Genomic DNA, 49,292 nt, shown 5'->3' with positions numbered 1-49,292 from the left:
CGCCCAACGCCGCGAACGCGCCCGCATCCGAAGCGAGAAAGGCATCCGCTGGGGCGGCCGACCTCTGACTTCCGCAGCCTGAAGCCTCGTCATCCAACCCGGCGATCGTTTCCGGTCACAGCACTAGGCGAAAGCGACCAGGCCCGGGCCGAGCTGGTCCACGCCCATCAAGCGGCCCGCGAGGCGGATGACCCGAGGATGGAGGCGGTCGTCCTGGAGTCGCTCGGGCAGGTCGCCCTGGCCCGAGCGGACGCCCTCGGCCTGGAGGATGCCGGCGCCCACTTCGCCGCCGCGCTGGCCATCCACGAAGGGCTGGGCAACACGCGGGGGATCGGCCTGCAGAGTTACCATCTCGGCCTGGTCCACAGCCGCGCAGGCCGGCACGAAATGGCGATCGCCGCCTTCGATCGGGCCCTGGCCCTCATGACCTCGGCCGGTGACGAGCTCAGCCAGGGGAAGATCCACCTCGTCCTGGGTGAGGCCCACCGCGAGCTCGGCCACTCCGCGCAGGCGCTGCACTCGGCGCGGATCGCCGCGGACATCATGCGCGAGCGCCGCATTCCGGCCAAGGAGACGCGCGCCCTGGAACTACTGGCCGACCTCGACCACGGGGACTCCGGGGGCTATCTGCGGCAGGCCATCGCGGTCTGCCTCGCCTCCGGCAACCTGCCCAAGGCCGAGGAGCTCCGCGCTCGCCTGAGCGGCTAAGCGAGGTCGATGGCCGTTTCCCGCGCGCCGACCCGGACGCTGGTCAGGGGGCCGTCGCCGTGGGTCAGCCAGCCGTACACCGCGGACGGCAGGCACCGGGGGTCGAGCTCGCCGCGCGTTCCGGCGGACGCGGTGACCTCGAACCGCCGCCCGTCCCGCAGCGCCAGGCGGACCCGCCGCGTACCGGTCACCTCGGCCGTCATGAGACAGCCGGGGTAGCGCCGCAGGGTCTCCGCCGCCCAGCCGTCGGCCGGGTCCCCGCGGACGATGATGGCCGCGGTCTCCAGCCGCCGCCGGTCCGGCTCCTCGGCGTCCACGACGAGATGCGGATCTCGTACGTGCTGCCCCGCGCCGACCACGGGAAAGCGGCGCAAGGACACGGTGCCGTCCTGGACCTCGGCTTCGACCAGGAACGAGAGCACCTCGCCACGCTCCCCCAAGGGATCGGGCAGCGCCGTGGCGGCGGGCTCGGGTCCGGGTTCGAGGTCCATCAGCCGGTACGCGACCTGCCGTAACAACGTGCCCGCCCGGCCGGACTCGCCCAGCGTCCGCTCGGTGACCTCGTCATAGGCGCCCGGCCGGTACGTGTCCATGATCCGCCCGATCTGCCCCGGCAGGTCCCGCCGTGGGTCGAGGCGGGGCAGCGCCCGGGACAGCGCGGCCGTGGGGGAGGCCGGATCGAGCTCCTCGGCCTCGCGACCGGACGAGGCCAGGAGGGTGGGGCGGCCCAGCGCGGCGCCGTAGAAGGTGACGGAGCCGTGATCGCCCACGACCACGTCCGCCGCCAGGAGCGCCGCCTGCCAGCCCTGCCGGGGAGGGAGCAGCACCAGACCGGCGTCGAGGGCGTCACCCAGCCACAGCCGGACCTGCAGGCCGCCGTGGCCGTACCAGACGTTCGGATGCGCGGCCAGGACCACCTGGTACTCGTCCACCGGCAACTCGGCCGTCAGCCGCGCGACCAGGTCGTGGTTGGCGCCGAGCAGGGAGTGCTCGCCCCAGGTGGAGCTGATCAGCACCAGCTTGCGGTCACCGGTGCCGAGGGCGCGCCGGTAGCGGTCGCGCCGCGCCGCGTTCGCCAGGATCCGGTCGAAGCACGGATCGCCGGTCACCACGGCCAGCGGCACCGCTTCCGGGCATTCGCCCGCCAACCGGGTCAGCTGCTCGTGGTGCGACAGGGCGATGGCCGCCGGTACGAGCCGGCCGTCGCGCACCAGCTGGCGCCGGGCGAGACCCGAGACGCCGCCGGCGGCGGAGAGCAGCCGGTTGTGCCCGGCGCCGTGCGGGACCAGCAGCAGCGGGGCCCTCAGCCGGTGCAGATCGCCGTTGGCGCTGGCGGAGACGGCCAGGTCGAACGGCGTGTCGACAGCCTGCGCCCAGGAGACGACACGTGCCTCGACATCCCGCAGATAGTCGCCGATCCCGTCGTCGAACGCCGACCCCGCGGCGACGGTGAACAGCACCTGGACGCGAGGATCCGAACGGAACAGCGGCAGCACGTCCAGCAGCCGGCTCGCCGAGGTGACCGTACGCGCCACCGCGAGGATGTTCCGGCTGGTGCCGACCGTGCGCCAACGGCGAGACCCGGGACCGATCGGTACACGAAGCCAACCCTCGCCGCTCACCACCACTCCGACCGGCCCGATTCCTCAGTAAAAGCCCACCATATGACGCGGGCCCGTCGTCCAGGTACGCGGCCGCCCCATTCTCCGGGAGGTCCCATCGATGGATGCGGCGGCTTCCCCGGGAGGTCCCGTCGATACGGCGGCGCGGGCGGCCGGTCAGTGAGGGCCGCTCGCGGCCGAGCACCGGGCAATCACCTTTTCCGTCATTTACCATATTCCTGGCGTTTCATTGAAGAGCCGGGGGAAGCGCCGATCGCCTCTCCGGCGATGGCGATGAATTCCCGGCGCGATGCCTCGGGGTGCCCCTCCTCGCGCAATCCCGCATTTCCCGACATATCCGGTGCATTCGCATTATATGGCGGCATGATGTGAAATGAGGCTTTGCCTGTCGCCGGGAGACCGGGCCGCTCGCCGCGATTATGGTGGGATATGTTCCTGCCGTATCGGCGTATCCCGGGGAAACCGAATCCGGCGCTCACATCCGACCCCCCGCATCAATCGGGGGACCGATCGTCATTCAGGGAGTGATCTCTGGTGCTCAAGCGTCTGCTTCTCACCGCCGCCCTTGCGGCGTCCACCGTCATCGTCACCGGAACGGCCACCACGCAGCCCGCCGGCGCCGCGAGCGCCTGCCCGCCCACCGCCCAGCAGGTCACCACCACGCCGCAGAGCGTGGCCAAGAAGTGCAAGTGGAAGTGGGACAGCCACCACAACTGGTGCAAGTTCTGCTGGAGCCACGGCCACTGGTCCAAGCAGTGGTGCAAGAGCCACGACCACGGCGGCGGTGGCGGCATGGGCGGTCACGGCCACGGTCATGGGTGGGACCACGACGACGATTGGTGGGATGACGACCACTGACCCACCAGCAACCAGCACCACCCACGTACAACGGTCGCTCCGCGTGGCATCAACACGCGGGGCGATCCCCCATAGGGAAAAGCTGCGGGAAAGGCGCATTCTTCGGCGCGCTTGGTGGTGAATTCCAGAATCTCGCTTCGGCCGGAACCGGGCCCCTGCGGGGAATCAGGAAGATGTTTCGGCCGTGCTCGGGGACGCCAGGCCGAGCATCCGGGTGGTGATCCGGTGCAGGTGGACGCGGAAGCGGTCCACGCTCCTTTCGCCTTCGGAGAAGCTGGAAAGGGGCCTGCTCATCGTTGCATAGCGCACGAAAATGATGACGGACCAGGCGATCGCCCGCACGCAGAGCTCCACGTCGGCCTCGGAGTCCATGAGGCCCGCCTCGGCGGCCCGGTTGAACTTGCTGTAGACCGCATGGACCAGCGGCTCGTTGTAGATCTGCTCCAGGTTCTGCAGATCTGCGGCGTCGCCCAGCCAGCGGTGCATCAGCAGCGCGGAGATGTCGGGGTTGTCGAGGCAGAAGTTCAGGTAGTCGTCGACCAGCGCGTGGACGCTGGCCGCCATCTGTGGCGCTCCCGACTCGTCGAGGCGATCGAGGGCCCGCTCCAACAGCGCCTTCTGCGTGGTGTAACCGCGCCCCATCACCGCCAGATAGAGCTCCCGCTTCGAGCCGGCGAGCTCCATGACGGTCTCGATGTCAAGGTCGGCGGCCTCGGCGATCTGCACCATCGTCGTCGCGTCGTATCCGAGGGCCGCGAACAATCGCGTCGCGGCCGAGATGATCCTTTCCACGCCGCTCCTTTCCTGAACGCCCGCGATTCTCCTGTACGCCCGCGATTCGCGCCTCGGCCCGCTAGGCCGGCTAACCCCATCCACTCCAACAGATCGGCTGTCAAGTCCGGGCAAAGCGACACGCGGCACGGCGGTCTGGCATCATGCGATCATGCGAATCGGGACGCTCGGCGCAGCTCGCATCACCCCCATGGCGCTCGTCAAGCCGGCCCGCGCCGTGCCCGAGGCCGAGGTGGCGGCGGTGGCCGCCCGGGACCGGTCGCGGGCCGAGGAGTTCGCGGCCAAGCACGGCATCCCGCTCGTCCACGACTCCTACGAGCGGCTGATCGCCGACCCCTCCCTGGACGCCGTCTACAACCCGCTGCCGAACGCCCTGCACGCGGAGTGGACGCTCAAGGCGATCGAGGCGGGCAAGCACGTGCTCGCCGAGAAGCCGTTCACCTCCAACGCCGCCGAGGCGCGGTCCGTCGCGGACGCCGCCGCGAAGTCCGGCGTGGTGGTCATGGAGGCGTTCCACTATCGGTATCACCCGCTGATGGAACGGGCTCTGGAGATCGTCGGCACCGAACTCGGCGAGGTCCGGCACGTCGAGACATGGATGTGCTTTCCGCTCCCCAAGTTCTCCGACATCCGCTACTCGCTGGAGCTCGGCGGCGGCGCGCTCATGGACGCGGGCTGCTACGCGGTGCACTGCCTGCGTACGCTCGGGCCGGGCGAGCCCTCGGTCGTGGGCGCGGCGGCCCTGTTGCGATCGCCGGGCGTCGACCGGGCCATGGCCGCCGACCTGCGGTTCCCCACCGGCGCGACCGGGCGGATCCACGCCTCCATGTGGTCGGGGAACCTGCTCAAGATCGCCGCACGGGTCGACGGCGAACGCGGGTCGCTGCGCCTCACGAACTTCGTCGCCCCGCAGCTCTTCCACCGGATGACCGTGACCGTCGACGGCCGGCGGCGCCGCGAGCGCGTGGCCGGCGACGCGACGTACACCTGTCAGCTGCGCGCCTTCGTGGCGGCGGTGCGGCAGGGCACCCCGCCGCTGACTCCGCCGGCGGACTCCGTCGCCAACATGACGGTCATCGACGACATCTACCGCAAGGCAGGGCTTCCCCTTCGCGGCATCCAGTAACCGGTCCTCGCACAGTGAGCATCCCCTGTCCGATTCCCTACTTGAACATCCTATATAACTGGTAGGAAATTGGATGTTAGGTGTTGGGATTTGGAGGGATGACCGTGGATATGCCGAACTTCCTGGTCGTAGGGGTCCCAAAGGCGGGAACGACGGCCCTGCACGCCGCTCTCCAGCGGCATCCGCAGCTCTTCCTGCCACAGGTGAAGGAGCCCAAGTACTTCCTCACCGACGGCCCGCCACCGACCAGGGGCGGGCCCGGCGACGTGGAGACGTACCGGGAGCACGTCTGGCGCCGCGAGGACTACGAGGCGCTGTTCTCCGCGGCGCCCGCGGGGACGCTGGCCGGCGAGTGCACGCCCTTCTACCTGTACGACCGGGACGCGCAGCGGCGCATCAAGGCGGCCATCCCGCACGCCAGGCTCATCGTGATCGTGCGTGACCCGGTCGAGCGCGCCCACTCCAACTGGACCCACCTGTGGTCGGCCGGGCTCGAACCGATCGGCGACGTGGTGCGCGCCTGCGAGGCGGAGGGCAGGCGGATCGCGGCCGGGTGGGCGCACTTCTGGCACTACGTGGGACTCGGCCGGTACGGCGAGCAGCTGGCCGCCCTGTACGAGCTGTTCCCGCGCGAGCAGGTGCTCCTGTTCCGCTACCGGGACCTCGTCGACCGGCCGGCCGACACGCTCGACCGGATCTGCGGCTTCCTCGGGGTGGAGCAGGGGCTGCTGACCGAGATGCCAAGGGAGAACGTGACGGCGCATCCCGACGCGAGCCCGCGGCACGCGGTGCTCTCCTCGGTCCGGCGGCTCCTGCCCGGGACGCTGGCCGATCCCGTCGAGCAGCTGCTCCAGCGGCGGGCCGCCCCGCGCCGCCCCTTGACCTGGGAGCAGCGCCGGCAGCTCATCCCGTACTTCACCGACGACATCCGGCTCCTTCAGCAGGTCACCGGGGAGGACTTCAGCGACTGGCTCAGGCCCAGGGAGCGTTCGGGCGGCCTGGTCGGCACCCGGCCGCCCGGCCAGCGGCAGTCCAGGAACGGGCGCCCGCACCCGTCCTGACGATCAGCGGCTCAGGTCCCAGGGGCAGGCGCCCCTGGGACCCACCCTCCGGAACCCCACCCTGACGATCAGCGCAGCTCGGTGCGCAGCTCGTGGGCTCCGTCGGCGCGGGTGTACTCGTAGTACAGCCGGACGCGGCCGTCCGGCAGGTCGATGATGTCGAGGTACCGCAGGCCGCCGCCCGCGTGCGGCGACATGGCCGCCGGGGCGGTCCCCACCGGGGCCAGCTCGCCGGGGTCGGACCCTATGGCGATCCCGGTGCGCTCCTCATAGTTCTCCGCCGCGCTGGCCCGGCCGTCGTAGAAGGCCAGCACCCGGTCACCCTCGAAACGCACCGAGCTGATCCGTACGCCCCGCCCGTCCCACATCCCCGGCCGCCCGCTCAGCGCCGTGCCGTGCCACGTCCACTCCAGGCCGTCGGCGCTGGTGGCGTAGTCGGTCACCATCCGGTCGGCCTCGTCGGAGTCGGCCAGCGGATGGCAGGAGGCCCACAGGTGCCACTTCCCGTCGTGCCGGACGATCACCGAATCCTTCACGCCGGTCTTGGGGTCGCCGGGCAGGACGGTCTCGCGCGAGCGCGGGTCGAACCGGGCCGGGTCGTCGCTCTCCAGCACCTCCACCCGCCAGTGCTTGGTGCCCGGGGTGGCGCAGCTCAGGTACAGCCGCCAGCGCCCGTCCTCGGTGCGTACCAGGGTGGGCCGTTCCAGGGACTCGGCGGCCATCTCCTCGCGGGTGATCGTCGTCAGGGTCTCGAACCGCTCGCCGTCCACCGAACGCGCCACCACCACCGCGTACCCGCGTCCCTCCCCCACGGGGCGGCGCAGCCGGTAGGCGAGATAGATCAGCCCGTCCGCCGCGACCGCGCTGGGACCCCCTGCCCAGTGTCCCTCGCCCGCGATCGGCGGCGCGATCGCGACGGTCGCGCGGTCGGGGTCGGGGTCGGGGAGCAGGGCAGCGGGAACGTCCGTGGGGTTCGACATGGAGACGAGGCTAGGCGACGACATGGAGTGGGACACCGCTGCTCACCGACCCTTTGCATTCCCTTATTCCTACCTAAATAGTATGGATAATACACCGCTCCCGGCCTGTGCGGCGCATCATGCTTACCGCATCCCGGGATGTGCAGGAATCGGTAAGGGAAGTGCCCTGGTCGTCCGCATTCCTCCATCGACGCGGTCACTATGTGCATCGAGTGCTTACTCAGTGTCATTGGCGGCGATACCTACGGCATTACCCCCAACTGCCGAGACGAGGGCCGGGTACATGAGCGAAACCACGACGAAAACCGCTGTGGACGAGGTTCACGTGCTGTGGACCTCCGAGGGCATGAGCTGCGACGGCGACACGGTCTCGGTGACGGCGGCCTCCAATCCGAGCCTCGAAGCCGTGCTGCTCGGCCTGGTGCCCGGACTGCCGAAGGTGCATCTGCACAACAAGGTGCTGGCGGCGGAGGTGGGCAAGGACTTCATGGCCCCCTTCCACCAGGCCGCGGAGGGCATGCTCCGCCCGTTCGTCTTCGTGGTCGAGGGATCGATCCCCAACGAGAAGATCAACGGCGACGGTTACTGGACGTCGATGGGGAACGACCCGGTCACCGGGCAGCCGATCACCGTCAACCAGTGGATCGACCGGCTCGCGCCGCAGGCGTGGGCGGTGGTCGCGATCGGCACCTGCGCGACGTACGGCGGCATCCACGCCATGGCGGGCAACCCGACGGGAAGCATGGGACTCGGCGACTACCTGGGCCACGATTTCCGCTCGGCCGGCGGGCTGCCCATCATCAACGTGCCGGGCTGCCCCGTGCAGCCCGACAACTTCATGGAGACCCTGACCTGGCTGCTGTACCAGGCCGCCGGGCTGGCGCCCATGATCCCCCTGGACAAGGAGCTGCGACCGACCTGGCTGTTCGGCAAGACGGTGCACGAGGGGTGCGACCGCGCCGGCTACTACGAGCAGGGCGACTTCGCCAAGGACTACAACTCCCCCAAATGCCAGGTCAAGGTCGGCTGCTGGGGGCCGGTGGTCAACTGCAACGTCCCCAAGCGCGGCTGGATGGGCGGGATCGGCGGCTGCCCCAACGTGGGCGGCATCTGCATCGGCTGCACGATGCCCGGGTTCCCGGACAAGTTCATGCCGTTCATGGACCAGCCGCCCGGCGCGCTGGTGTCCTCCACCGCCACTGGAGCGTACGGGTCGGTCATCCGCAAGCTGCGCTCCATCACCAACAGGACGGTCAACAAGGAGCCGAAGTGGCGCCACAACCGGCCTGAGCTGACCAGTGGCTACCAACCGGAACACAGCTAGGGGAGAGGGAACGTCGCGGTGACCATCCGATCCAAGGAGGCTCAGGAGACTCGGCAGCTGGTCGAGATGTCCTGGGACCCGATCACCCGCATCATCGGCAACCTGGGGATCTACACGAAGATCGACTTCAACAACAAGGAAGTCGTCGAGTGCAAGAGCACCTCCTCGTTGTTCCGGGGCTACAGCGTGTTCATGCGCGGGAAGGACCCGCGGGACTCGCACTTCATCACCAGCCGCATCTGCGGCATCTGCGGCGACAACCACGCGACCTGCTCGGTCTACGCCCAGAACATGGCCTACGGCGTCAAGACGCCGCCGCTGGGCGAGTGGATCATCAATCTCGGCGAGGCGGCCGAGTACATGTTCGACCACACGCTGTTCCAGGACAACCTGGTCTTCGTCGACTACTGCGAGCAGATTGTCAAGGAGACCAACCCCACCCTGCTGCGCCGGGCGGAGACCACCGAGGCACCGCACGGCGGCGTCCACGGGTACCGGACGATCGCCGACATCATGCGGGCGTTCAACCCGTTCACCGGCGCGATGTACCGCGAGGCGCTGCAGGTCAGCCGGATCACCCGGGAGATGTTCTGCCTGATGGAGGGGCGGCACGTACACCCCTCGACCCTCTACCCAGGCGGCGTGGGCACGGTGGCGACGCCCCAGCTGTTCACCGACTACCTGTCCCGGCTGCTCAGGGTGCTCGACTTCGTGAAGAAGGTCGTCCCGGTCAACGACGACCTGTTCGACTTCTTCTACGAGGCGCTGCCGGGCTACGAGGAGGTCGGCCGGCGGCGGACGATGCTGGGCTGCTGGGGTTCGTTCCAGGACCCGGCCGTGGTCGACTACGACTACCGGAACATGGGCGAGTGGGGCCGGGGCATGTTCGTTACTCCGGGCATCGTCCTGGACGGCGAGCTGCGCACCACGAGCCTGGTGGACATCAACCTCGGCATGCGGATCCTGCTGGGCAGCTCGTATTACGACGACTGGGTGAACGAGGAGGTCTTCGTCACCCACGACCCGCTGGGCAACCCGGTGGACCGGCGTCATCCGTGGAACCAGACGACGCTGCCGAAGCCGCAGAAGCGCGACCTGGCGGACGGCAACTACAGCTGGGTCATGAGCCCCCGCTGGTACGACGACCGCACCGGCGATCACCTCGCGCTCGACACCGGGGGCGGGGCCCTCGCGCGGCTCTGGACCACGGCGCTGGCCGGCATCGTCGACACCGGAGCGGTCCGGGCGACCGGCCACAGCGTGGAGATCAACCTGCCCAAGAGCGCGGCCCTGCCGGAGATGCGGTTCGAGTGGAAGATCCCCAAGTGGTCCAACACGATCGAGCGCAACCGGGCCCGCATCTACTTCGTCGCCTACTCCGCCGCGATGGCCTTCCACTTCCTGGACCAGGCGATGGCCGAGGTACGCGCCAGCCGGACGCAGGTCTTCGCCGACTTCGACGTGCCGGATGACGCGATCGGCTGCGGCTTCCACGAGGCGGTGCGCGGGGTCCTGTCCCACCACATGGTGATCCGCGACGGCAAGATCGCCAACTACCACCCGTACCCGCCCACGCCGTGGAACGCCAGCCCGCGGGACATCTACGGCACTCCCGGTCCGTACGAGGACGCGGTCCAGGGCATGCACATCTTCGAGGAGAACGGCCCGGAGAAGTTCAAGGGCATCGACATCATGCGTACGGTCCGCAGCTTCGACCCCTGCCTGCCGTGCGGCGTCCACATGTACCTCGGCGACGGGAAGGTGCTCAAGCAGGTGCACTCCCCGACGCTGGGCACGAGCGTCTCCGGTTAGGGGGCGGGCGATGTCACTGACCGACCGCGAGGTGGCCGACCGGGTGGCCCGGGTGGACGCCCTGCTGGACGGCGTCGAGTCGCTGCCCGACCCGGAGTCCACCATCGAGGTGCTCCAGGCGCTGCTCGACCTGTACGGCGAGGCGCTCGCCCGGATCGTCGCGATCGGCGGGGAAAAGCTCGGGCCGGCGCTCGCGCAGGACGAACTGGTCTCCTACCTGCTGGTGCTGCACGACCTGCACCCGCTGGACGTGTCCGCCCGGGTGGAGAAGGCCGTGAGCGGTGTACGGCCCCGGCTCGGCGGCGCGGCCGTGGAGGCGGTGGCCGTGGCGGACGGGGTGGCGAGCGTCCGGCTCCTGCGCGGTCGCGGCGGCTGCGGCGGCCACGGCAGGGGTGGCGGTGGCGGCCCGGTCGACCGGGCCGCCCTGCTGGAGGAGGCGATCCGCAACGCGGCCCCGGAGCTCGACCGGGTGGAAGTCGAGGAGATCGGCCCGGCACCCGTCTTGATCTCCATCGACGCCTTGCGCCGCGACCCCGGCGCACGGACGTCGTGAGGGGGCGCGGCATGCCAGGAGGGGGTCTGCGCGGCCTCATCGACCGGACGGCCGAGCGACGCGCGGCTGACCGGTCCGCCGCCGAGCAGGCTGCGGCTGGCCGGCCTGCGACCGACCGGCGTGCGGCTGGCCGGCCTGCGGCCGTTCACGACGACAGCCCCTGCCGGTGCGAGCTGTGCGCCGCGCCCATCCCCGCCGACCACCGTCACCTGCTCGAACCGGCGGGCCGCGAACCGCGCTGTGCCTGCCGGCCGTGCGCGCTGCTCTTCGAGCATCCACCGGCCGAAGGGGACCGCTACCGTCTGGTGCCCGACCGCCGGTGGTATCTGCCGGACTTCGCCCTCGACGACGCCACCTGGGCGGCCCTGGACATTCCCGTTCAGATGGCCTTCGCCTGCCACGACTCGGCCGAGGGCCGGACCGTGATCCGATACCCGGGCCCGGCCGGAGCGGTCGAGGCCGCGGTCGAGCCGGCCGCCTGGGCCGCGGTGGAGGAGGCCAACCCGGTGCTGCGGCGGCTGGCCCCCGACGTGGAGGCGCTGCTGGTCAACCGGACGCGCGACGCGCGAGACCACTGGCTGGTGCCGATCGACGACTGCTTCGCCCTCGTCGCCGTGCTCAGGTCTCACTGGAAGGGCCTGGCCGGCGGCCAGGACGTCTGGAACGAGGTCGGCGCCTTCTTCACCGAGCTGCGGCGCCGGGCCAAGCCCATGCCTGTGGGCCTCTTGAAATCCGTCGGCCTGTCGAAAGGAGTTTCACGATGACCGGCACCATCAAGGTGGGTCGTCCCGATGCGCGGCCCGACATGACCGCGCACCTGAAGGGCGTCCATGAGGGCAACGCGGTCGGCAACTACGAGCAGCAACCGGGTCACCTTCCCGACGGCCGCTCGACGGCGGCGCGATCCACCGGGATCAACCCCAAGGACCGCGACCCGATCGACCCGGCCATGCCCAACCTGTCCCCCGCATGAGGCCGGACTCCGCCTTCGCCATGCGGGAGGACGCGCCGCCGCCGGCGCTCAGGTTCGTGATCGAGAGCGCCGCGGCGGTGGAGTTCGCCGCCGTGCCGACGGTGCGGTTCACGCTGCGGATCGACGGCGCCGGCTCGTCGCCGATCCGCAGCGTCGCGCTGGACACCCACATCCGCATCGACGCCGCGCGGCGCCAATACGACCCGCCCACCCGGCAGCGGCTCACCGACCTGTTCGGCGCGCCCGAGGACTGGGGCAGGACATCGAGGAGCCTGCTGTGGGCGCGGGTGGTGACGCAGGTACCCGGCTTCGACGGGCACACGGTGGCGAGCATCGACGTGGCCTGCACCTACGACTTCGAGGTGGCGGTCGCCAAGTACTTCCACTCCCTGCCGGACGGTGAGGTCCCGCTGACCTTCCTGTTCAGCGGGACGATCTTCTACCTCGACGCCGGCCTGCTCCGGGCGGCCCGGATCCCGTGGGACACCGATGTCGCGTTCCGGATGCCGGTCCGGGTCTGGAAGGACGTCATGGAGCACTACTTCCCGCGCAGCGCCTGGCTCCGGCTGGACCGCGACGCCTTCGACCGGCTGTACGACTACAAGGTCCGGCACACGCTGACGACCTGGGACGACGTCGTGGCGGCGCTGCTTGTCAGTGAAAAGGGCGGGGGCTGACCGATGGACCAGGTGACACAGGTCGCGCGCGCGGTGCTGTACGAGGGCTACCTGCTGTGGCCCTACCGCCGCTCGGCGCTCAAGAACGCGCAGCGCTGGACCCTGGGCGGCGTCTACCCGGAGCGGTGCGCCGAGACGGGCGACTCCTCGCTGATGCGTACCCAGGTGCTGATCGAGGCGGACCCGGCCGACACCATCGACGTCCGGGTGTGCTTCCTGCACGCCGTCACCCGCCAGGTCGCGCGCGGCACCGGCGAGGAGCTCGTGCCGGTCGCGGAGCTGACGGCCGGGGGCGAGCGCCACGTGGCCAGGGATGAGGCGACCGAGCGGGAGGTCGCCGCGGTCGGGCTCGACCTCGGGGGTCTGGTCCAGCGGGCCGCCGTGGTGGACATCGACATACCCGAGGGCGGGGACGTCGAATGGCTGCTCGGCCCGGACGGGCGCGGGGTCGGGGCGCTTTCGCGCAGCTGGCGGGCGCTGCGCGGGCGGATCGAGGTGAAGGCGGAACGCCCGGCGCCCGGCGTCTTCCGGATCACCGTCGAGGTCGCCAACACGACCGGCTGGGCGGGCGGCAGCCGTAGCGAGGGGCTGAAACAGGCGTTCCTCTCCGCGCACACGGTCCTGCACGCGCCGCGCGGGCGGTTCGTCTCCCTGACCGACCCGCCGGAAGAGCTGCGGACGCTCGCGGAAGGCTGCGACAACGCCGGCGCCTGGCCGGTCCTGGTGGGCGAGGAGGGCGAGCGGCACACCATGCTCTCGGCGCCGATCATCCTGTACGACTACCCCCGGATCGCGCCGGAGAGTCCGGGTGACCTCTTCGACGCCACCGAGATCGACCAGTTGCTCACCCTGAGCGTGCTCGCCCTGACCGAGGAGGAGCGGCGGGAGATCCGCGACGGCGATCCCCGGGCCAGGGAGATCCTCGACCGATGCGCCTCGCTCACGCCCGAGCGGCTCATGCGGCTGCACGGCACGGTACGCGAGATCCGTCCGCTGATCGAACAGGAGCCGGTACATGACCGCGACGGATGACTTCTGGGCCCGGATGGAACGACGGGGCCCGGACACGGTGATCGTGGACGGCGTGACGCTCGGCGCGGGCAGCCGGGTGCGGCTGCGCCCACGATCGCGCGCGGACGTCTTCGACCTCGCCCTCGGCGGCCGGGTGGCCGTCGTCGAGAGCGTCGAACAGGACGAGGCGGGCGGCCTCCACCTGGCCGTCACCCTTGAGGAGGATCCCGGCCGCGACCTGGGAGAGGCGAAGCTGCCCGGACACCGGTTCTTCTACTCCGCCGAGGAGGTGGAGCCGATCGTGGAGGAGAGCCGGCCCGCCCGTGTCCTGATCGCGGGCATCGGCAACATCTTCCTGGGCGACGACGGCTTCGGCGTCGAGGTGGCGCGGCTGCTGGCGGCCGAGGACCTGCCTCCCGGAGTGGACGTCGTGGACTTCGGGATCCGCGGCATGGACCTGGCCTACGCCCTGCAACGCGACTACGACACGGTGATCTTCGTGGACGCCGCGCCGCGCGGGGAGGCTCCCGGGACGCTGACCGTACTCGAACCGGCCGAGCCGGAGGCGGGCGTACCCATGGAGACCCACGGCATGGACCCGGTACGCGTGCTCCGGCTGGCCGCCGAGCTGGGCCGGATACCGCGCCGGGTGCTCGTCGTCGCCTGCGAACCGGCGACCGTGATGACCGGGGAGCCGGACGAAGAGGTGCTGGTCGCGCTGAGCGAGCCGGTTCGCGCGGCCCTCGGCCCGGCGCTCAAGACGGTCCGGTCCCTTGTCGAGACTTGATCGAAGACATCGAGGGACCGGGGTTACCGAAAACCGAGGAGGTGGAAACGGATGAGGAAGGGGCCGGTGGTGGCTCTGGTGACGCTGTGCGCGGCCGTCGCGATGATCGCCGCGCAATGGCCGGAGATCAAGCGCTACCTGAACATGAGAAGGATGTAGGCACTTCATGCATGAGCTAGGAATGTGCGAGGGCCTGGTCGACCTGGTCCGGCAGCAGGCGGACGGCCGGCGGGTCACCGGGCTGCGGGTCCGGATCGGCGCCCGCCACGCCGTCGTGGGCGAGGCGTTCGACCATGCCTTCGCGCTCGCCGCCGAGGGCAGCGCCGCCGAGGGGGCGGCGCTCGACCTCGTCGTCACGCCCGTCACCGTGGACTGCGGGGCCTGTGGTCACCAGTCGGAGTCGGTCGACGTGCTCGCGGTCTGCGCGCGGTGCGGCGACGACGACGTGGACGTCCGCGGCGGCGACGAGCTGGTCCTGGAATCGGTCCAGTTCAAGGAGGAAGCCGATGTGCCTCGGGATCCCCGGTGAGCTGGTGGGCGACGTCGAGGAGCACACCGACCTCGCCATGGTGGACGTCAGCGGGGTACGCCGCCGCATCAACATGGGGCTGCTCGCCGACGACCACCTCAAGCCCGGCGACTGGGTGCTCGTCCACGTGGGATTCGCCCTGTCGAAGATCTCCGAGTCCGAGGCCAAGGCCGTGATGGACATGCTGCACGGCCTCGGGCAGGCGTACACCGACGAGATCGACGCGCTCAAGGAATCGGACATCTCATGACCCACGCAGGCAGGGAGTGCGATGCGCTTCGTCGATGAGTTCCGCGACGCCGACGCGGCCCGGGCGCTGGCCGCGCGGATAGCCGCCCGGTGCGAGCCGGGACGCCGGTACAAGTTCATGGAGGTGTGCGGCGGACACACGCACACCATCTACAAGCACGGCATCGAGGACTACCTGCCGGAGGCCGTGACGCTCGTGCACGGGCCGGGCTGTCCCGTCTGCGTCATCCCCATGGGCCGGGTGGACGACGCCGTCCACATCGCGCGGCAGCCCGATGTGATCATGACGTCGTTCGGCGACATGATGCGGGTGCCCGGGGGAGCAGCCACGTTCCTCGACGCCAAGGCGCAGGGCGCCGACATCCGGATGGTGTACTCGCCCCTCGACGCGCTCAAGATCGCCCGGGAGAATCCGGACCGGCGGGTCGTGTTCATGGCGATCGGCTTCGAGACCACGGCGCCGTCGACGGCGGTGACCGTGCTGCGGGCGGCCGAGGAGGGCATCGACAACTTCTCCGTCTTCTGCAACCACGTCCTGATCATCCCGGCCGTCAAGGCGATCCTCGACTCGCCCGACCTGCGGCTCGACGGCTTCATCGGCCCCGGCCACGTCTCGACGATCATCGGCTGCCGGCCGTACGAGTTCATCGCGCGCGACTACCGGCAGCCGTTCGTGGTCGCCGGGTTCGAGCCGCTCGACATCCTCCACGCGGTCGACCTGCTCCTCGGCCAGCTGGCCGAGGGCCGGGGCGAGGTGGAGAACCAGTACGCGCGGGTGGTGCCGTGGGAGGGCAACCGGATCGCCATGGAGGTGATCGGGACGGTGATGCGCGTGCGCCCGCACTTCGAGTGGCGTGGGCTCGGCTTCATCTCGCACTCGGCGCTGGAGATGGCCGAGGAGTACGCCGCCTTCGACGCGGAGCGGATCTTCGACATCCCCGGCACACGCATCGCCGACCCCATGGCGTGCCAGTGCGGCGAGGTGCTCAAGGGCGTGCTCAAGCCCTGGGAGTGCAAGGTGTTCGGCACCGCCTGTACCCCGGAGACACCGATCGGGACCTGCATGGTCTCCTCGGAGGGGGCGTGCGCGGCGTACTACAACTTCGGCCGGTTCAGCCGGGAACGAGTGCGGGAGGCGACCCGGGCATGACCACGGAGAAGCAGGTCCTCGACCGGATCGAGCGCGTACGGCGGCGCCGCGCGGTGGTCCGGGAGGAACGCATCACGCTGGCGCACGGCTCCGGCGGCAAGGCGACCCGGACCCTGATCGACGCGGTCTTCCTGGAGGCGTTCCGCAATCCGCTGCTCGCCCCGCTGGAGGACGGGGCCACGCTGGCGCTGGACGGCGCCCGTGCGGTGTTCACCACCGACGCGTTCGTGGTCTCCCCGCTGTTCTTCCCCGGCGGCGACATCGGCGACCTGGCGGTCAACGGCACCGTGAACGACCTCGCGGTATGCGGTGCCCGGCCGCTGTACCTGTCCGCCGGGTTCATCCTCGAAGAGGGGTTCCCGGTCGGCGACCTGCGGCGGATCGTCGCCTCGATGGCGGCCGCGGCGGAGGCGGCGGGCGTCTCGATCGTCACCGGGGACACCAAGGTCGTCCAGCGGGGGAAGGCCGACGGCTGCTACATCACCACCGCCGGGGTCGGCGTCGTCGAGCGCCCGATCACGCCGTCCATCTCCGCTGCCCGGCCTGGCGACGCGGTCATCGTGTCCGGGCCGATCGGCGAGCACGGTGCCGCCATCATGCTGGCCCGTGGCGAGCTCGGCATCGAGGCGGACACGGTCTCCGACACTGCCCCGCTGAACGGCCTGGTGGCCGAACTGCTGGACGCCCTTCCCACTCAGGTGCGGACATTGCGGGACGCCACCCGTGGCGGGGTGGCCACTGTGCTGAACGAGGTGGCGGCCGCCTCGGGCGTCTCCGTGGTGATGGACGAGGAGTCTGTACCGGTTCAGCCCGCTGTCACCGGGATGTGCGAGCTGCTCGGGATCGACCCGCTGTACGTCGCCTGCGAAGGGCGGCTGGTCGCCGTCGTGGACGGCGACCACGCCGAGCGGGCGGTCGACATCATGCGCGGCCATCCGGTCGGCGCCGGGGCCGCGATCATCGGGTGGGTCGGGGAGGACCCGCCCGGCCTGGTGCTGCTGAGGACCGCCTTCGGCGGCACCCGCATCGTGGACCTGCTGGTCGGCGACCCGCTGCCGCGCATCTGCTGAGGCCGTGCGACCCGTTCGGCGGGTCGCTCGGTGCCGAGCTCCCGCCGCCACAGCCCTGTGCCGTGTTCAGCGGGCCGCTCGATCCCGAGCTCCCGCCACCACGGCCTGCCCGAGGCTGATGCCGCCGTCGTTGCAGGGGACGCGCCGGTGCAGCAGGACGCGCAGGCCGTGGCGGCGCAGCCCGTCGACCACGGCGCCGAGGAGGAGGGTGTTGCAGAACACCCCGCCGGACAACGCCGCCACCTCCAGGCCGTTGGCGGCCGCGACCCGCGTCGTGGCCGTCACCACCGCCTCGGCCAGTCCGTGATGGAACCGCGCCGCGATCACCTCCGACGCCTCGCCCCGGCGAAGGTCGCCGACGACCGCGCGGATCAGGTCGGTGCCGCGGATGACCGTTCCGGCGACGGCGACCGGATAGCCGCCGCGGACCCCCGGGTCCGCCCGCTGCTCCAGCTCCACCGCCGCCTGCCCGTCGTAGGTGATCGTGTCCCGGATCCCAAGAAGTGCGGACACCGCGTCGAACAGCCGTCCGGCGCTCGACGTCACCAGCTCCGCCGGGCCGTTCGCCACGAGCGCCGCCACGGCCGGCCACCGGTCCTGATTGCGGCGGACCACGTCGAGGTCGTCGAAGTTTTCGGCGCCGTACGCGCTGTGCAGGAAGGCCGCGGCCATCCGCCAGGGCTGCCGGATCGCCGTCACGCCGCCGGGCATCGGTACCGGCTCCAGGTGCCCGGCCCGCTCGAAGCCCACCAGGTCGGCCACGAGCAGCTCGCCGCCCCAGATCGTGCCGTCCGTGCCGTACCCCGTGCCGTCGAGGGCCACGCCGACGACCGGGCCGGGCTCGCCGTTGTCGGCCAGGCAGGAGGCGATGTGGGCGTGGTGGTGCTGTACGCCGATTGGCTGGACGCCGTCGAGGGTCAGGGCGTACTTGGTGGACAGGTATTCCGGGTGGAGGTCGTACGCCACCACCTCCGGCTCGATCCCGAACAGCCGCCGGAAGTGGGCGACGCCGCCGGCGAAGGCCTGCATCGTCGCGTAGTTCTCCAGGTCGCCGAGGTGCTGGGAGACGAACGCGTGGCTGCCCGTCGCGAGGCAGAAGGTGCTCTTGAGCTGCGCTCCGCAGGCGAGGACCGGGCGGGGGAAGGCCCAGGGCAGCGCGATGGGCGCGGGAGCGTGCCCACGGGCCCGCCGTACCGGAACCTCCGTGTCACGGAAGATCCGGACCACCGAGTCGTCAAGGCCCGCGTGAATCGGCCGATCGTGGGTGAGGAAGGCGTCGGCGGCCAGCCGCCGCGCGTCCTCGTCGCGGTGCGCGATGGGCTCGCCGGACAGATTCCCGCTGGTCAGTACGAAGGGGCGGCCCAGCTCGCGGGCCAGCAGGTGGTGCAGGGGCGTGTACGGCAGGAGCACGCCGAGGTCCCGGTTGCCGGGCGCCACTGAGACGGCGATGGGCGAGCCGGCGCGTCGGGGCAGCAGCACGATCGGGCGGCGCGCGCCGGTGAGGGCGGCGACCACCCCGCTCGCCTCGCCGTCCAGCTCACACAGCTCGCGTACGGCGGCCAGATCCGGCGCCATCACGGCGAACGCCTTGTCCCCACGGTGTTTGCGGGCCCGAAGCGCCGCGACCGCGTCCTCGTCGGTGGCGTCCACGGCGAGGTGATGGCCGCCGAGTCCCTTCACCGCGAGGATGGATCCGGCGCGGAGCAGCGCCGCCGCCTCGGACACCGGATCGCCCGCGATCATCGCGCCGTCGGAGGCGTGCAGGACGAGCGTGGGACCGCAGGCGGGGCAGCACACCGGCTGGGCGTGGAAGCGGCGGTCGCGGGGATCGCGATACTCGGCCGCGCAGGCCGTGCACATGGAGAAAGCGCGCATCGTGGTCGCGGCGCGGTCGTAGGGGACGGCCGTGATGATCGTGAACCTGGGGCCGCAGTTGGTGCAGTTGACGAAGGGGTAGCGGTAGCGGCGGTCGGCCGGGTCGAACAGCTCGGCCAGGCAGTCGTCACAGGTCGCCGCGTCCGGCGACACATGCGCGCGTGGGGCACCGCCGATCATGCTCGGGACGATGCGGAAGCCGCGGGGGCCTGTGGGCGGCACCGATTCCACGCTCACCCGGTCCACGGCCGCCAGCGCGGGCGCGTTCCGGCTGACCGCCTCGACCAGCGCGCTCACCGCCCCGGCTGGGCCCTCGACCTCGATGAACACCCCGAAGCCGTCGTTGCCGACCGTGCCCGACAGGCCGTACCGGACGGCCAGGCCATGGACGAACGGCCGGAACCCCACACCCTGGACGATGCCCTCGACCCGGATCCGAGAGCGCACGATCGGGTCCAACGGTCAGTCCGCCTCGTCCAACGCCCGCCGAACCGACTCCCACAGCACATGGCACACGGTGGCCTGCGCCTCCTGGATCCGATGGACGGACGAAGACGGGATGACCAGCAGATGATCGACGGCACCGCACTCGGCCAACTGGCCGCCCCCAGAGCCCGCGAGCCCGACCGTCACCATGCCGAGGCGCTTCGCCTCCTGGAGCCCGCGCACCACGTTCAGCGAGCCGCCGCTCGTCGAGATCCCCATCGCGATGTCCGTACCGGTGCCGAGGGCGGCGAGCTGCCGGGCGAAGACCGCGTCGAAGCCGATGTCGTTGGTGAGCGCGGTCAGCAGCGCGACGTCGGCCGTCAGAGACATCGCCGGCAGCCTCCTGTGCCCGGGTCCGGGAGCGAGGAACAGGTGGGCCACAGCCTGGGCGTCGGTGCTGCTGCCCCCGTTCCCGAAGGTGAACAGCCGACCGCCGCCGGCGAAGGCCGCGGCGAGGGCCTTGGCGCACGCGGCGATCCGGGGGCCGAGCAGGGTGAGCACCTCCCGCCGCAGCGCGACGATCTCCCGGGCCTTCTCCACCGTGGACCGGGTCACCGTGGCCAACAGCGCTTCGACGTCGCCCGCCGCAGGGGAGAGGAAGGGATAGAGCGCATCACTCACGGCCTTCCCCCCAGCGCGCTCACTCCAGCGCCGCTCACTCCAGCGCCGCTCACTCCTGCACCGTTCTTTCCAGCACCGCGATGGCCTCTTTCGCGTGTACCAGGACCACGTCGCCGGCCCGCGCATCGACCAGCCGCACGCTGATCTCCTCCGCACCGACGGCGGTGTCGGCCAGCGCGAGGTGGCCGGGCCGCAGGGCGACGATCCGGACGGGTACGGCCATGTCCGAGCAGGTCACACACACCCCGTCGGGACACTCCGGACTCGACCGGTCCGAGCTTCCTGGTGCAGTCACCGGACCGGAGTGGTCCGGATCTTCTGGCGAAGTCACCGGGCTCGACTGGTCCTGACCTCCCGGCGAGGTCATCGTGAGATCTCCGTCGCCGCGAGCCGAGGGTCGTTCAAGAACACATGCACCAACTCCCACAGAACGTGATAAGTCGTCATCTGGAGCTCGCGGGCGACCCGCGGATCACGGCTGCGTGCCGTGAGAAGGTGATCCACCACCGTGCCGTCGAGCCCGCCCGCCTTCGTCAGCGCCAGCGTCGTCATGCCCATCTCACGCGCCACGGCGAGCGCCGCCGCCACCTCGGCACAGTCCTCGTCGATCGTGATGCCCACCGCGATGTCCCCGGCGCGCCCGAGCAGCCGCAGCTGGGTCGCGAACACTCCCGCGCGGGCGAGCCCGCTCAACGCCGACGCGTCATTGGCCAGCGAGAAGGCCGGCAGAGCGCGCTTCCCCACGATCACCGGATGGACGAACTCCACCGCGAGATGCGCCGCGTCGGCCGCCGACTGACCGGTGCCGAAGCTCAGCAGCCGGCCGCCCCGATGAAAGCGCAGGGCCACCGCATGACACGCGCGGGCGATCAGCTCGGCATCCTCCGCCAGCGCGAGGCCGGCTTCGTCGCGTTCCTGGAGATACGTGCCGAGAGCGAGTGTCATGGATGATCCTTTCCTCGGCTCTCGATTCTCAGTTCCCACGAACAATGGCTGGCAATCGCGCTTTACAGGAGGTTGAAGCCCCGTTTCCTTTTGACGGCGATAATGTCGACGATTTACTCAAACAATGGCCGTTCAGCCGCGGAGAAAAAACCTCAACCAGCGCTGATCCGGTGGCGGAAGACCCAGTAGGTCCAGCTCTGGTAGAGCACCACCAGCGGCAGGAAGGTCGCCGCGATCCTGGTCATGATGCCGAGCGTCTTCGGCGTCGAGGCCGCGTTCTGGAGAGTCAGGCTGTAGGCCGGGTCGACCGTCGAGGGCAGGACGTTGGGATGAAGGACCGCGAACAGGCAGATCATGGTCACGCCGACAGCGACCGCGGACAGCAGGAACGCCCACCCCTGACGGCCCTTGGCGATGGCGCCGAGCGCGGCCACGAAGGAAAGGACGGCGAGGGCGGCCAGGACCACCGTGCCGGGCCCGCCGCCGTGGAACTGCGTCCAGACCAGGAAGATCACCGCGAGCACGGCCGCGACGCCGCCGGTCTTCAGCGCCAGCGTGGTCGCGCGCCGGCTGATCTCGCCGCTGGTCTTCAACGCCACGAACACGGCTCCGTGCGTGACGAACAGGGCCAGCGTGGTCAGCCCGCCGAGCAGCGCGTACGGGTTGATCAAATCGCCGAACGTACCGACGTAGTCGTGACGGGAGTCGAGTTTCACGCCCCGCACGATGTTCGCGAACGCGACGCCCCACAGCAGCGCGGGCACGAACGACCCGATCGCGATGCCCACGTCCCACCACCGCCGCCACGTCACGGAGTCCTGCTTGCCGCGATACTCGATGGCCACGCCGCGCACGATCAGCGCCAGCAGGATGAGCAGCAGCGGAGCGTAGAACCCGCTGAACAGCGAGGCGTACCACTCGGGGAAGGCGGCGAACGTGGCGCCGCCCGCGGTGATCAGCCACACCTCGTTGCCGTCCCAGACGGGGCCGATCGTGTCGAGCATCGCCTGGCGTTCGGCGTCGTTCCGTGCCATGACGTGCAGCAGCATGCCGACGCCGAAGTCAAACCCCTCCAGGACGAAGTACCCGACCCACAGGATGGCGATCGCCACGAACCAGACCTCGGTGAGCTCCACTATCCGATCCCCCTAGTAGGCGAAGGACGTCTCGCCGCCGTCCTGCGGCTCGGCACCGTCGGCGGGCGGCGGGGCCGCTCTGCCGTACTTGATCATGAGACCGACCTCCACCAGGGCCAGCGCGCCGTACAGAGCGGTGAAGACGATCAGCGAGGTGAGTACGGTCCCCGCGCCGACGCTCGGTGAGACGCCACGCGCGGTCTTCATCTGGCTGAAGACGATCCACGGCTGCCTGGCCATCTCGGTGAAGATCCACCCGAAGCTGTTCGCGAGGAAGGGCAGAACGACCGACCAGACGGCGGCCTTCCAGACCCAGTCCTTGCCGCGGATGAGCCGTCCACGGGTCAGCCAGAGCAGGAGGAGCGCCACCAGCGCGGCGAGCATGCCGAAGCCGATCATCAGCCGGAAACCCCAGTAGGCGACCGGGATGTAGGGACGGTAGTCGCCCGGTCCGAACCTGCGCTCGTAGTCCGCCTGGATGTTGTTGACGCCCTCGACCTTGCCGCTGAACGAGCCGGTGGCCAGCTGGGACAGCAGGCCCGGGATCTCGAGCTGGTAGATCGGCTTGGTGCCGTCCAGCGTCCCGATGGTGAACAGGGAGAACGGCGCGGGCTGCCGCGTCTCGTAGAGCGCCTCGGCGGCGGCCATCTTCATCGGCTGGGTCTGCGTCATGATCTTACCGAGGAGATCCCCGGAGACGAGGGTGCCGAGCGCGCCCAGCAGTACCGCCGCGATGCCCAGCCGAAGTGACGGGCGAAAGACGTCAATATCCCGCTTTCTAGCCAGATGCCAGGCGGAGACCGCCATGAGGATCACGCCACCGGCCAGCCAGCACCCGAAGATCGTGTGCGGGAAGGTGACCAGCAGGACCTTGTTGCTCAACACGGCCCCGAAGTCGACCAACTCGGCCCGCCCGGCGAGCCGGAAGCCCACCGGCCACTGCATGAACGAATTGGCGGCCAGAATGAAGTAGGCGGACAGCACCGTGCCGAACGCGACAATCCAGATGCACGCGAGATGCACCTTCTTCGGCAGCCGATCCCAACCGAAGAGCCACAGCCCCAGGAACGTCGACTCCAGAAAGAACGCCAGCAGCGCCTCCAGCGCGAGCGGCGCCCCGAAAATGTCGCCGACGAACCTGGAATAGTCACTCCAGTTCATCCCGAACTGAAACTCCTGCACAATCCCCGTCACCACGCCCATGGCGAAGTTGATGAGGAAAAGCGTCCCGAAGAACTTGGTGGCGCGAAGGTAGGCCACCTTGCCGGTCCGCACCCAGGCCGTGTTCAGGATCGCCACCAGCAGCGACATCCCTATCGTGACGGGCACGAACAGGAAGTGGTACACCGTGGTGACCCCGAACTGCCAGCGCGCGATATCCACGGCATTCATGGTCGCTACTGTACGTATCCGACCATGCCCAGCACGTCATGACACACTGGGCTGGAAGTAGCGCACTCGCCGTAGCGGGGTCAGTCCCAGGTGGGGAGGTGCTCCTCGGGATAGCGGGCGCCGAAGCCGCCGGTCGGGAGGATGTCGGCGATGCGCTTCAGATCGGTGTCGTCGAGGGCGAGGTCGGCGGCGGCGACGTTCTCCGCCAGGCGCTTGGGGTCGCGGGTGCCCGGAATGGGGACGATGTCGTCGCCCTGGGCAAGGAGCCAGGCCAGGGCGAGCTGGGCAACCGTGGCGCCCTTGGTGGCGGCCAGGTCGGCGAGCTGGTCGGTGGCGGCCACGTTCTTCTCGTAGTTGCCGGGCTGGAAGCGGGCGTCCCAGGCGCGCATGTCGGTGGCGTCGTACTCGGCGCCGGGCTTGGCCTGGCCGGTGAGGAAGCCCCGGCCGAGCGGCGAGTAGGGGACGAACCCGATCCCGAGCTCGCGCAGGACGGGGAAGAGGGACTCGACCTCGCGCTCGAACAGGCTGTATTCGGTCTGCAGAACCGACACGGGATGTACGGCGTGGGCGCGGCGGATGGTGTTGGCGCCCGCCTCGCTCAGGCCGAAGTAGCGGACCTTCCCGGCCTCGACGAACTCCTTGACTGTCCCGGCCACGTCCTCGATCGGCACGCTGGGGTCGACGCGGTGCTGGTAGAGCACGTCGATGACGTCGACGCCGAGGTGGCGCAGGCTGTTGTCGACGACCTCGCGGATGTGCTCGGGACGGCTGTCGACGCCGCCCTCCCGCGTGCCGGTGAAGTCGAACCCGAACTTCGTCGCAATGACCACCTCGTCCCGCACCGGTGCGAGCGCGGTCCCGACGATCCGCTCGTTCTCGCCCTGTCCGTAGAGCTCGGCCGTGTCGAAGAACGTCACTCCGAGCTCGTGGGCCCGGCGGATCGTCGCGGCCCCCTCCTCCTTGTCCGAGGGTCCGTACGCCAGGGAGATCCCCATCGCGCCGTATCCCAGAGCCGACACCGTCAGGCCCTGTTGCCCGAGATTCCGCTGCTGCATGATGTGCCTCTCTGCCAATGTTAGAAGCCTCTTACATCAAGTAAGAGTACTCTAACATCAGGAAGAGGGGACAATCGTTCGCCGTGAGCAGTCCAACGACACCGCAACGCGGTTACCACCACGGCGACCTGCGCGCCGGTTTGATCCGCGAGGGCATCGCGCTCCTGGCCGAGATCGGCCTGGCGGGTTTCTCCGTGTCCAAGGTCGCCGCCCGCGCGGGCGTGTCATCGGCGGCGCCCTACCGCCACTTTCCCGATCGCGAGGCTCTGCTGGCCGCCTGCGCGGCCGCCATCGTCGCCGACATCGCCGACCTCCTGGCCCAGGCGGCCGAGCAGGCGGGGCCCGATCCGGTCGACCGGCTCGCCGCCACCGCGGGCGCGTACGCCCGCTATGCCCTGGACCATCGCGCCGGCATCGACCTCGTCTACTCGTACGACTTCGGCGCCCCCTGCAAACAGACCGTCCAGGAGCAGGGCCGCCGCCTCATGGACACCCTCATGGCCCTGACCTCGGCCGCCCTGCCCGACGACGTCTCCTGGGCCGAGACGACGGACTTCGTCTACGTTCATCTGTCCATGGCGCACGGCTACGCCACGCTGGTCCCAAGAGACGCCCGGCCACCGCAGGAGATCGACAACCTGGCCACCCGCGCCGTCACCGCCGCCCACGACCACATCACCGGCTACCTCTTGCGCCTGCGCGACCGGTGAGATCCCCTGAGGAAGCCCTCAAGGCGTGATCACCGTCGTCAGGCGTCAGCCTTCGTCCGAACGCTCCCGGGCACGGTTCATCCGCAGCGCTTCGGCGAGCTGGTCTTCCAAGATGACGATGCGGCAGGCGGCTTCGAGGGCGGTGCCCTGGTCGACGAGCTCGCGGGCCCTGGCCGCCAGACGTAGTTGGTAGCGGGAGTAGCGACGGTGGCCACCGCTGGAGCGTTGCGGCTCGATCAGTTTGGCGGCGCCCAACGCGCGTAGGAAGGCGGCGGTGACGCCGAGCATCTCCGCGGCCGCGCCCATGCTGTAGGCGGGGTAGTCCTCATCGTCGAACCGGTCATTGGCTTTGCTGGGTGCGAGTGTGGGGTCGCTACGTGCTGGAGGCGTTTGATCCATAAATGCCTTCCGCATGCGTCAGGGGGCCCCGGCGCGTATTGCGCCGGGGCCCCGAAGAGGTTCAACACCATCTACCGGCCATCTGGCCGGCCTACTGTCGTCCGCATCAGCCGTAGTAGACGGCCATGACGCGGGGATCGCGGATGCGTGACCGTGTACCACCTTCCCATCTGTGGAACTCCGGTACCCGAGCGGCGAGTGATCAGCCGGCAGCGGGCGATCCCGATGGCGTTCAACACTCCCTTCTCTTACTCGAACTTCTTTTCCTACATCTAGTGTGGCAGCGCGTCCACGGCCAGGGCCCCTCGCCACTGCGCTGGCCCCGTCAGTCCGACCTGCTGCCATCACCTGGTATTTCGTCAAACTCATCCGGGCAGTTCGTCGTGGTGCTGGGGTCTTCGTGTTCTGCCCGGTTGGATCCGTTCCTTGCGATGCCAGAAACTCTAGCTTCCGTCGTCGCGAATGTCTACCTCAGCCACTACAGATTTTCGTCAGCCAGCGGAGCAGGCCCTGAGCTCGTGGTTGATCGTCTTCGCGGTACGGAACGGGCGCCACGCGCGTGCGACACTCGGGGGTGACGGGCCCGCCGAGCCGTCCCGGCGGCGGCTGGACGGCCACCGCCGCCGGGTCAGGCGCGCAATGTGGGAGGCCTCAGCGTGAGCGTGCAGCGTTCGCAGCCGTACCGGCACTTTGACACGGCGCTGATCCGCGCCACCGCGCTCGCGAGCGAACCGGATGTCCCGCCATGGCCCGAACCTGGTTTCCCACCGCCGTCTGCCGAGCGGCATGTTCCGCCGCCTCCTGAGGCGAATGCCAGGACGCGTCCCGAGCCGGATGGCGCGCCGCGTCCCGAACCACTTGTCCCGTTGTCGCGCGAGCTGGATGACGAGGCCGACGTCGAGCGGTGGTGCGAGTGGCTCGTCCAGGTCTGGGCGCGGGAACCCGTGGCAGCGGCCGTCTCGCTGGCCAGTCCGGTTCTGGCGGCCCAGATCGAGGCAGTCTGCGCGGGCCGTCGGCCCCGCCCCGGTCGCCTCCGGCGCATGGCGCTGTCACTGGCCCGGTACCTGGTGCGGATGCGCGGCCGAGCCACGCCTTTCGGGACGTTCGCGGGCGTGGCCCCGCTCCGCTTCGGCGCGGCGCCGGAGTACCAGGCCGGAGTCCCGCGCACGCGGACGACGGCGGACGGCGTGTGGCTGGCCGCGGTGATCGCCCGGCTGGAATCAGACCCGGAGCTGCGGCATCGCCTCCCGGTCATGGTGAACGATCTCGCGTTCGTACGGGGGGAACGCCTCGTGGTGCCCTGGCAGCCGCACGCGGGCGATCCGGCTCGCAGCGAACTGACGGAGGTCTCGGTACGGCACGGCGCGGCCGTCCGCACGATCATGGAGCTGGCCCAGGCACCCGTTCGGGCCGGTGACCTGGTCGACGGGCTGGCCGCCACGTTTCCCGATGCCAGGGTCCCGGCGATCGAGGCGATGGTCGCGGAGCTGGTCACGTGCGGGGTGCTGATCAGCAGCCTGCGTCCCCCTTCGACCAGCGTCGACGGGCTCGCGTATGTGCTCGACCGGCTGCGAGACACGGCGGCGGACTGGCCCGGCGACGCCACCCCGCAGGATCGGGCACAAGGGGCCGTTCCACAGGACCAGGTAATGGAGGCCGCCCCGCAGGTCCGGGAGGCCGAGGTGGGCTTGCTGGGCCGGGGGCCTGAGGTTGTTCGGTTGGTTCGGGGGCTGCGGGCGATCAACGCGGAGCTGCGGGCGGCCGATCGCGCGACCGGTGAGGCCGCCGTACGGGCCAGGCGAGCGGTCGGGGAGCGGATGCGGGACGTGGTGCCGGTCGAGGTCGCTCAGCCGCTCGCGGTAGACCTGCGGCTGGGCGGCAGCGCGGTACTTCCTCGGGAGGTGGCTGCCGAGGCCGAGTCCGCCGCCGGGGCGTTATGGCGGCTGACGCCGGACCCGGCCGGGCATCCGGGCTGGCGGGAGTACCACGTCATGTTCCTGGACCGGTACGGGGTCGGCGGCGTCGTACCGATCGAGCAGCTGGTCGATCCCACAGCGGGGCTGGGGTTCCCCGGCCATTACGACGGACCGCCCGTCCCCGCGCCCTTGTCGCGCAGGGATCAGCGCCTGCTGGCCCTGGCGCAGCAGGCGGCCCTGGACGGCGAGCGGGAGATCGTACTGGACGACGCCGCGATCGAGGCTCTGGCGGCGGACGGTATGGACGGGGCGCGACCGCTCCCGTACATGGAGCTGGTCGCCGAAGTCTGCGCACCCACCGCCGACGCACTGGCCGCCGGGGCCTTCACCCTGACGGTCCTCGCCGTCGACGGCACGGCGGCCGGCCTGGCGGGCCGCTTCACCGACCTCCTGCGGGACAGCGACGGGCAGGACGGTGACCGGCAGGATGGCCTCCCACGCGACCGCGCCCCAGAGGGCAGTGGCTGGCAGGACAGTCTCTACGGTCGGTTACCCGTCGCGGTGGACGGTGCCGTGCCCGTGCAGTTGTCGTTCCCGGCTCGGCACCCGCGCGCCCAGGACGTCGCCCGTACCCCGCTCCTGCTGCCAAACCTGATCTCCTTGGCCGAGCACCGTGCCAGTCCGGACGGGCGGATCTCCTGGCGGGATCTGGCGGTCACGGCGGACAACGACCGCATGTACCTGCTGTCGCCGTCGCGGCGGCAGGTGGTGGAGCCGGTGCTGAGCAGTGCGGTGGCGCGGCATGCGATGCCGCCGATCGCGCGCCTGCTGTTCGAGATCCCGCGTGCTCGGGCAGCTGTGGTGTCGCCCTTCTCCTGGGGAGCGGCGGCGTGTCTGCCGTTCCTGCCGCGCATCCGCTACGGCCGCAGCGTGCTCGCGCCCGCCCGATGGCGCATCTCCACCGAGGTCCTGCCCGGGCCGGACACCCCGTGGCCGGAGTGGGTGCGGGCCATGACAGCACTGCGCGCCCGCCTGCGGCTGCCCGCCGTCGTGTCCGTGGGTACGGCGGACCGGCGGCTGCGCCTGGATCTGGACGAGCCCATGAGTTTGGCGCTGCTCCGTGCCCATTTGGACGGCGCCGGTGAGGCCGCCGTCGTGTCGGAGGCGGCTGGACCGGCGGACCATGGCTGGTTCGGCCGCCGGGCGCACGAGGTCGTCATCTCGCTGGCCGCCACCGCGCCGCCCGCCCGTGCCCCCGCCGCCGTGACGGTGGCGGGGTCGCTGCCCCTGGTCGGGCGCGAGGACGGGGTTCTGCCGGGGGCGCGGGTCCTTTACGCCAAGCTGTACGGAGATCCGGGCGTGGTCGACACGATCCTCACCGGGCATCTGCCCGAGCTGCTTGAGACCTGGGATGAGCCGCCGATGTGGTGGTTCGTGCGATATCGCGACCCTCGCCCGCACTTACGGCTGCGCCTGCACCTGGCCGGTGAGCACGACTACGGTCCGTCCGCCGCCCGGGTCGGGGCGTGGGCCGCCGAGTTGCGCGGTCGCGGCCTCGTGGGTGACCTGGTCCTGGATACGTACCACCCGGAAACCGCACGGTATGGGTCGGGAGAGGTGCTGGCCGACGCGGAAGCCGTCTTCGCGGCCGACTCCGTCGCGGTGGTCGCCCAGCTCGCGGCCCTGTCGGCGACTCGCCACGTACACCCGCACGCGCTCACCGCGGCGAGCCTGGTCGATCTGACGGCCGCCCTGGTGAGAGGCCGGGCCGCGGGGGCGCGTTGGCAGATCGACCACCCTCTGGCCGAGCACGCTGCCCCGAATGACCGCGGGGTCGTCCGCCAGGCGGTCGGCTTGGCAGATCCGAGCGGGGGCTGGGCGGCGCTGGCGGCTCTGCCGGGCGGCTCACGGATCGTCGGCGCATGGGAGGAGCGGCGGCGAGCCGTGGCCGCCTACATGGATCGCCTTCCACTCGGCGCGCCACATCTGACCGAATCTTCGGTGATGGCGTCGTTGTTACACATGCACCACATACGGACGCTCGGGATCGACCGCGACGCTGAACGCCGGTGCCGCAAGCTGGCCCGTGCCGTCGCGCTGACCTTCGCCGCCCGCGACGACACCCCACCTGGTGCCGGCGAGTGACGCTGCTCGCGACGACACCCCACCCGGCACCGGCGAATGACGCTGCCCGCGACGACACCCCATCTGGTGCCGGCGAGTGGCGCTGCCCGCGACGACTCCCCACCAGACCGCAGTGCATCGGGGCGTGGTCGTGGCTGATATCGCCCGACGCCTCGTGTCCTGACTGATCGCCTGGCGCAGTGGTAGGTATGGACGGTGGCCCCTTTTTTCCGGACCAACAGCCCGGAATTCGACTTCCCGCCGTTCGCCGGGCTGCCGCCGACTCGCTACGTCCTGGCAGCGGCGCCGCGTTCCGGCAGCAATATGCTCGTCCGTACGCTCTGGCACACCGGGCGGGCCGGTTTCGCCGATGGATATCTGGCGGACACGCATGTTCTCGACTATTTCGAGCGCTGGGGGTTCGACACTGCCGATCCGGAAGACCGGGTGAAGAGCTATATCAGGCGATTAATGACCTGCCGGACCAGCCCGAACGGCGTTTTCGGCATCAAGGTGCATGGCGAGCACCTACAGGGGCTCGAAGTCGACCTGGACGAGCTGCTCATGTCGCCCCGATACATCTGGCTGCGGCGCAGGGATCGGATCCGGCAGGCCATCTCGTACGTCCTGGCGAAGCAGACCGGCGTCTGGATCGTGGACGGGATCTACCTGTCGACCAGCCGGGCGCAGTCCGAGCCCCGCTACGACTATGCCGAGATCCGCCGCCACCTGCAGCACCTCGACGACGAGACGAGGGCGTGGCAGCAGTATTTCGACCGCCGCGAACGCGTCCCGCACGTCGTCTTCTACGAGGACATGCTCGCCGACTACTCCGGAACCGTCCTCGGCTGCCTGCGGCACCTGGGCGTCGACCCGCCCGAGTCCCTCCCCGAGCCCGGCATCAAGCGCCAGGCGGGTGAGGTCACCGAACGATGGCTGGAGAGGTTCGAGCGGGACAGCGCCCAGGACGGAAACGAGGCATGGGTGGGCGCCGACAGTTAAGGGCCGCAAGGAGCGGTTAAGGCCCGCAAGGAGCAGTTAAGGGCCGTTAGGGGATTGTCGAGCTGAGCGGCCAGCGCCTGATCCGGTACGGCGTCCACCACACATACCGCCCCACCTGATGCAGCAGGTCCGCCCGCAGATAGCGCTCCGTCACCGTCGGCGCGAGGCTCGTCGTCCGCACGCCCCGCAGCAGCGGCGCGATCGCCTCCTCGCGGTGCGGGTTGCGGATGACCAGGCGCCTGAATGCGCCCGTCCGGCGGTCGCGGATCTCGATGAAGCCGGGACCGAGCCGGTAGCCGCATTTCGCGATGTGGAAGGTGGCGCGCCACTCGGCCGCGATGCCGTCCCCGGCGGGCCCGGCGTACACGGCCGCCGGAGGGTGGAGGTGGCTCAGTGGCCGCCAGCCCGCCGGGCCGACCGGCATGCGGAGGGTCCAGTCGACCGCGATGCCGTGGCTGGTCAGCTCGCGGATGACGGCGAGGGCGGCCACCGCCGCCGCGCCGCTCGGGTCGTCCAGATCGACCATGTCGTCCAGCTGGGCGAGCTGGACGCCGTCCGCCGCCAGCCGGGACACGGTCGCAAGGGGGTCGCCGGTGACGTTCACGCGCCCCGCGTACATGCCCCGGACGCGCATGGCCGCCGGGTCGCGATCCTTCCACAGCGTCATCGGTACGTGAGCCGGGAGCCCGGCGTCGGTGCTCATCTGGGCGTTCCCACTGGTACCGCAGCCTCCGCGAGTGCCGGTACGAGCGGTTCGCCGCGACTGAGATTCTCCCCGTCGAGACGCATCAGGTCCTGGTTGGCGACGGCCGGCGCGACGTGGATCGCCTGGCCGGCGTCGCAGAAGATCAGGCCGAGTTCGCGCCAGCGGGCGAGCAGCTCGTCGATCCGGTCCTCGGTCGCGTCGTCGTGCCGGGCGGCGGCTTTGCGTACGAGCGCCGCCGGGCTGTGCGGCGTGTCGAGCAGGCGGAACACCGTCAGTTCCAGCGGTTCGGTGAGGTCGAGCAGGTGCCAGGAGAAGCCGGGCCGGGTGTCGACGAGCACGATGTGGTCGTCCAGGTCGCAGTGGGTCAGGCGGCTGCGCGGATAGGCGTCCGTCCAGGCGGCGACGGCCCGGCGCAGGCGGTCGAGGCAGTCCGCGTCGATGCCGCGGCGCGGGGAGTCGAAGACGTAGACGAGGTCGGCGAGTTCGGATTCGGGAAGATCGTAGATGTGCCGGTATTGCGCGGCCGGATGGAGCTCCCCGAAACCCAGCTCGGGCCGGTCGAAGTACGGGCTGAAGCGCTCGACCTTGAGCCGGGTGGCGTTCGACGGGGGCATGAGGTGGTGCAGGGCGGGCACCTGGTCGATCACGCTGTCGTAGTCGGCCTCGGACTCCTCCGGGAAGCCGTAGAGGTAGTTCCAGTTCAGGTTGATGCCGACGGTCTCCGCGTCACGCAGCAGCCGGACGTTCAGGCAGCCGGTCACGCCTTTGTCCATCAGGGTGAGCACGCGGGTGCTGAGGTTCTCCACCCCGGGCTGCATGTAGTCGATGCCGGCCGCGCGCAGGATCTCCAGCTGGTCCCGGCGCAGGTTCGACTTGATCTCGTAGCCGATCCGCAGGTCGTAGCCGGACTCCTGGAGGCGCGGCGCCATCGAGGTCAGGTAGGCCATGTCGAGGATGTTGTCGGTCACCCATACGTCGAGGACCCGATGCCGTTCGACGAGGCTGAGGATCTCCGCCACGAACCGGCCGGGGTCCTTGCTGCGGAACTGCATGAGCGAGCCGTTCAGCCCGCAGAACGTACAGTGGTGCTTCTCGCCCCACCAGCAGCCGCGCGAGCTCTCCACGGTGAGCCGCGGTTCCACCCACGAGCCCGCGAGGGATCTGGCGTGCTGTTCGAAGTAGTCGCCGAAGTCGGGCGGGACCAGCGCGTCGGGCGGTAGCGGCCGGGCCTCCACCGCGTTCACGACCGACTCGCCGCTCGGCCCGCGCCAGCACAGTCCGGCGATCTCATTGACCTCGCCACCGTCCCCGCCGTCGGCGCCGATCGCGGAGAGCAGCTGCGGGAAGGCCAGCTCGCCCTCGCCGCGTACGACGAAATCGATGAAGGGGAAATTGCGGTGCATCGCCGCGCCCTGCGGTCCTTCACAGTTCGCGCCCCCGAACACGGTGACGGCGTCCGGCGCCCGCCTCTTGACCGCGCGCGCCGCCGCGAGGGCCGCGGCGTTCTGCGCGAAGGTGGCGGTGAAGCCGACCACGTCCGGTGCCATGGCCGCGATCCGGGCGGCGGTCTCCTCGATGAACAGCGGCGCGAGCTCATGGAGCTGCGTCGCCTTGGCGAGCATCGGCTCCGGCACGCTGCCGCCGAGGAACTCGGCGAACTCCGCCACCTTCCACCGGGGCCGCTCGTTCAGCGCCGCCGAGAAGATCCACTCGCTGTGACCGGAGAAGTAGGAGCTCACGAAGGTGTCGTACTCCTCGAACGTGAAGCCGACGTGCTCGTCCACCCAGTCGATGTAGTCGAGCTTGGCATGGATGACGTCCACGGCGGCGTCCGGGAACACGTCGAGGACCCGGCGCTTGAGCACGCCGAGCGAGAGCGACGGCGCGTCGATCGACGACCACGGCATGTCCACCAACACGATGTGCATGGGTTTGTCCCTCATCTCCAGGTCGTACGTCTTACCGGGTCACCACAGGCCGCGCCGGGACAGCGCGCGACGTGCCGCGTCGCTCTCGGCCGTCGGGGTGGCCGCGAACGCCGCGGCCACGCGCTCGGAGACCACGCCGCGAGAGACCCCGGCGGGCGTGGCGAAGTACGCGTACGGCACGTCGCCCGCCTGATCGCCGTCCCCAGTGGCCTCGCCCCAGGAAGCGAGGGAGGCCGGCGCGTACCGGCGCAGGGCGGCGTGACCGCGGCCGGTCTCGACGATCCCCTCGCTCTCGATGACGAACGACAGCGGCTGCTCGCACGACAGCGCCGCGAACAGGGCGATCATCAGCTCGTGGCCCACGGTTTCCCGCAGGATCACGGCGTCGGAGAGCCGCGCCTCCGCCAGATCGAGCAGGAACGCGGCGAACGCCTCCTCCACCGACACCCCAGGCCCCGAGTACGGAATCAACCGGAACCTGCTGAAACGCGGCGACCCGAGGAAGCCGTCGAGCAACTCCGCATCGCCGACGCCGGCCGCCGCGAACACGGACACACTGCGCGGGAACGCCGACGCCAGGCTGCCTCCCGCGCCGAGCCGCCAGATGGTCGAACGGAACCGGCGGGCGGCGGCGTCGAGCTCGTCGAGGTCGATGGTCTCCAGGCATTCCAGCTCGCCGGCGCCCGCCGCCACGGCCGCGGCGCCGTCGGTGGCGAGGCGCTCCCGAAGCCGGCCGTCGAGCAGCAGCCGCATGATCAGGTCGGCGAGCTGCTCGCCGTCGAGGGACCGCGCGACCGGGGCGCTCATCACGCCGCCCCATCCCGCCACGCGCCCACCAGCGCCTTCAGGCGGCCGTAGTTCCGCCGCGACTTCTCGACCAGCCGGCCGTCGTCGCGGAACATCGGGTCCTCGTAGGTCACACCGAGCAGGTTGGGGCAGCGTGGCAGCAGGTAGTCGGTGAGTTCGAGCTGCTCGTCCAGCAGCACCCCGTGATGCAGGTCGCGGAACTTGCCCTTCACGATCTGGCAGCCGGACAGATGCAGCTCACGGCAGCGTTCGAGCGGCAGCGCCTCGATGTCGTCGACCATATGGCGGCCGGTCCGCCCGCGCAGCCACTGGTAGCTGAGCAGATGGCCCACGTCCAGCGTGACGTGTACGTCGGCGTCGTCGGCCAGCCGCGCGAAGTACGCGAAAGCGTCGAGGTGCCCGAGAACGAACGATCCGCCTTCGGTGAACCCGGGAAACTCGACGTGCAGCGGCAGCTCCAGGAGGCGGGCCGTCTCGGCCACGTTCCGCGTGGCGATCTCCAGGCCCGGCTCGGTCAGCGGCGGCGGCAGCGGGTACGGCAGTGGATAGCCGCGGAGGTTCCAGATGCCGAGGTCCTCGACCACCCAGCGGAACCCGTAGCGAGCCGCGAGCTCGTTGGTGAACTCGGCCGCGGGTCGCCGGTCGTAGCGTTCGGGCGTGCCCATGTTGAACTCGGTCTGATGGAAGGCCCGGCCGAGTCCGGCGGGCAGCGCCTGGAAGAAGCGGTCGTAGGCGCGGACGTAGTCGGCTGCTCGCGGGGTCGCCCGTGAGCGGGGCTGGTAGGCGAAGGCGGCGTACGCGAAGTCGTCGCCATGGCGCTCGGCGAAGGCGCGCACCCGTGGCGTGATGTCCCCGCCGTCGTCCGTCTCCACGAACCCGACGCCCCGCCGACCGAGCGACCCGCCACCCCACGGCATGTCCATGAGGAGACCGAACCCCAGCCTGGCTGGGCCGGCCTCGCCGGCCCGGATGGTCCCGGTCGTGATGTCGGTCGTCATGTCGGCCTCCTGACGGGCTCGCCGCCCGCGACCACCGGCGGCGCCTCGCGATACTCCTCATCCGTCTGTTCTGTGCCTGCGGTCGCCTCGACCAGGCGGGCCAGCAACCGCCGTCCCTGGGGGGTGCGCGCCACGAGCACGCCGTCGGCGCGCTGCTCGACGTCTCTCCGCGGCAGCGCGTAGAACCGCTCCCAGACCAGATCGGCCACCAGAATCCGGCCGTACGCCTCCGCTTCGCCCTTCGCCCCCGCCAACCCGGCCGCGTCGACGCCCGCCGGCACCGGCCGTACCCATGGATAAGGCCTGACGGCCGCGACGGTCGCTCGGGGCCCGGCGCCGGGGCGGCGCGGTAGGATCGCGCTCACCTTGCCCGGCTTGACCGTGTGAAAGACGCGGACCAGGCGGTCGAGTGCCTCCGCCCGAGTGGGGCCGCCGGGGACCGTCAGGGGATGGCCGACCCGCCCGGAAAGGTAGCTCAGCTCCGGATTGCCGGCGAGCGCGCCCGAGGTGTCCAGCGATAGGCCGAAGCCGTCCGGGTCCCGCGCCAGCCTGCTGCCGGGCTCGGACACCATGAGCTCCAGCGCGTCGATGCCGATGCGCTCCTGGTTCGCCGCGAGGAAGCGCAGGGACTCCTCGAACTCGGCGGGCGTCTCGTCGAAGACGTACCCCATCACCGAGAACCGCAGGACGATGCCCGCCGCCGCGACGTTCTCGACGATCCGCTGGTAGTCGGCCGCCCGCACGCCCCGGTCCATCAGGTCGAGCAGCCGCTGGGAGGTTCCCTCGTAGCCGACCGACATCAGCTCGCACCCCACCTCGGCGAGGCTCCGGCAGAACTCCGGGTCGGCCAGCGTGGCGTCCAGCCTGCTGCGCACGCCGAACCCCACGTTGACGCCGCGCTCGCGCACCTCGCGCATCGCCTTCACGATCAGCCGCAGGTTGGTGTTCTCATCGGAGATCGACACGAAGGCCGCGCCCGTGTCGCGGACCACGGTCTCGACGGCGTCGGCGATCTGGCGCACCGTGCCCTGCTGGTAGGCGCCCGGCGCCAGGGACCGGTTGCCGTACGAGCAGAACGCGCACCGCCCCCAGTAGCAGCCGACGCACGAGATGATCGCGACCTCCATGGTCTCGTTGAGGTAGGACCGGACCGGCAGCCCGGCGAAGTCGGGTGGCCCGAGATCGTGGAAGCGCAGCGTGACCGGCTGTGCGGAGCGCTGGACGGGCTCGGAGCGCTGGGTGGGCGTGGCGCGGTGGGCGGGCGTGGCGCGGTGGGCGGGCGTGGCGTGCGGCAGCCAGATCATGCCGGGGACCGCGTCCGCCGGGGCGTTCCCGTCCAGCGCGTCCAGCCAGCGTTCGAGCGGCTGCTCGCCGGCGGTCCAGCACAGCGCGTCCACCGTGGCCCGTACGCCGGGCAGCCGCGCCAGCTCCTCATGCCGGAGCATCACCTGCTGGCCACCGAGGCAGATCTTGGCGTCCGGCCGCAGCCGCCTGATCCAGGCGGCGATGAGCAGCGCGGGGGCGAGCTGACTGAAGAACGCCACGGACAGGCCGACCACCCGCGGCCGGTGCCGGACCAGCAGCGCTTCGACCATGAGGTGCAGCCGCTCAAGCGGTATCCCCGACGCGGCGGGCGGCAACCGGGCGGACCGCCGCACCGCGTCGTCGAGCTGGGCCAGATCCCGCCAGGCCCGGACCAGGAAGGTGTCGCGCACCAGCAGCTCGATCGCGTGATGGGCGAGCCTGACCGCACGAGCGGGGCCCAGCTCTCCGGCCGGCTCCTTTCGCAGGACATGCGCACGGAGCTCGGCGACGTATCGGGCCACGACGTCGGCCATCGCCCCTCGGTACCAGGTGCCCGCCCCGTCGTCCGGCTGCTCGCGCACCACGTCGCCCAGCAGCTCCGGATGCCCCAGCAGGTCGTGCAAGAGGGCGATGTTCAGATCGGCCTGGTGGACCCGCCGCCCGTGCCGCCGTAGATGACCGGTGAGATAAGGCAGGCTCAAATAGGGAAAGAACCTGGCCTCGGTCTGCGGCGGAAACAGGAGCAGAACGTCGGCGTCGCGCGATTCCACCGGACCGGCCGACAGTCTCGTCAGCCCCTGGCAGGTAGGTCGCCGGTGTCCTCCGCCGCCTTGTAGGTGTAGGAGTGGTACGACCCGCTGAGCTTGAGCTCGCTGGATTCGATCACCTCAAGCTGGTCCAGCTCGGTGAATTCGTCGTCGATGAGCTTTTCGGGTTTCACCGCGACCACGGTGCCTCCTCGTGGGAATCTGCCGGCAGTCTCGCGGTCCCGGCGGCAGTCAGCGCATGGACCGCACCCTTCTTAACCTGTTCAACGATAGTCAGGTCATTCCGCACGTCAATAGCCGTTGAAAGGCAGCCGGGGGACACATCTGTTCCGGCCGGACAGTAAATCCGGTGAACCGATTCCAGAATGAATAGCGCGATAAGTATTCATCACCCGGCGGTATGGGTCGAGGCGCTGTGGTAGTCGGTGTAGGTGTACGGATTGTCGAGGATGGTCGTCTGGGGAATGTCAGGGTTCATCCCCTTCTGCCACGCCTCCTCGCCCATCGTCGAGCGTAGATACTCGACCGTCCGATCGGCGGCGCGGCGGGCCGCGGCGAGGTCGACGCCCACCAGGCGGTGCTCGTGCTTCACCACCCGGCCGTTGACCAGGACCGTGTGCACGTCCCCGCGCTGAGCCTGGAACGCGACGTGCCCGTACGGGTTGAGCAGCGGGAACGACACCGGCGAAGCCTCGTTCTTGATGAGCACGAGGTCGGCCTTCTTCCCGGCGGCGATGACGCCGAGATCGTCGCGGCCGAGGGCGCGGGCGCCGCCGCGGGTGGCCCACTCCACGACCTGGTCGGCGCGCAGGCTGCAGTGCGTGACGGTGTCGCCCCTGGCGTGCGCCTCCAGATGCTCGCGCGAGCGGTCGGCGCCGAGGGTGGCGCGCATGGCGGAGAACAGGTCGCCGCTCCACCAGACGCTGGTGTCCATCGACAGGGACACCGGGATGCCGTGGGCGCGGATGGCCCAGGTGGGCGGGTAGCCCTGGCCCGCGCTCTGCTCGCTCTCCGTGGAGACCGAGATGGAGCCGCCGGTGGCGGCGATGCGGTGGTAGGAGTCGGCCGACAGCGACGCGGCGTGCACGTACACGGTCTCGGGTGTCATGAAGCCGTGGTCGTGCATGAGCCGGATGCCGTCGTCGCCGGTGGCGCCCCACACTCCGGCATGCGTGGTGACCGGGACGCCGAGTTCGCGGGCGACTTCGAAGGCCGGCCGCTCGGGGAAGGCGGGGTCGCCGAGGACGTCGAAGGCGAGCTGGAAGCCGAGCAGGTCGTCCCCGGTGATCCGCCGCCGCACGAAGTCGCGGAACTCCGGCGCACCCGTCCACGCCGCGGGCGGCTGCTGGATGTTGCCGTACGCGAGGACGTACCGGCCGGGCGCCGACTGGAGCGCGTCCACGGCCGCGTCGGCGTGGTCGACCGTCTGGAGGCCGTGCGACCAGTCGACGACGGTCGTGACGCCGGCGTCGACGGCTTCGAGCGCGGCCAGCAGGTTGCCCGCGTGCACGTCCTCGGGCCGGAACAGCTTCCCGTGCTCCAGGTAGTACCAGACGAAGTACTGCGTCAGGGTCCAGTCCGCGCCGTAGCCGCGCATGGCGGTCTGCCACATGTGCCGATGGGTGTCGATCATCCCGGGCATGACGATGCCGTCGCTCGCGTCGATCTCGACGGCGTCGTCCGGCGCCTGGAGTGCGGGCCCCACGGCCGCGATCCGGTCGCCGACGACGAGGACGTCCGTGCGGGGGAGCACCTGCCGCCCCTCGTCCATCGGGAGCACGGTGCCGCCGCGCAGCACCACGGGCCGTCCGTCCATCGACTCCATCGCCCTCTCCTTACCGCCTCGCGCCGCATTGGCGAACGAGTGTCCGCTGTACGGTCAGCGCAACTCTAGAAGCGCCGGAGAGGATGTCAAGCAGAGGGTTTCCCGGTTAGAGTGCAACGGACCAATGTCCGTGGAACGGACGACGGAGGGTGAGTCGATGAGTGATGGGCCGCTGTCAGGTGTCCTGGTGGCCGACTTCTCCCGGATCCTGGCCGGTCCGTACGCCACGATGCTGCTCGCGGACATGGGCGCCGACGTGGTCAAGGTCGAGGGCCCGCAGGGGGACGACACGCGTACGTGGATGCCGCCGGTGCGCGAGGGTGTGTCGACGTACTATCTCGGCGTCAACCGCGGCAAACGGTCGATCGCGCTGGACCTGCGCGACCCGGCCGACGCGGCGGTGGCCAGGGAGCTGGCCCGTCGCGCCGACGTGCTGATCGAGAACTTCAAGCCGGGCGGGCTGGCCAAGTTCGGCCTCGACTTCGCCTCCGTGCGGGCCGCCAATCCGGGCGTCGTGTACGCCTCGATCACCGGGTTCGGGTCGGGCGCCGGGCGTGACGTGCCGGGCTACGACCTGATGGTCCAGGCCATCTCCGGCCTGATGAGTCTCACCGGCGACGCGGACGGGCCGCCGTACCGGGCCGGGATCTCGGTCTTCGACGTCATGGCGGGCAACCACGCCGTCATCGGCATCCTGGCCGCGCTGCGGCACCGCGACGCCGCGGGGCAGGGGCAGCTGGTCGAGGTCAACCTGCTGTCGTCGGCGCTCACCGGGCTGGTCAACCACAGCTCCGCGTACGTGGCGGGCGGCACCGTGCCGTACCGGATGGGCAACGCGCATCCGAGCGTGTTCCCGTACGAGCCGCTGCCGACCGCGGACAACGACCTGATCATCGCCGCGCCCAACGACGGGTCGTTCCGCCGGCTCTGCGAGGTCCTCGGCATCCCGGACGTCCCCCGCGACCCGCGGTTCGCGCGCAACGTCGACCGGGTGGCGCACCGCGAGGAGCTGCGGCCCATCCTCGTCGAGCGGCTGGCCAAGCGCGGCGCGGTCGAGTGGTTCCAGCTCCTCGTCGAGGCGGGGGTGCCGAGCGGGCCGATCAACACGATCGACGGGGGCTTCGCGATGGCCGAGCGCTTCGGGCTGGACCCGGTCGTGGCCGCCGGGGAGGGCGAGCGCGCGATGCCGACGACGCGGCATCCGATCAGGTTCTCCGAGACCCCGGTGAGCTACCGGCTGCCGCCGCCCGACCTCGACGAGCACGGCGAGGAGCTGCGCGCATGGCTGACCTCGTGAACGCTTGTCCCACAGCGAGGAGCCGCGCGCATGGCTGACCCCGTGAACGGTTACCCCACGGCGCTCGGCGCGTCGACGCCGACGTCGATCACCCTGCTCGGCCACGATCTGGCCCATGAGGTGATGGGCAAGGTCGGCTTCGGCGAGCTGGCCTTCTGGCTGGCCACCCAGCGGCGGCCGACGCCGGGCGAGACCCGCGTGTTCGAAGCCGTGCTCGCCGCGCTGGCCGACCACGGGTTCACGCCCACGGCGATCGTGACCCGGCTGACGTACCTGTCCGCGCCCGACTCCGTACAGGGCGCGCTGGCGGCCGGGCTGCTCGGCGGCGGGTCCCGCTTCCTCGGGGTCACCGAGGACAGCGGCCGGTTCCTGCACGACGTGCTGACCTCGCTCGACGGCCCGCCGCCGGCCGACGACGCCGGGTGGGACGCCGTCGCCCTGGACGTCGTGTCGGCCCAGCGTACGGCGGCGCGGCGCATCCCCGGCCTCGGCCACCACGTGCACAAGGAGGTCGATCCACGGACGCCACGGCTGTTCCAGATCGCCGAAGAGGAGGGGCTCCTCGGGTCGCACCTGTCGCTGTTCGCCGCGATCGGCCGGGTCCATCCGCGGGTGCTGGGCCGTACGCTGCCGCTCAACGGCGCCGGGGTCTGCGGCGCGGCGCTCGCCGACCTGGGGCTGCCTCTGGAGCTGCTGCGCGGGTTCGCGTTGCTGGCCCGGACGGCGGGGCTGATCGGGCAGCTGGCCGAGGAGCTGCGTCACCCGGTGGCCAACGAGATCTTCCTGTCGGTCGACCTGAACCACCAGTCCGTCTCGCCCGAGCCGCATCCCCCAGGAGGTTCGCATGGCTGAACTGGTCGCGGTGATCGCGTCCACCCACCATCCCTTCTTCTACCGGGCCAGCACCGCCACCGGGGAGGACCGCCCGCCGTTCGCGGACGAGTGGGTACGCAAGGTGGAGGCGTTCCGGGAGACGCTGACCCGGGCCCGCCCGGACGTGCTGGTGATGGTCGGCTCGGACCACTTCCACCAGCTGTGGCTGGACAACATGCCGCAGTTCCTGGTCGGCAAGGCCCCCTTCTACGACGCGAACTTCTACAACGAGGAGCGCGAGTTCGGCCTGCCGAGGATGCTGTTCAAGGGCCAGGAGGACCTGTCGGCGTACGTGCTGCGCGAAGGCATCGACGCCGGGTTCGACCTGGCGTTCTCCAACGAGCTGCGGATCGACCACTCGATCACGTGCCCGATCATCACGCTCCGGCCGCAGAACGACCTGCCGATCGTGCCGATCTACACCAACATCTTCGCGCCGCCCTTACCGCGCCCTTCCAGGTTCGTCCAGCTCGGGCGGACGATCAGGCAGCTGGTCGAGGCGTGGCCGGCAGACAAGAGGGTCGCGGTCATCGGCACCGGGCACCTGTCGCTCGAGCTCGGCGGGCCGCGCCAGTTCGGCCCGCACGGGCCGGACCCGGAGTTCGACCAGAAGGCCGTCGGCTGGATCGCGTCCGGGGACATCGAGGGCTGCCTGGCCGAGGTGACGCTGGACAGCCTGTGGACGCCGGGCAACGCCACCCACGGGTTCATGGACTTCATGTTGATGATGGGCGTCGCGGGCGAGGGCAGGAAGGCCGACTACGTCGACACCTACGACCTGTTCCACACCATGGAGGCCTACTTCACCTGGTATCCCAACGGAGGCGGCTCGTGAGCAAGTACCTGCTCGACAAGTTCCTGTTCACCGTCGACCGCGATCCCGAGCTCGTCGAGCGCTACCGCGAGGACCCGCGCGGCACGGTGGCGATGTGGGAGGCCGAGTACGCCAACCGCATCCTCAACTGCCACGACGGTGAGTCCTCCACCTGGCTGCGGTTCGACGACGTCGAGCGCGAGGCGCTGGCCACGCACGACTATCCGGCACTGTTCGGGCTGGGGGCGCATCCCTTCCTCACGCTCACGCTGTTCATCGCGATGTTCGAGCGGGACCACGAGCCTCTGGGATTCCAGCTCGAGTACGCCCAGCGGCTCGCGCACTTCGCCATGCCCTATCCCGACATCGCCACCTAAGTCATCACGAGGCGGTGACCTCGGGCACCGTCTCATACTGCGCCCAGTCGGCGCTGATCGCGCCGGCCGTGGTGAGCAGCAGCGGCAGGTATTCCTGGGTCAGCTTCCGTACGGAGGTCTCGGCGGCGTGCACGTTGACGTTGACGGACGCGATGACCTCGCCGAGCCCGTTGCGCAGGGGCGCGGCCACCGACCGGATCCCCAGCGAGAGCTCCTCGTCCGTCAGCGCCCAGCCCTTGGCCCGCACCACCCGCAGCGCCGCGTCGCGCTCCTCCGCGTCCGGCTCCCAGCGCGGCTGGATGCCCGAGCGGCTCGGCTCGGCAAGGACCCGGCTCACCTCGGCGGGAGGCAGCGCGGCGAGCAGCACCTTGCCGAGCGAGGTCTGCAGGGCCGGGAACCGCGTCCCGATCTGCACCCGAAGGGCGACGATCTTCGGCACGGCCACCCGGGCGACGTACACGATGTCCGACCCGTCGAGCTGGGCGATCGAGGAGGACTCGTTGGTCTGCGCGACCAGCCGCTCCAGATGCGGCCGGGCGACCTCCCACAGACCCATCGAGCGCACGTACGACATCCCGAGCTCCAGCACGCGCGGCGTGAGCGCGAAGCCGCCCTGCTCGGCCCGCGCGTATCCCAGCTCCTGAAGAGTCAGCAGGATGCGGCGGGCCGTCGGCCGGGCCAGCCCGGCCGCGGTGGCCACCTCGGTCAGCGACATGCTCGCCCGTCCCGGCTGGAACACTCTGATGACATCGAGGCCACGGGCCAGCGCCTCGATGAAATCGGGTCCGGTCTCGGCGCGCGCCATGGGAGGTCTTCCTCTGCTCGGGTGTCCGCATGGCGGCGGCGTCCCGGCCGTGGCACCTGCGGCGAATCGCCTGATTATACCAGCGGGCGACCGCCAGCCGGACACTTGTCCGAGCGGAATCCCGTCAGGTCGATGAGCCGGCGAGCAACCCGAAGACGGCGATGGAGACCGCGTAGCAGAGCACGATCACGACCGCGCCCACCACGTTCCAGCGGGCGGAGGCCGTCCGGCCGGGTACGAGCCATGCCGCGAAGACCCTGTTCACCAGCGGCATGGCCAGCCACGTCAAGGCGGTGACGCTCAACACGTTGCTGAGGAACATGGCGCTGCTTCGACGGGGACTCGCGTGGGATAGACATGGATCATGTCCGGGCGATCCTCCCGGCCGAGAGCGGCGTGTCCGTGGGAGGCAGCAGGTGTTCGAGATCCGGCGTCCACTGGTCGGCAGAACCGCCGAACTGGCTCACCTGTCGGATCTCCTGGACGCGCGGCGGCAGTGGGTCTTCGTGCTGCTGACCGGTGAGCCGGGCATCGGCAAGACCCGGATGCTGGGCGCGTTCGCCGACCTCGCGCGCGAACGGGGCATCATGGCCATCGCCGGGCGGGCCACCGAGTTCGAGCGCAGCGCGCCGTACGGGATCGTGCAGGACGCGCTCGCCGACGCCCACCGGCATCCTGAGCTCGCCGGACACCTCGATGGGCTGCGCGCGCTGCTGTCACGGGAGACCGGGACAGGTGACCTGGCCGGTCTGGACCGTCACCGCCGCTTCCGCGAGATGCGTCAGGGCGTGGAGCGGATGGGCGAGTCGAGCACGCTGCTGGTCCTCATGGACGACGTGCAGTGGGCCGACGACGCCTCGGTGGAGGTGATCGACTACCACATCAGGCATCCGCCGAACACGAGCGCCGTGATCGTGCTCGCCTGCCGTACCGGCGCGGCGAGTGTCTTCGCCCGCCGCGCGCGGGCGGAGGCGGCCTGCGGCGATCTGACGGCGGCCGGGCAGTGGTACGAGCGGGCCGTCGCGGTCGTGGCGTCGGGAGCGCCGCCCGCCCGGTCCGCTGACGTCGAGGCGGCCCGCGCGGCGCTGGCGATGGCCGCGGACCGCCCGCACGAGGCGGAAGCGGCGGCTCGCGAGGCCGTGGCATGCCTCGTCACGGCCAGACTGCCTGTCGGCGAAGGCTTCGCCCGGCTGCTGCTGGCCGAGGTGAGTGCGGACGTGGGCGACGTCCGCACGGCGCAGGAGCAGCTCGGCCGGGCCAAGGCCCTGTTCACGCGGGTCGGTGCTCCGTGGCCGGCGGCGCAGGCCGGGCGCCGGCAGCGCGGCACCGCGGCCCATGGGGCGGGTGGACGGCTGTCGGAGCGCGAACGCGAGATCGTCGAGCTGGTCGGCGAGGGCCTGACGAACCGGCAGATCGGCGAGCGGCTGTACCTGAGCCCGCGCACGGTCGAGACGCACCTTTCCCGGGTCTTCCGCAAGCTCGGCGTCAGCACGCGCGCGGCCCTGGCCCGCCGGTCGACGGGCCAGACGTGAGGTCACCTGGACACACGGTGAAGCGGCGGGCGTGAGGTCACCTGAACATGGTGGATCGGCGGGCCCGGCCGCGGGATCCGTCGAACGACGTACCCCTGACAGGGTGGCATCCGTGAAATGACGGACCTTCCCGATTACGGGTCGGTGGCTCTTCGCCGGTGAATGGCCGCGTGGTGAGAATTCGGACGGATCAACCGAGCACCACGAACGGAAAGGCCTCCATGGGCACCCCCAGAAGACTGCTCACCGGATTACTCAGCGCCCTCATCGTCTTGGTCGGCTTCGTCGTCGCGTCACCGCCGGCCAGCGCCGACAGACTGGTCGCCGAGGCGTCACTGCACTCCTGGCACGCCAACAACCAGAACAAGACCATCGACACCACGGTCAAGGTCTACGCCAGCGGCAACGTCTACGGCGTCTCGACGGTCGAGTCGGGCGTCTACCTCACCGGCGTCCGCCTGTGCGCCAAGGCCCTGCTCCTCAACATCGACGGCATGGTCATCGGCGAGGTCGGCGGCGACTGCTGGGGCGTCAACGGCACCGCCTTGGGCTACTCCAAGCGTACGGAGAACTGGTCCGGGCAGGTCTCGCCGGCCATCGCCGAGCAGACGTACGCGGTGTCGATCGTGCACTGGAACAACGGCATCGACTGGGGTCAGGTCCTCGGCTTCGCCAAGTTCATCTGGACCGTGTACAAGACGCTCAGCACCGACGGCTCCGACGCCTCGGCCAACACCGTGGTCCTGCCCCGGTACCAGCCCATCGAGTTCGCCGGCAACAACGGCAGCAGTGGGGGTGGCGGCGGCAGCCCGCACAACCCCAAGCCGAACGATCCCTGACCGGAACCCTCCCCGGGGTGGCGCGACGACACGCTCGCGCCACCCCTCCGGGCGTCACCAGGTCACCGAGGGGATGGGCGGCCAGCCGCCGTCCAAGGCCGGAGCTTCTCGGGGTTGCGTATCGCCCAGATGCGCTTGATCCTGCCGTCTTCGACGTCGAACGCCGTCACCGTGACCGTGACATCGTCCTGCTGAGCCACCAGACCGGGCTGACCGTTGACCGTACGCTCCAGGATGGTCAGGTTGGGTGCCTTGCCGGCGAGGGCGAGGATGTAGCGGGCGATCCGCTCGCCGCCTTCGATCGGGTGGCGTCCGGCGCTGACGAGGCCGCCGCCGTCGATGATCGCCGTGGCGTCGGGGTCGAGGAGACCGATGAGGGCGTCGATGTCCTTGGCCTCCCATGCCTGCTTGAAGTCCCTGACGACGCCGGACTGCCGCGCCGCCGGAGTTGCCGGCGCCTGCGAGGCACCAAGACGGCGGCGGGCCGAGGAAGCCAGCTGGCGACAGGCCCCTGGCGTACGGCCGACGATCTCGGCCACCTCGGCGAAGGAGTAGCGGAAGACATCGTGCAGGACGAGCGCGACGCGCTCGGCCGGGGTCATCGACTCCAGCACCACCAGGAAGGCCATGGTGATCGACTCGTCGAGAGTGACGCGGTCGACCGGGTCGCCCGACCGCCCGGTGATCCACTCCGTCGGGTCGGGCAGCGGCTCGGGGATCCATTCGCCGACATAGCTCTCGCGCCGGGTCCGTGCCGAGCCGAGCAGGTCCAGGCAGATGCGACTGGCGACCGTGGTCAGCCAGGCGCCGGGGACTTCGATGGCTTCCTGCTGCTGCCGGGTCATGGCGTACCAGCGGGCGTAGGTCTCCTGTACGACATCCTCCGCGTCGGCCAGGGAGCCCAGGAGGCGATAGGCGAGATTGATCAGCTGACGCCGCTCGCTCATGATCGCACTCAGGCCCGGGTCGGATGGGGTGGTCATGGTGTCGATGGCTCCCTTGCTCGCAGCTGCCCTCACCCGTTCGACGAGACAGCGCACGGGACTGTGAGGTCGGCGCGTCGCCTGACATTTTCCGCAGGTGATTCGTCGGACTGCTGGGCCGGGTCGCAGCGATCAATGATGCGCCGGCCGGCTTCCGCAACGGAAGTTCTTGCAGCTGACAACCACAAAGGAAAGCCTATGTTCACCGTTTATGCCGCGGTCACCATCTTCGCCTCGCTCCTGTACGGCAGCGCCGCCGTCGTCTACATGATCGGCCACGAATTCCCCAAGGCCCAGGCGGACATGAAGCGCCTGCCCCGGTCGTGGGTACCGGTGCTGGGCATGTTGCTGGCGGCGGGCTCTTTGGGGCTGCTGGGCGGATTCGCCGTGCCCATGCTGGGGACACTCGCCGCCTACAGCCTCGTGCTGTACTTCATCGGCGCGCTCCTCGCGCACCTGCGAGTGGGTTCCCGCAAGCTCGTGAACTGGGGCGGATTCTTCTTCACCGCGGTGGCCGCACTAGCCGTGAACCTGGCCTACCACTGGTCGTGATCCGTAGAGACAGGCTCACCTCTGAGATCGAGAAGGGAAACCTCGCCAGCTCGTGGAGGCGGTCCTCCCTGGGAAGAACTACACCGGGTAATGAAGGCGGAGCGTGGCCGTCGCGCCGCCGTCCGGGGCGTTGGCGAAGGCGAGCTCCGCGCCGATCACCTGGGCTTGTCCGGCGGCGATGGCCAGGCCCAGGCCATGGCCGTTGCCCCGCTCGGCCCCACCCGTACGGAAACGCTGCGGTCCCTCCGCCAGCAGCCCGTCCGGGAATCCGGGGCCGTGGTCGCGTACGACGATCGTCGTGTCGTTCACGGCGACCTCGACCGGCGAGCGCCCGTGCCGGTGGGCGTTGGTGACCAGGTTCGTGATGATCCGGTCGATGCGCCGCGGATCGGTGTCGACGACCGGCTCACCGGTCACCGTCAGCCGGACCTCGAGTTTGGTCCGGGCCACGCACTCCTCGACGACCCGGCCCAGCGGCACCGGACGGCGATCGGCCCACTCCGCGCCCGCGTCCAGCCGGGAGATCTCCAGCAGGTCCTCCACCAGCGCCCGCAGGACCCGAACCCGGTCGCGTACCAGGTCGGTGGCCTCGCTCTCCGGGAGCAGTTCGGCCGAGACGACCAGTCCCATCAGCGGGGTACGTAGCTCGTGGGCCACATCGGCGGTGAAGCGCTGCTCGCTGAGCAGCCGGTCCCGCAGACTGTCGGCCATCGAATCGATGGTGGCCGAGATCTCGGTGATCTCGTCACCGCCCCGGCCGCCCATCATGCTCCTGGCGTCCAGGTCGCCGTCCGCGATCCGCCGCGCGGTGCGGGCCACGCGTCTCAGCCGCCGGTTGGACGTCTCGGCGGCCAACACGGCCAGAGGTACGACGATCGCGAGCGCGACCAGCGACGCCTTCACGATGTTCCGGTCCAGGGCCCACAGGCCGCGGATCTCCGAGCCCATGTCGATCTGCACGGCCAGCACCTGGCCGTCGATCAGCTGCGCCGCCCACATCCAGGGAACGTCCGGCCGACGGTCGTCGTACCAGGTGCTGAACTCGCCTGTGCTCCTGGCCCGCTGGAGCAGCGCGGGCGGAACCTGAGCGGGCTGCGGCGCATCGCCCGTACGCCGGTAGGTGTCCACCACGACCAGCAGCTCGCTGAAAGCCCGGTCCCTGCCCAGGCTCATGGACCGGTCGAAGGCGCTGCGGTGGACCAGCACCCCGACGGCCAGCGCGACTGCGCAGGACGTCACGGCCACCAGCGCGGCGATCTTCCAGCGCAGCGACCGCCAGTTCAGCGGCCCACGTGCCGCCCGGGCGATGGCCGGACCCACGTCAGCGCCGCAGCTTGTAACCGAAGCCGCGCACCGTCTCGATCCGGTCGGCGCCGATCTTCTTGCGTAGCCGCTGCACGCACAGGTCGACGACGCGGCTGTCCCCGTCCCAGCCGTAGTCCCAGACGTTGCGCAGCAGCGTCTGCCGGTCCAGCACGATCCCCGGATTCGCGGCGAACTCCAGCAGCAGCCGCAACTCGGTGGGAGCCAGCTCGACCGGCTCACCGGCGCGGCGCACCACCAGCCCTTGCGGATCGATGGTCAGGTCCCCGAATACCAGCTCAGTGGCCTCCTGGACGTGTTCAGGACCCGGAGCGAAGGAGGCCCGGCGCAGCAGGGAACGGATCCTGGCCACCAGCACGGAGGTGTCGACCGGCTTGACCACGTAGTCGTCGGCCCCCGCTTCCAGCCCCGACACCACGTCGAGGGCGTCACCACGCGCGGACATCATCAGGATCGGCACCAGGCTCCACTCCCTGACCTGCCGGCACAGCCCGATGCCGTCCAGCCCCGGCAGCATCACGTCCAGCAGGAGCACGTCATGCCGCTGCTCCCTGAACAGTTCCAGGCCCGTCAGGCCATCGCCCGCCGTGCTCACGCGATAGCCGTAGCGCTCCAGCA

Annotated in this window: 50 protein-coding genes (1 of these 50 running past the window's edge); 27 read left to right on the top strand and 23 right to left on the bottom strand. The window is 70.3% G+C overall.

Going from position 1 to position 49,292, the window contains the following annotated elements:
* Nucleotides 1-198 precede the first annotated feature (198 nt).
* Nucleotides 199-708 carry a tetratricopeptide repeat protein gene (locus LDL49_RS47885; RefSeq protein ID WP_225301619.1) on the top strand — a complete coding sequence of 170 codons (510 nt, stop codon included), beginning with the start codon at nucleotides 199-201 and terminating at the stop codon, nucleotides 706-708.
* Here the strand turns inward: LDL49_RS47885 and LDL49_RS47880 are convergent.
* The gene (locus tag LDL49_RS47880) at nucleotides 705-2,243 is read right to left on the bottom strand and encodes a CDP-glycerol glycerophosphotransferase family protein (protein WP_225301618.1); all 1,539 of its coding nucleotides are present in this window, start codon (nucleotides 2,241-2,243) and stop codon (nucleotides 705-707) included. The genes LDL49_RS47885 and LDL49_RS47880 overlap by 4 nt on opposite strands.
* Nucleotides 2,244-2,864: 621 nt before the next feature.
* On the opposite strand from LDL49_RS47880, the gene LDL49_RS47875 reads away from it, so the two are divergent.
* Nucleotides 2,865-3,188: a hypothetical protein gene (locus LDL49_RS47875; protein ID WP_225301617.1), complete on the top strand. Its 324-nt coding sequence runs from the start codon at nucleotides 2,865-2,867 to the stop codon at nucleotides 3,186-3,188.
* Between the two features lie 165 nt (nucleotides 3,189-3,353).
* Here LDL49_RS47875 and LDL49_RS47870 read toward each other — a convergent pair whose 3' ends face one another.
* Nucleotides 3,354-3,980 carry a TetR/AcrR family transcriptional regulator gene (locus tag LDL49_RS47870; RefSeq protein ID WP_225301616.1) on the bottom strand — a complete coding sequence of 209 codons (627 nt, stop codon included), beginning with the start codon at nucleotides 3,978-3,980 and terminating at the stop codon, nucleotides 3,354-3,356.
* Nucleotides 3,981-4,131: 151 nt separating this feature from the next.
* Between LDL49_RS47870 and LDL49_RS47865 the strand changes: the two genes are divergently transcribed.
* Together LDL49_RS47865 and LDL49_RS47860 are read left to right on the top strand one after the other, a co-directional pair.
* Nucleotides 4,132-5,106 (top strand): Gfo/Idh/MocA family protein, encoded by a 975-nt coding sequence (locus LDL49_RS47865; protein WP_225301615.1) that lies wholly within the window; start codon nucleotides 4,132-4,134, stop codon nucleotides 5,104-5,106.
* A gap of 98 nt (nucleotides 5,107-5,204) precedes the next feature.
* Nucleotides 5,205-6,167: a sulfotransferase family protein gene (locus LDL49_RS47860; protein WP_225301614.1), complete on the top strand. Its 963-nt coding sequence runs from the start codon at nucleotides 5,205-5,207 to the stop codon at nucleotides 6,165-6,167.
* A gap of 68 nt (nucleotides 6,168-6,235) precedes the next feature.
* Here LDL49_RS47860 and LDL49_RS47855 read toward each other — a convergent pair whose 3' ends face one another.
* The gene (locus LDL49_RS47855; protein WP_225301613.1) at nucleotides 6,236-7,147 is read right to left on the bottom strand and encodes a glycoside hydrolase family 32 protein; all 912 of its coding nucleotides are present in this window, start codon (nucleotides 7,145-7,147) and stop codon (nucleotides 6,236-6,238) included.
* Between the two features lie 283 nt (nucleotides 7,148-7,430).
* Here LDL49_RS47855 and LDL49_RS47850 point away from each other — a divergent pair, with 283 nt between their 5' ends.
* From LDL49_RS47850 to hypE, 13 genes are read left to right on the top strand one after another with little or no spacing between them, the layout of a single operon-like run.
* Nucleotides 7,431-8,471, top strand: coding sequence for an NADH-quinone oxidoreductase subunit B family protein (locus LDL49_RS47850; RefSeq protein ID WP_225301612.1), 1,041 nt, complete (start codon nucleotides 7,431-7,433; stop codon nucleotides 8,469-8,471).
* An 18-nt stretch (nucleotides 8,472-8,489) separates the two neighbouring features.
* On the top strand, nucleotides 8,490-10,283 hold the full coding sequence (locus LDL49_RS47845; protein WP_225301611.1) for a nickel-dependent hydrogenase large subunit: 1,794 nt from the start codon (nucleotides 8,490-8,492) through the stop codon (nucleotides 10,281-10,283).
* A 10-nt stretch (nucleotides 10,284-10,293) separates the two neighbouring features.
* On the top strand, nucleotides 10,294-10,836 hold the full coding sequence (locus LDL49_RS47840; protein ID WP_225301610.1) for a NifU-related iron-sulfur-binding protein: 543 nt from the start codon (nucleotides 10,294-10,296) through the stop codon (nucleotides 10,834-10,836).
* Nucleotides 10,837-10,847: 11 nt separating this feature from the next.
* Nucleotides 10,848-11,600 (top strand): DUF5947 family protein, encoded by a 753-nt coding sequence (locus tag LDL49_RS47835; RefSeq protein ID WP_225301609.1) that lies wholly within the window; start codon nucleotides 10,848-10,850, stop codon nucleotides 11,598-11,600.
* Nucleotides 11,597-11,809 (top strand): hypothetical protein, encoded by a 213-nt coding sequence (locus LDL49_RS47830; protein ID WP_225301608.1) that lies wholly within the window; start codon nucleotides 11,597-11,599, stop codon nucleotides 11,807-11,809. Before LDL49_RS47835 ends, LDL49_RS47830 begins: the two co-directional genes overlap by 4 nt.
* Nucleotides 11,806-12,486 carry a DUF6084 family protein gene (locus LDL49_RS47825; RefSeq protein ID WP_225301607.1) on the top strand — a complete coding sequence of 227 codons (681 nt, stop codon included), beginning with the start codon at nucleotides 11,806-11,808 and terminating at the stop codon, nucleotides 12,484-12,486. Before LDL49_RS47830 ends, LDL49_RS47825 begins: the two co-directional genes overlap by 4 nt.
* 3 nt (nucleotides 12,487-12,489) lie before the next feature.
* Nucleotides 12,490-13,518: a hypothetical protein gene (locus LDL49_RS47820; RefSeq protein ID WP_225301606.1), complete on the top strand. Its 1,029-nt coding sequence runs from the start codon at nucleotides 12,490-12,492 to the stop codon at nucleotides 13,516-13,518.
* Nucleotides 13,502-14,284, top strand: coding sequence for a hydrogenase maturation protease (locus LDL49_RS47815; protein WP_225301605.1), 783 nt, complete (start codon nucleotides 13,502-13,504; stop codon nucleotides 14,282-14,284). The genes LDL49_RS47820 and LDL49_RS47815 overlap by 17 nt, the downstream gene beginning before the upstream one ends.
* Nucleotides 14,285-14,335: 51 nt before the next feature.
* Nucleotides 14,336-14,443: a DUF6893 family small protein gene (locus tag LDL49_RS59500; protein ID WP_372470685.1), complete on the top strand. Its 108-nt coding sequence runs from the start codon at nucleotides 14,336-14,338 to the stop codon at nucleotides 14,441-14,443.
* A 7-nt stretch (nucleotides 14,444-14,450) separates the two neighbouring features.
* Nucleotides 14,451-14,813, top strand: coding sequence for a hydrogenase maturation nickel metallochaperone HypA (locus LDL49_RS47810; protein WP_225301604.1), 363 nt, complete (start codon nucleotides 14,451-14,453; stop codon nucleotides 14,811-14,813).
* Nucleotides 14,791-15,063, top strand: coding sequence for a HypC/HybG/HupF family hydrogenase formation chaperone (locus LDL49_RS47805; protein WP_225301603.1), 273 nt, complete (start codon nucleotides 14,791-14,793; stop codon nucleotides 15,061-15,063). The genes LDL49_RS47810 and LDL49_RS47805 overlap by 23 nt, the downstream gene beginning before the upstream one ends.
* 21 nt (nucleotides 15,064-15,084) lie before the next feature.
* Nucleotides 15,085-16,212, top strand: coding sequence for a hydrogenase formation protein HypD (hypD, locus tag LDL49_RS47800; protein ID WP_225301602.1), 1,128 nt, complete (start codon nucleotides 15,085-15,087; stop codon nucleotides 16,210-16,212).
* Nucleotides 16,209-17,282, top strand: coding sequence for a hydrogenase expression/formation protein HypE (hypE, locus tag LDL49_RS47795; protein ID WP_225301601.1), 1,074 nt, complete (start codon nucleotides 16,209-16,211; stop codon nucleotides 17,280-17,282). Before hypD ends, hypE begins: the two co-directional genes overlap by 4 nt.
* Before the next feature lie 66 nt (nucleotides 17,283-17,348).
* On the opposite strand, the gene hypF is transcribed toward hypE, so the two are convergent.
* From hypF to LDL49_RS47760, 7 genes are all read right to left on the bottom strand, one after another.
* Complete coding sequence (hypF, locus tag LDL49_RS47790) at nucleotides 17,349-19,604, bottom strand: carbamoyltransferase HypF (protein ID WP_225301600.1); 2,256 nt, start codon at nucleotides 19,602-19,604, stop codon at nucleotides 17,349-17,351.
* A gap of 15 nt (nucleotides 19,605-19,619) precedes the next feature.
* Nucleotides 19,620-20,264, bottom strand: coding sequence for a D-sedoheptulose-7-phosphate isomerase (locus LDL49_RS47785; RefSeq protein WP_225301599.1), 645 nt, complete (start codon nucleotides 20,262-20,264; stop codon nucleotides 19,620-19,622).
* 49 nt (nucleotides 20,265-20,313) lie between these two features.
* The gene (locus LDL49_RS47780; protein ID WP_225301598.1) at nucleotides 20,314-20,487 is read right to left on the bottom strand and encodes a HypC/HybG/HupF family hydrogenase formation chaperone; all 174 of its coding nucleotides are present in this window, start codon (nucleotides 20,485-20,487) and stop codon (nucleotides 20,314-20,316) included.
* A 140-nt stretch (nucleotides 20,488-20,627) separates the two neighbouring features.
* On the bottom strand, nucleotides 20,628-21,209 hold the full coding sequence (locus tag LDL49_RS47775) for a D-sedoheptulose-7-phosphate isomerase (protein ID WP_225301597.1): 582 nt from the start codon (nucleotides 21,207-21,209) through the stop codon (nucleotides 20,628-20,630).
* Between the two features lie 152 nt (nucleotides 21,210-21,361).
* Nucleotides 21,362-22,345: a cytochrome d ubiquinol oxidase subunit II gene (gene cydB / locus LDL49_RS47770; protein ID WP_225301596.1), complete on the bottom strand. Its 984-nt coding sequence runs from the start codon at nucleotides 22,343-22,345 to the stop codon at nucleotides 21,362-21,364.
* 12 nt (nucleotides 22,346-22,357) lie between these two features.
* The gene (locus LDL49_RS47765; protein WP_225301595.1) at nucleotides 22,358-23,737 is read right to left on the bottom strand and encodes a cytochrome ubiquinol oxidase subunit I; all 1,380 of its coding nucleotides are present in this window, start codon (nucleotides 23,735-23,737) and stop codon (nucleotides 22,358-22,360) included.
* A gap of 80 nt (nucleotides 23,738-23,817) precedes the next feature.
* Complete coding sequence (locus tag LDL49_RS47760) at nucleotides 23,818-24,792, bottom strand: aldo/keto reductase (RefSeq protein WP_225301594.1); 975 nt, start codon at nucleotides 24,790-24,792, stop codon at nucleotides 23,818-23,820.
* 83 nt (nucleotides 24,793-24,875) lie between these two features.
* On the opposite strand from LDL49_RS47760, the gene LDL49_RS47755 reads away from it, so the two are divergent.
* A complete protein-coding gene (locus tag LDL49_RS47755; protein ID WP_225301593.1) occupies nucleotides 24,876-25,502 on the top strand; it encodes a TetR/AcrR family transcriptional regulator in 627 nt (208 codons plus the stop codon).
* 45 nt (nucleotides 25,503-25,547) lie between these two features.
* Here LDL49_RS47755 and LDL49_RS47750 read toward each other — a convergent pair whose 3' ends face one another.
* Nucleotides 25,548-25,901, bottom strand: a complete 354-nt coding sequence (locus LDL49_RS47750; protein ID WP_225301592.1) for a helix-turn-helix domain-containing protein — start codon at nucleotides 25,899-25,901, stop codon at nucleotides 25,548-25,550.
* Nucleotides 25,902-26,557: 656 nt separating this feature from the next.
* Here LDL49_RS47750 and LDL49_RS47745 point away from each other — a divergent pair.
* Together LDL49_RS47745 and LDL49_RS47740 are read left to right on the top strand one after the other, a co-directional pair.
* The gene (locus LDL49_RS47745) at nucleotides 26,558-29,962 is read left to right on the top strand and encodes a lantibiotic dehydratase (RefSeq protein ID WP_225301591.1); all 3,405 of its coding nucleotides are present in this window, start codon (nucleotides 26,558-26,560) and stop codon (nucleotides 29,960-29,962) included.
* A gap of 195 nt (nucleotides 29,963-30,157) precedes the next feature.
* Complete coding sequence (locus tag LDL49_RS47740; RefSeq protein ID WP_225301590.1) at nucleotides 30,158-30,943, top strand: Stf0 family sulfotransferase; 786 nt, start codon at nucleotides 30,158-30,160, stop codon at nucleotides 30,941-30,943.
* A 46-nt stretch (nucleotides 30,944-30,989) separates the two neighbouring features.
* Here LDL49_RS47740 and LDL49_RS47735 read toward each other — a convergent pair whose 3' ends face one another.
* The 7 genes from LDL49_RS47735 to LDL49_RS47705 form a co-directional block, all read right to left on the bottom strand.
* A complete protein-coding gene (locus LDL49_RS47735) occupies nucleotides 30,990-31,646 on the bottom strand; it encodes a DUF5825 family protein (protein ID WP_225301589.1) in 657 nt (218 codons plus the stop codon).
* Nucleotides 31,643-33,577: a RiPP maturation radical SAM C-methyltransferase gene (locus tag LDL49_RS47730; protein ID WP_225301588.1), complete on the bottom strand. Its 1,935-nt coding sequence runs from the start codon at nucleotides 33,575-33,577 to the stop codon at nucleotides 31,643-31,645. Before LDL49_RS47730 ends, LDL49_RS47735 begins: the two co-directional genes overlap by 4 nt.
* Before the next feature lie 39 nt (nucleotides 33,578-33,616).
* Nucleotides 33,617-34,384 carry a hypothetical protein gene (locus LDL49_RS47725; protein ID WP_225301587.1) on the bottom strand — a complete coding sequence of 256 codons (768 nt, stop codon included), beginning with the start codon at nucleotides 34,382-34,384 and terminating at the stop codon, nucleotides 33,617-33,619.
* Complete coding sequence (locus LDL49_RS47720) at nucleotides 34,384-35,382, bottom strand: multinuclear nonheme iron-dependent oxidase (RefSeq protein ID WP_225301586.1); 999 nt, start codon at nucleotides 35,380-35,382, stop codon at nucleotides 34,384-34,386. The genes LDL49_RS47725 and LDL49_RS47720 overlap by 1 nt, the downstream gene beginning before the upstream one ends.
* Entirely contained in the window at nucleotides 35,379-37,457 is a 2,079-nt protein-coding gene (locus LDL49_RS58820; RefSeq protein WP_225301585.1) for a B12-binding domain-containing radical SAM protein, read from the bottom strand. The genes LDL49_RS47720 and LDL49_RS58820 overlap by 4 nt, the downstream gene beginning before the upstream one ends.
* 20 nt (nucleotides 37,458-37,477) lie before the next feature.
* Complete coding sequence (locus tag LDL49_RS47710; RefSeq protein WP_225301584.1) at nucleotides 37,478-37,627, bottom strand: hypothetical protein; 150 nt, start codon at nucleotides 37,625-37,627, stop codon at nucleotides 37,478-37,480.
* Nucleotides 37,628-37,842: 215 nt separating this feature from the next.
* Nucleotides 37,843-39,279 (bottom strand): amidohydrolase family protein, encoded by a 1,437-nt coding sequence (locus LDL49_RS47705; protein WP_225301583.1) that lies wholly within the window; start codon nucleotides 39,277-39,279, stop codon nucleotides 37,843-37,845.
* Nucleotides 39,280-39,436: 157 nt separating this feature from the next.
* Here LDL49_RS47705 and LDL49_RS47700 point away from each other — a divergent pair, with 157 nt between their 5' ends.
* Genes LDL49_RS47700 through LDL49_RS47685 form a run of 4 tightly spaced genes read left to right on the top strand, consistent with a single transcriptional unit; the run spans nucleotide 39,437 to nucleotide 42,640 of the window.
* The gene (locus LDL49_RS47700) at nucleotides 39,437-40,576 is read left to right on the top strand and encodes a CaiB/BaiF CoA transferase family protein (protein WP_225301582.1); all 1,140 of its coding nucleotides are present in this window, start codon (nucleotides 39,437-39,439) and stop codon (nucleotides 40,574-40,576) included.
* 30 nt (nucleotides 40,577-40,606) lie between these two features.
* On the top strand, nucleotides 40,607-41,428 hold the full coding sequence (locus LDL49_RS47695; RefSeq protein WP_225301581.1) for a citryl-CoA lyase: 822 nt from the start codon (nucleotides 40,607-40,609) through the stop codon (nucleotides 41,426-41,428).
* Nucleotides 41,421-42,284 (top strand): DODA-type extradiol aromatic ring-opening family dioxygenase, encoded by an 864-nt coding sequence (locus tag LDL49_RS47690; RefSeq protein ID WP_225301580.1) that lies wholly within the window; start codon nucleotides 41,421-41,423, stop codon nucleotides 42,282-42,284. Before LDL49_RS47695 ends, LDL49_RS47690 begins: the two co-directional genes overlap by 8 nt.
* Nucleotides 42,281-42,640 carry a hypothetical protein gene (locus LDL49_RS47685; RefSeq protein ID WP_225301579.1) on the top strand — a complete coding sequence of 120 codons (360 nt, stop codon included), beginning with the start codon at nucleotides 42,281-42,283 and terminating at the stop codon, nucleotides 42,638-42,640. Before LDL49_RS47690 ends, LDL49_RS47685 begins: the two co-directional genes overlap by 4 nt.
* Before the next feature lie 4 nt (nucleotides 42,641-42,644).
* Here the strand turns inward: LDL49_RS47685 and LDL49_RS47680 are convergent, their stop codons facing one another.
* Both LDL49_RS47680 and LDL49_RS47675 read right to left on the bottom strand, forming a co-directional pair.
* On the bottom strand, nucleotides 42,645-43,445 hold the full coding sequence (locus tag LDL49_RS47680) for an IclR family transcriptional regulator domain-containing protein (RefSeq protein WP_225301578.1): 801 nt from the start codon (nucleotides 43,443-43,445) through the stop codon (nucleotides 42,645-42,647).
* A gap of 124 nt (nucleotides 43,446-43,569) precedes the next feature.
* Nucleotides 43,570-43,767, bottom strand: a complete 198-nt coding sequence (locus LDL49_RS47675) for a hypothetical protein (RefSeq protein ID WP_225301577.1) — start codon at nucleotides 43,765-43,767, stop codon at nucleotides 43,570-43,572.
* A gap of 94 nt (nucleotides 43,768-43,861) precedes the next feature.
* Between LDL49_RS47675 and LDL49_RS47670 the strand changes: the two genes are divergently transcribed.
* A complete protein-coding gene (locus tag LDL49_RS47670; RefSeq protein ID WP_225301576.1) occupies nucleotides 43,862-44,977 on the top strand; it encodes a LuxR family transcriptional regulator in 1,116 nt (371 codons plus the stop codon).
* A 221-nt stretch (nucleotides 44,978-45,198) separates the two neighbouring features.
* Nucleotides 45,199-45,816: a hypothetical protein gene (locus LDL49_RS47665; RefSeq protein WP_225301575.1), complete on the top strand. Its 618-nt coding sequence runs from the start codon at nucleotides 45,199-45,201 to the stop codon at nucleotides 45,814-45,816.
* 62 nt (nucleotides 45,817-45,878) lie between these two features.
* On the opposite strand, the gene sigJ is transcribed toward LDL49_RS47665, so the two are convergent.
* A complete protein-coding gene (gene sigJ, locus LDL49_RS47660) occupies nucleotides 45,879-46,799 on the bottom strand; it encodes an RNA polymerase sigma factor SigJ (protein ID WP_225301574.1) in 921 nt (306 codons plus the stop codon).
* Between the two features lie 198 nt (nucleotides 46,800-46,997).
* On the opposite strand from sigJ, the gene LDL49_RS47655 reads away from it, so the two are divergent.
* Nucleotides 46,998-47,351: a DoxX family protein gene (locus tag LDL49_RS47655; protein ID WP_225301573.1), complete on the top strand. Its 354-nt coding sequence runs from the start codon at nucleotides 46,998-47,000 to the stop codon at nucleotides 47,349-47,351.
* A 78-nt stretch (nucleotides 47,352-47,429) separates the two neighbouring features.
* Here the strand turns inward: LDL49_RS47655 and LDL49_RS47650 are convergent, their stop codons facing one another.
* Complete coding sequence (locus LDL49_RS47650) at nucleotides 47,430-48,671, bottom strand: ATP-binding protein (protein WP_225301572.1); 1,242 nt, start codon at nucleotides 48,669-48,671, stop codon at nucleotides 47,430-47,432.
* A gap of 1 nt (nucleotide 48,672) precedes the next feature.
* On the bottom strand, nucleotides 48,673-49,292 hold the 3' portion of the coding sequence (cseB, locus tag LDL49_RS47645) for a two-component system response regulator CseB (protein WP_225301571.1). Its footprint extends 94 nt past the window's final position; only the last 620 of its 714 coding nucleotides appear in the window; its start codon lies off the right edge, out of view — the gene reads right to left on this strand; it ends in the stop codon at nucleotides 48,673-48,675.

The organism is Nonomuraea aurantiaca (genome assembly GCF_020215705.1).
In the GTDB taxonomy this organism is placed as follows: domain Bacteria; phylum Actinomycetota; class Actinomycetes; order Streptosporangiales; family Streptosporangiaceae; genus Nonomuraea; species Nonomuraea aurantiaca.
This window is presented reverse-complemented; position numbering and strand designations above follow the sequence as displayed.

Bases quoted from the DNA above. Each gene is read 5' to 3' on its own strand.
- LDL49_RS47885 (WP_225301619.1), top strand. From the start codon at position 199: ATGGAGGCGGTCGTCCTGGAGTCGCTCGGGCAGGTCGCCCTGGCCCGA.
- LDL49_RS47865 (WP_225301615.1), top strand. From the start codon at position 4,132: ATGCGAATCGGGACGCTCGGCGCAGCTCGCATCACCCCCATGGCGCTC.
- LDL49_RS47860 (WP_225301614.1), top strand. From the start codon at position 5,205: ATGACCGTGGATATGCCGAACTTCCTGGTCGTAGGGGTCCCAAAGGCG.
- LDL49_RS47855 (WP_225301613.1), bottom strand. From the start codon at position 7,147: ATGTCGAACCCCACGGACGTTCCCGCTGCCCTGCTCCCCGACCCCGAC.
- LDL49_RS47850 (WP_225301612.1), top strand. From the start codon at position 7,431: ATGAGCGAAACCACGACGAAAACCGCTGTGGACGAGGTTCACGTGCTG.
- LDL49_RS47840 (WP_225301610.1), top strand. From the start codon at position 10,294: ATGTCACTGACCGACCGCGAGGTGGCCGACCGGGTGGCCCGGGTGGAC.
- LDL49_RS47835 (WP_225301609.1), top strand. From the start codon at position 10,848: ATGCCAGGAGGGGGTCTGCGCGGCCTCATCGACCGGACGGCCGAGCGA.
- LDL49_RS47830 (WP_225301608.1), top strand. From the start codon at position 11,597: ATGACCGGCACCATCAAGGTGGGTCGTCCCGATGCGCGGCCCGACATG.
- LDL49_RS47825 (WP_225301607.1), top strand. From the start codon at position 11,806: ATGAGGCCGGACTCCGCCTTCGCCATGCGGGAGGACGCGCCGCCGCCG.
- LDL49_RS47820 (WP_225301606.1), top strand. From the start codon at position 12,490: ATGGACCAGGTGACACAGGTCGCGCGCGCGGTGCTGTACGAGGGCTAC.
- LDL49_RS47815 (WP_225301605.1), top strand. From the start codon at position 13,502: ATGACCGCGACGGATGACTTCTGGGCCCGGATGGAACGACGGGGCCCG.
- LDL49_RS59500 (WP_372470685.1), top strand. From the start codon at position 14,336: ATGAGGAAGGGGCCGGTGGTGGCTCTGGTGACGCTGTGCGCGGCCGTC.
- LDL49_RS47810 (WP_225301604.1), top strand. From the start codon at position 14,451: ATGCATGAGCTAGGAATGTGCGAGGGCCTGGTCGACCTGGTCCGGCAG.
- LDL49_RS47805 (WP_225301603.1), top strand. From the start codon at position 14,791: ATGTGCCTCGGGATCCCCGGTGAGCTGGTGGGCGACGTCGAGGAGCAC.
- hypD (WP_225301602.1), top strand. From the start codon at position 15,085: ATGCGCTTCGTCGATGAGTTCCGCGACGCCGACGCGGCCCGGGCGCTG.
- hypE (WP_225301601.1), top strand. From the start codon at position 16,209: ATGACCACGGAGAAGCAGGTCCTCGACCGGATCGAGCGCGTACGGCGG.
- LDL49_RS47780 (WP_225301598.1), bottom strand. From the start codon at position 20,487: ATGGCCGTACCCGTCCGGATCGTCGCCCTGCGGCCCGGCCACCTCGCG.
- LDL49_RS47775 (WP_225301597.1), bottom strand. From the start codon at position 21,209: ATGACACTCGCTCTCGGCACGTATCTCCAGGAACGCGACGAAGCCGGC.
- LDL49_RS47765 (WP_225301595.1), bottom strand. From the start codon at position 23,737: ATGAATGCCGTGGATATCGCGCGCTGGCAGTTCGGGGTCACCACGGTG.
- LDL49_RS47760 (WP_225301594.1), bottom strand. From the start codon at position 24,792: ATGCAGCAGCGGAATCTCGGGCAACAGGGCCTGACGGTGTCGGCTCTG.
- LDL49_RS47750 (WP_225301592.1), bottom strand. From the start codon at position 25,901: ATGGATCAAACGCCTCCAGCACGTAGCGACCCCACACTCGCACCCAGC.
- LDL49_RS47735 (WP_225301589.1), bottom strand. From the start codon at position 31,646: ATGAGCACCGACGCCGGGCTCCCGGCTCACGTACCGATGACGCTGTGG.
- LDL49_RS47730 (WP_225301588.1), bottom strand. From the start codon at position 33,577: ATGCACATCGTGTTGGTGGACATGCCGTGGTCGTCGATCGACGCGCCG.
- LDL49_RS47725 (WP_225301587.1), bottom strand. From the start codon at position 34,384: ATGAGCGCCCCGGTCGCGCGGTCCCTCGACGGCGAGCAGCTCGCCGAC.
- LDL49_RS47720 (WP_225301586.1), bottom strand. From the start codon at position 35,382: ATGACGACCGACATCACGACCGGGACCATCCGGGCCGGCGAGGCCGGC.
- LDL49_RS47705 (WP_225301583.1), bottom strand. From the start codon at position 39,279: ATGGAGTCGATGGACGGACGGCCCGTGGTGCTGCGCGGCGGCACCGTG.
- LDL49_RS47700 (WP_225301582.1), top strand. From the start codon at position 39,437: ATGAGTGATGGGCCGCTGTCAGGTGTCCTGGTGGCCGACTTCTCCCGG.
- LDL49_RS47695 (WP_225301581.1), top strand. From the start codon at position 40,607: ATGGCTGACCCCGTGAACGGTTACCCCACGGCGCTCGGCGCGTCGACG.
- LDL49_RS47690 (WP_225301580.1), top strand. From the start codon at position 41,421: ATGGCTGAACTGGTCGCGGTGATCGCGTCCACCCACCATCCCTTCTTC.
- LDL49_RS47680 (WP_225301578.1), bottom strand. From the start codon at position 43,445: ATGGCGCGCGCCGAGACCGGACCCGATTTCATCGAGGCGCTGGCCCGT.
- LDL49_RS47675 (WP_225301577.1), bottom strand. From the start codon at position 43,767: ATGTTCCTCAGCAACGTGTTGAGCGTCACCGCCTTGACGTGGCTGGCC.
- LDL49_RS47665 (WP_225301575.1), top strand. From the start codon at position 45,199: ATGGGCACCCCCAGAAGACTGCTCACCGGATTACTCAGCGCCCTCATC.
- sigJ (WP_225301574.1), bottom strand. From the start codon at position 46,799: ATGACCACCCCATCCGACCCGGGCCTGAGTGCGATCATGAGCGAGCGG.
- LDL49_RS47655 (WP_225301573.1), top strand. From the start codon at position 46,998: ATGTTCACCGTTTATGCCGCGGTCACCATCTTCGCCTCGCTCCTGTAC.